This is a genomic window from Paenibacillus sp. AK002 (assembly GCF_053903045.1).
In genome coordinates this window covers 6,442,843-6,500,513 of the sequence record NZ_CP096377.1, presented here as the reverse complement: position 1 = coordinate 6,500,513, position 57,671 = coordinate 6,442,843, and the positions used below count along the sequence as shown (strand labels likewise).

The 57,671-nt window shown below is 51.5% G+C and carries 52 protein-coding genes and 1 riboswitch (2 of these 53 only partly in view); of the genes, 48 read left to right on the top strand and 4 right to left on the bottom strand.

Translation table 11 applies throughout. The features are described from left to right. The 3 genes from M1D70_RS29390 to M1D70_RS29380 all read right to left on the bottom strand — a co-directional run. Positions 1–22: the 5' end (the start) of a DMT family transporter gene (locus M1D70_RS29390; protein WP_009594524.1), read on the bottom strand. 293 nt of this gene lie to the left of the window's left edge; 22 of the gene's 315 nt are visible here — the first part of the coding sequence; the start codon lies at positions 20–22; the stop codon falls past the left edge of the window. Beyond that, positions 22–363, bottom strand: a complete 342-nt coding sequence (locus tag M1D70_RS29385; protein ID WP_009594491.1) for a DMT family transporter — start codon at positions 361–363, stop codon at positions 22–24. The genes M1D70_RS29390 and M1D70_RS29385 overlap by 1 nt, the downstream gene beginning before the upstream one ends. Positions 364–460: 97 nt before the next feature. Then, positions 461–1,057: a TetR/AcrR family transcriptional regulator gene (locus M1D70_RS29380; protein ID WP_009594503.1), complete on the bottom strand. Its 597-nt coding sequence runs from the start codon at positions 1,055–1,057 to the stop codon at positions 461–463. Positions 1,058–1,256: 199 nt separating this feature from the next. Between M1D70_RS29380 and cls the strand changes: the two genes are divergently transcribed. Beyond that, positions 1,257–2,759, top strand: coding sequence for a cardiolipin synthase (gene cls, locus M1D70_RS29375; protein ID WP_009594550.1), 1,503 nt, complete (start codon positions 1,257–1,259; stop codon positions 2,757–2,759). A gap of 69 nt (positions 2,760–2,828) precedes the next feature. Here the strand turns inward: cls and M1D70_RS29370 are convergent, their stop codons facing one another. Further along, on the bottom strand, positions 2,829–4,268 hold the full coding sequence (locus M1D70_RS29370) for a phospholipase D family protein (RefSeq protein WP_456288612.1): 1,440 nt from the start codon (positions 4,266–4,268) through the stop codon (positions 2,829–2,831). 414 nt (positions 4,269–4,682) lie between these two features. Here M1D70_RS29370 and fni point away from each other — a divergent pair, with 414 nt between their 5' ends. From fni to M1D70_RS29135, 47 genes are all read left to right on the top strand, one after another. Beyond that, positions 4,683–5,795, top strand: coding sequence for a type 2 isopentenyl-diphosphate Delta-isomerase (gene fni, locus M1D70_RS29365; protein ID WP_456290514.1), 1,113 nt, complete (start codon positions 4,683–4,685; stop codon positions 5,793–5,795). A gap of 180 nt (positions 5,796–5,975) precedes the next feature. After that, positions 5,976–7,076 carry a redox-regulated ATPase YchF gene (gene ychF / locus M1D70_RS29360; protein WP_456288611.1) on the top strand — a complete coding sequence of 367 codons (1,101 nt, stop codon included), beginning with the start codon at positions 5,976–5,978 and terminating at the stop codon, positions 7,074–7,076. Between the two features lie 224 nt (positions 7,077–7,300). Then, complete coding sequence (prfA, locus tag M1D70_RS29355; RefSeq protein ID WP_009594489.1) at positions 7,301–8,368, top strand: peptide chain release factor 1; 1,068 nt, start codon at positions 7,301–7,303, stop codon at positions 8,366–8,368. A 4-nt stretch (positions 8,369–8,372) separates the two neighbouring features. Beyond that, positions 8,373–9,263 carry a peptide chain release factor N(5)-glutamine methyltransferase gene (gene prmC, locus M1D70_RS29350; protein WP_456288610.1) on the top strand — a complete coding sequence of 297 codons (891 nt, stop codon included), beginning with the start codon at positions 8,373–8,375 and terminating at the stop codon, positions 9,261–9,263. A 139-nt stretch (positions 9,264–9,402) separates the two neighbouring features. Next, the gene (locus M1D70_RS29345) at positions 9,403–10,590 is read left to right on the top strand and encodes an FtsW/RodA/SpoVE family cell cycle protein (RefSeq protein ID WP_456288609.1); all 1,188 of its coding nucleotides are present in this window, start codon (positions 9,403–9,405) and stop codon (positions 10,588–10,590) included. 305 nt (positions 10,591–10,895) lie between these two features. Further along, positions 10,896–12,077: an FtsW/RodA/SpoVE family cell cycle protein gene (locus tag M1D70_RS29340; RefSeq protein ID WP_009594539.1), complete on the top strand. Its 1,182-nt coding sequence runs from the start codon at positions 10,896–10,898 to the stop codon at positions 12,075–12,077. Positions 12,078–12,320: 243 nt separating this feature from the next. After that, positions 12,321–13,016, top strand: a complete 696-nt coding sequence (spoIIR, locus tag M1D70_RS29335; RefSeq protein WP_009594552.1) for a stage II sporulation protein R — start codon at positions 12,321–12,323, stop codon at positions 13,014–13,016. Positions 13,017–13,590: 574 nt separating this feature from the next. After that, complete coding sequence (locus tag M1D70_RS29330) at positions 13,591–14,769, top strand: L-threonylcarbamoyladenylate synthase (RefSeq protein ID WP_456288608.1); 1,179 nt, start codon at positions 13,591–13,593, stop codon at positions 14,767–14,769. 69 nt (positions 14,770–14,838) lie between these two features. After that, positions 14,839–15,402, top strand: coding sequence for a manganese efflux pump MntP (locus tag M1D70_RS29325; RefSeq protein ID WP_015737752.1), 564 nt, complete (start codon positions 14,839–14,841; stop codon positions 15,400–15,402). A gap of 55 nt (positions 15,403–15,457) precedes the next feature. Next, the gene (locus M1D70_RS29320; protein ID WP_009590545.1) at positions 15,458–16,045 is read left to right on the top strand and encodes a low molecular weight protein arginine phosphatase; all 588 of its coding nucleotides are present in this window, start codon (positions 15,458–15,460) and stop codon (positions 16,043–16,045) included. A gap of 107 nt (positions 16,046–16,152) precedes the next feature. After that, a riboswitch (ZMP/ZTP riboswitch) is annotated at positions 16,153–16,234 on the top strand. Between the two features lie 114 nt (positions 16,235–16,348). Then, entirely contained in the window at positions 16,349–16,813 is a 465-nt protein-coding gene (gene rpiB, locus M1D70_RS29315) for a ribose 5-phosphate isomerase B (RefSeq protein ID WP_009590548.1), read from the top strand. An 80-nt stretch (positions 16,814–16,893) separates the two neighbouring features. Further along, positions 16,894–17,478, top strand: coding sequence for a TIGR01440 family protein (locus M1D70_RS29310; protein ID WP_456288607.1), 585 nt, complete (start codon positions 16,894–16,896; stop codon positions 17,476–17,478). A 90-nt stretch (positions 17,479–17,568) separates the two neighbouring features. Beyond that, entirely contained in the window at positions 17,569–18,819 is a 1,251-nt protein-coding gene (locus tag M1D70_RS29305) for a serine hydroxymethyltransferase (protein ID WP_456288606.1), read from the top strand. Between the two features lie 336 nt (positions 18,820–19,155). Beyond that, on the top strand, positions 19,156–19,785 hold the full coding sequence (gene upp / locus M1D70_RS29300) for a uracil phosphoribosyltransferase (protein WP_009590550.1): 630 nt from the start codon (positions 19,156–19,158) through the stop codon (positions 19,783–19,785). 68 nt (positions 19,786–19,853) lie between these two features. Next, on the top strand, positions 19,854–21,011 hold the full coding sequence (wecB, locus tag M1D70_RS29295; RefSeq protein ID WP_009590538.1) for a non-hydrolyzing UDP-N-acetylglucosamine 2-epimerase: 1,158 nt from the start codon (positions 19,854–19,856) through the stop codon (positions 21,009–21,011). A gap of 175 nt (positions 21,012–21,186) precedes the next feature. Continuing rightward, positions 21,187–21,417: an AtpZ/AtpI family protein gene (locus M1D70_RS29290; RefSeq protein WP_009590543.1), complete on the top strand. Its 231-nt coding sequence runs from the start codon at positions 21,187–21,189 to the stop codon at positions 21,415–21,417. Next, positions 21,414–21,791: an ATP synthase subunit I gene (locus M1D70_RS29285; RefSeq protein ID WP_015737749.1), complete on the top strand. Its 378-nt coding sequence runs from the start codon at positions 21,414–21,416 to the stop codon at positions 21,789–21,791. Before M1D70_RS29290 ends, M1D70_RS29285 begins: the two co-directional genes overlap by 4 nt. A 35-nt stretch (positions 21,792–21,826) precedes the next feature. Beyond that, a complete protein-coding gene (atpB, locus tag M1D70_RS29280) occupies positions 21,827–22,588 on the top strand; it encodes a F0F1 ATP synthase subunit A (RefSeq protein ID WP_009590537.1) in 762 nt (253 codons plus the stop codon). Positions 22,589–22,694: 106 nt separating this feature from the next. After that, positions 22,695–22,907: a F0F1 ATP synthase subunit C gene (atpE, locus tag M1D70_RS29275; protein WP_007128780.1), complete on the top strand. Its 213-nt coding sequence runs from the start codon at positions 22,695–22,697 to the stop codon at positions 22,905–22,907. A gap of 95 nt (positions 22,908–23,002) precedes the next feature. After that, entirely contained in the window at positions 23,003–23,491 is a 489-nt protein-coding gene (atpF, locus tag M1D70_RS29270) for a F0F1 ATP synthase subunit B (protein ID WP_009590554.1), read from the top strand. Further along, positions 23,488–24,033, top strand: a complete 546-nt coding sequence (locus M1D70_RS29265) for a F0F1 ATP synthase subunit delta (protein ID WP_009590556.1) — start codon at positions 23,488–23,490, stop codon at positions 24,031–24,033. The genes atpF and M1D70_RS29265 overlap by 4 nt, the downstream gene beginning before the upstream one ends. An 18-nt stretch (positions 24,034–24,051) precedes the next feature. Beyond that, positions 24,052–25,566, top strand: coding sequence for a F0F1 ATP synthase subunit alpha (gene atpA / locus M1D70_RS29260; protein ID WP_015737746.1), 1,515 nt, complete (start codon positions 24,052–24,054; stop codon positions 25,564–25,566). Positions 25,567–25,830: 264 nt separating this feature from the next. After that, the gene (gene atpG / locus M1D70_RS29255; protein WP_009590544.1) at positions 25,831–26,691 is read left to right on the top strand and encodes an ATP synthase F1 subunit gamma; all 861 of its coding nucleotides are present in this window, start codon (positions 25,831–25,833) and stop codon (positions 26,689–26,691) included. A gap of 116 nt (positions 26,692–26,807) precedes the next feature. Beyond that, positions 26,808–28,208 (top strand): F0F1 ATP synthase subunit beta, encoded by a 1,401-nt coding sequence (gene atpD, locus M1D70_RS29250; protein WP_009590553.1) that lies wholly within the window; start codon positions 26,808–26,810, stop codon positions 28,206–28,208. Positions 28,209–28,307: 99 nt separating this feature from the next. Next, positions 28,308–28,712: a F0F1 ATP synthase subunit epsilon gene (locus M1D70_RS29245; RefSeq protein WP_009590549.1), complete on the top strand. Its 405-nt coding sequence runs from the start codon at positions 28,308–28,310 to the stop codon at positions 28,710–28,712. A 669-nt stretch (positions 28,713–29,381) separates the two neighbouring features. Then, positions 29,382–29,636: a DUF1146 family protein gene (locus M1D70_RS29240; protein WP_009590551.1), complete on the top strand. Its 255-nt coding sequence runs from the start codon at positions 29,382–29,384 to the stop codon at positions 29,634–29,636. 500 nt (positions 29,637–30,136) lie between these two features. Next, on the top strand, positions 30,137–31,483 hold the full coding sequence (gene murA / locus M1D70_RS29235) for a UDP-N-acetylglucosamine 1-carboxyvinyltransferase (RefSeq protein WP_175320742.1): 1,347 nt from the start codon (positions 30,137–30,139) through the stop codon (positions 31,481–31,483). A gap of 324 nt (positions 31,484–31,807) precedes the next feature. Then, positions 31,808–33,418: a stage II sporulation protein D gene (gene spoIID / locus M1D70_RS29230; RefSeq protein WP_456288605.1), complete on the top strand. Its 1,611-nt coding sequence runs from the start codon at positions 31,808–31,810 to the stop codon at positions 33,416–33,418. A 204-nt stretch (positions 33,419–33,622) separates the two neighbouring features. Next, on the top strand, positions 33,623–34,363 hold the full coding sequence (locus tag M1D70_RS29225) for a M23 family metallopeptidase (RefSeq protein ID WP_015737742.1): 741 nt from the start codon (positions 33,623–33,625) through the stop codon (positions 34,361–34,363). A 261-nt stretch (positions 34,364–34,624) separates the two neighbouring features. Then, entirely contained in the window at positions 34,625–34,909 is a 285-nt protein-coding gene (spoIIID, locus tag M1D70_RS29220; RefSeq protein WP_009594246.1) for a sporulation transcriptional regulator SpoIIID, read from the top strand. Positions 34,910–35,105: 196 nt separating this feature from the next. Next, a complete protein-coding gene (mreB, locus tag M1D70_RS29215; RefSeq protein ID WP_036660372.1) occupies positions 35,106–36,104 on the top strand; it encodes a rod shape-determining protein in 999 nt (332 codons plus the stop codon). Positions 36,105–36,154: 50 nt separating this feature from the next. Continuing rightward, entirely contained in the window at positions 36,155–37,036 is an 882-nt protein-coding gene (locus M1D70_RS29210; protein WP_456288604.1) for a flagellar hook-basal body protein, read from the top strand. 69 nt (positions 37,037–37,105) lie between these two features. After that, positions 37,106–37,933 carry a flagellar hook-basal body protein gene (locus M1D70_RS29205; protein WP_015737739.1) on the top strand — a complete coding sequence of 276 codons (828 nt, stop codon included), beginning with the start codon at positions 37,106–37,108 and terminating at the stop codon, positions 37,931–37,933. A gap of 9 nt (positions 37,934–37,942) precedes the next feature. After that, entirely contained in the window at positions 37,943–38,143 is a 201-nt protein-coding gene (locus M1D70_RS29200; RefSeq protein WP_009594210.1) for a DNA-directed RNA polymerase subunit beta, read from the top strand. Between the two features lie 500 nt (positions 38,144–38,643). Then, on the top strand, positions 38,644–39,075 hold the full coding sequence (fabZ, locus tag M1D70_RS29195) for a 3-hydroxyacyl-ACP dehydratase FabZ (protein ID WP_007133270.1): 432 nt from the start codon (positions 38,644–38,646) through the stop codon (positions 39,073–39,075). 45 nt (positions 39,076–39,120) lie between these two features. Then, complete coding sequence (locus M1D70_RS29190) at positions 39,121–40,839, top strand: phospho-sugar mutase (RefSeq protein ID WP_456288603.1); 1,719 nt, start codon at positions 39,121–39,123, stop codon at positions 40,837–40,839. Positions 40,840–40,960: 121 nt separating this feature from the next. Beyond that, positions 40,961–42,979: a DUF5693 family protein gene (locus M1D70_RS29185; RefSeq protein ID WP_456288602.1), complete on the top strand. Its 2,019-nt coding sequence runs from the start codon at positions 40,961–40,963 to the stop codon at positions 42,977–42,979. Next, positions 42,955–44,193, top strand: coding sequence for a polysaccharide pyruvyl transferase CsaB (gene csaB, locus M1D70_RS29180; RefSeq protein ID WP_456290513.1), 1,239 nt, complete (start codon positions 42,955–42,957; stop codon positions 44,191–44,193). The genes M1D70_RS29185 and csaB overlap by 25 nt, the downstream gene beginning before the upstream one ends. Before the next feature lie 5 nt (positions 44,194–44,198). Then, positions 44,199–44,957, top strand: coding sequence for a WecB/TagA/CpsF family glycosyltransferase (locus M1D70_RS29175; RefSeq protein WP_456288601.1), 759 nt, complete (start codon positions 44,199–44,201; stop codon positions 44,955–44,957). 114 nt (positions 44,958–45,071) lie between these two features. Further along, on the top strand, positions 45,072–46,196 hold the full coding sequence (locus M1D70_RS29170) for a glycosyltransferase family 4 protein (RefSeq protein ID WP_009594254.1): 1,125 nt from the start codon (positions 45,072–45,074) through the stop codon (positions 46,194–46,196). Between the two features lie 216 nt (positions 46,197–46,412). Further along, a complete protein-coding gene (locus M1D70_RS29165) occupies positions 46,413–50,051 on the top strand; it encodes an S-layer homology domain-containing protein (protein ID WP_456288600.1) in 3,639 nt (1,212 codons plus the stop codon). A gap of 252 nt (positions 50,052–50,303) precedes the next feature. Next, entirely contained in the window at positions 50,304–50,648 is a 345-nt protein-coding gene (locus M1D70_RS29160) for a hypothetical protein (protein WP_009594240.1), read from the top strand. 368 nt (positions 50,649–51,016) lie between these two features. Continuing rightward, positions 51,017–54,052, top strand: a complete 3,036-nt coding sequence (locus tag M1D70_RS29155; protein WP_456288599.1) for an Ig-like domain-containing protein — start codon at positions 51,017–51,019, stop codon at positions 54,050–54,052. 81 nt (positions 54,053–54,133) lie between these two features. Continuing rightward, positions 54,134–54,631 (top strand): hypothetical protein, encoded by a 498-nt coding sequence (locus M1D70_RS29150; protein ID WP_456288598.1) that lies wholly within the window; start codon positions 54,134–54,136, stop codon positions 54,629–54,631. A gap of 179 nt (positions 54,632–54,810) precedes the next feature. Continuing rightward, positions 54,811–55,098, top strand: a complete 288-nt coding sequence (locus M1D70_RS29145; protein ID WP_015737730.1) for an alpha/beta-type small acid-soluble spore protein — start codon at positions 54,811–54,813, stop codon at positions 55,096–55,098. Between the two features lie 225 nt (positions 55,099–55,323). Beyond that, positions 55,324–56,529 carry a methionine adenosyltransferase gene (gene metK / locus M1D70_RS29140; RefSeq protein ID WP_036660328.1) on the top strand — a complete coding sequence of 402 codons (1,206 nt, stop codon included), beginning with the start codon at positions 55,324–55,326 and terminating at the stop codon, positions 56,527–56,529. A gap of 449 nt (positions 56,530–56,978) precedes the next feature. Next, positions 56,979–57,671: the beginning of a phosphodiester glycosidase family protein gene (locus tag M1D70_RS29135; protein ID WP_456290512.1), read on the top strand. Its footprint extends 2,010 nt past the window's final position; the window shows 693 of its 2,703 coding nt (coding positions 1–693); its start codon is at positions 56,979–56,981; its stop codon lies beyond the right edge, outside the window.

Here is a 57,671-nt window from a genome sequence, read left to right as displayed (position 1 = left end):
ATATAAGCGCAATCCAAGCCATTATTTATTCACCTCCGGTTCGGCGTGATCAGCCGTAACAAGCTTAAGGCCGATGACGCCGGCAAGCAGCACGCAGATCAGAAGCACCTTGACCAGTTTGAACGGCTCTCCGAAGAACAGCATCTCGGACGCGACCGTCCCGGCGGTGCCGATTCCCGTAAAGACGGCATATACGGTTCCGACCGGAAGCCGTTTGGCCGCCTCGATAATAAGATAGAAGCTCGCTGCGATGGCGGCCAAGGTTCCAAGCCATTCCCAGATGTTGGCGGAATGCTTCAACCCCATCACCCATATGATTTCAACCAATCCAGCCAGCAGCACATAACCCCAGTTGCGATTCATTATGTTTGTCACTCCTTTTACGAAAAGAACGGTAACCTTACATTACAAATTCTTTCCACTTTAACTTCCTGCTTATGATGCGTCATTCCATCAGGATTTAACTCTTGTGGTTATATCTTTGCTTCGTTACCCCTAACCAATACACAGGCCAAGCAGCTGCAAGGCGTCTCAAGGCCCGCTCTTCCCCGCCGTATACGGTTTCCAGATGGATTCCGTCCACCAAGGTCATAAAGGCTATCGCCGCATTGCGCGGATGACGGATGATGCGACCCTGCTCCGGGCAGCCCGCGGCAAGCAGCTTCGACAGGTTCTGCTCCTGTTGATCCAGCAGCGGATACACCATCGCCATCACTTCGTCATACAGCGTGCTAGGCGGGAAGAAGGCCATCCGCATGAAGAACTGGACCTCGTCATCCATTTGGTAAGCTTGGAGACGATTCTCAAGAAATCCGTGCAGCTGTTGCTCCAGGGGCCAATCGGAATGGTCAAGGAAATAGGCTACCATCATTTCCTCCTGACGATGGAATACGTCCTGGAGCACTTGCAGAAACAAATCCTTCTTACTCGAAAAATGGGCGTATATCGACGGTTTCTTGATACCGCAATCGTCGGCGATATGTTTTAGCGATGCCCCTTCGTAACCGTTTTTGGCAAAGTGGGCAAGAGCAGACTGTTTAATGTCGGCGGCACTCATAAAATTCCCCCTAACTAACGATCGTTAGTTATATTTCTAACAAATGGCGTCAGCATTGTCAATCTTTTTTTGGTGCATTGAGCCCTTGCCGGCCCAAGGAGAACAGTCTTTAGTTCCTGGGGGAGATCATGTAGAATATGGTGTGACCAGCATCGTGCATACAAAGACAGAAACGATGAAGAACAAGGGGTAAACCGATATGAGAAAGGGAATAGAGGCTGTACTGATCACCGCGCTATTGTTCGCGTTTTATTATTTTGGCATGCATTATTTCGGGAAGATGACAGGCACGGTTATCGGGATATTCTCTACGCTGACCGTCGTATCCATCGGATTCATGATTTTTATGGAGAATCGCCATCCTTCCAGCACAATGGCCTGGATTCTGCTGCTGGCGCTTGTCCCCATCGTCGGGCTCGTTTTTTATTTTTTGTTCGGACAGAACTATTTCAAACGGAGAAAATACGATAAAAAGGCGAGGAAGGACGGCCTGGTATACACCAGCGAGGTCCTGCGCAAGAACACCCCCGACGTCTCCTGCTTCAAGCCGGAAGTGCAGCAGCTGCTACAGCTGTCCACCCGGCTTGCGCGCACGCCGATATCGTTCTCAAGCGACACGAAGGTGCTGACCGATGGGGAAGAGACCTTTGCGGCATTGATTGCGGAGCTGGAGCAAGCGGCGCACCATATTCATATGGAATATTACATTTACCGCCCGGATGCGATCGGAACGCAGATCCAGGAAATTTTGATACGGAAGGCGAGGCAAGGGATTGCCGTGCGATTTATGGTAGACGCCGTCGGCAGCCTGCAGCTTCCGCCTTCCTTCCTGCAGGAGATGCGGGATGCGGGCGTGCAGGTGGCCGTGTTCGGCAGTCCCAAGACGATCTTCTTCACGAGCCGCGTGAATTACCGCAATCATCGCAAAATCGTCGTGATCGACGGCAGCGTCGGGTTCGTTGGCGGCTTGAATGTGGGAGACGAGTATTTAAGCCGCAGCAAAGCATTCGGTTTCTGGCGCGACACCCATATGCTTGTCCGGGGGGAAGCTGTCCGTACGCTTCAGGTTGTATTTTTGCAGGATTGGCAGTATATGACGGGGGAGCAGCCGAACGAGCCGATCTATTACTCCCCGGATTTGCTGGAGAACCGCAGCGGCGCCGTACAGATTATCGCAAGCGGTCCGGATAATGAACGAAGAGCCCTCAAGAACATTTTTTTCTCCATGATTGTGTCGGCTCGTAAGTCGGTGTGGCTGGCTACGCCTTATTTTATACCGGATGAGGACATTCTTACCGCGCTTAGGGTTGCCGCCTTATCGGGTCTTGACGTGCGTATTCTGTTTCCGTCAAAGCCGGACAAGTGGCTGCCCTTCCTCGCGTCCCATTCCTATTTCCCGGCCCTGCTGGATGTTGGGGTAAGGGTCTATGAGTACGAAAAAGGGTTCATGCACTCCAAGCTGCTGATCGTCGATGGCGAGGTGGCCACCATCGGCACGGCCAATATGGACATGCGGAGCTTCCATCTTAATTTTGAAGTCAATGCATTGCTCGTACACACGGACAGCGTAAGCAAGCTGGTATCCGATTTCGAGCATGACCTGGAATCCGCCATCGTGTACGACCGCCATCATACCCGCAAAAAGAGAATCATGACACGGCTGCTTGAATCCGCTGCCCGGCTGATGTCCCCCCTGTTGTAAACGCAGCGGAAGAAGCCGGGACCGGCCATATCCCTAAGCCCGTTCGTTCCATCTAGCTTTGTAAGAATTTTAAAAGGTAGTGAAACCCAAGCTTTTTTGCAATTTAAACAGGATGTCCTTCATCCATGTGGTTTTTCCCAAGTAAGCTTCGACGTCCAGACTGAACTGGGCATCTTCGTTGAACCATATCCGATGAAAGTAACGGTCCAAATCCCGGGTGAGCGGATGATTCTGAGGGGCAGCGATCCACAGATTGTTCTCCAAATTCAGATCGTCCAGATTCCGCTGGGTGAAATTGGTCGACCCGCCGGTAATAATCGATTTGCCTGTCGGTTTGGCAATGTACATGAGCTTGGTATGGTACTGTTCGGTGCCGGTGTTGTACCAGCGAATGGATATTTTTCCTTGGGATTTCTGGATGAGCTCGGCTGCAGCCGGACGGTTGGGGATGCCGATTTTGTCCCGGCCGAAGGCGTTCTGGTTCGGATCCAGAATGAGACGGATATCAACGCCTCGGTCCGAGGCTTGCAGAAGCCGTTCCATGACTTTACTGTCGGCCAGGTAGAACATCCCCATCCAAAGCGTGTCCCCGGGCTGCGACTGCTCAATGCCCTTCAGCACATATTTATAGATTTTTCCTTCCGTCAAATAACGAACATCGACGCCGTTGGGTTGACCCGAAGGCTGCACCGCCGGCTTGGAGCCGGGCTCGTATTCCGGCAGCTTGATCGGGCTTGTAAGGTTAACGGCGGCTTGCTCCGCCGCAAGCATATCGCCGATGATGTCCCCGCTCGTTTCGAAGGCGATGTTCGAGTGGAAGGCGCTGGCGTCGTGCATGTTGGCCGAAGTCACCAGCGCGGTATTCTCGCTGATCACGACTTTGCGGTGATTGGCTTTCACATTCAGCAGCTTCAAATAGGAGCGAACGGTAATATCGGGTGCTTCGGTTGCCATCAGATTGGGGAGCGTGCCTTTGCCGGACTGGCCGAACCACTGAATGAACGTGCGCCATACGGCGGAATAAGCGGGCGTGGAGTCCCGCAGCCGGTCGACATCGGTTACAATCACATGAATGCCTGCTGCCTTCATGGACTCGAGCTCCGGCGGCGTATAGGAGCCGTATCCGGTATTCACTTCGTCGGTGATAAAGAATATATCCATATCGGGATGGTTCTTCTTATGGGTAACCAGGCGACGGGCAAGCTCTTCGCTGACTTTCGGGAATGTTTGGTCCTTATGGGCATATCCGTTGAACAGAAACATATCGATCACCAGGAATTTTCGCGATTCGTCGATAATTTGGCCGATGCGCGGTCCGATTTCTTGATCGTGGACAGGCTGGCCGTCCGGTCCGGGATAGGTCAGGTCGATCCACATCCTCACGTCGCTTTGGTAGACTGGACTTTCATAGGAGATTCCATTCGGAAGAGGTTTATGAGTCTGATAGATCATTACGCCGATAAGCCATAGCATGAGAAGGACAAGACCCATGAATATTGTTTTTCGCATTCGTGAGCTTTTGGCATGAGGGTTTTCTGGCAGGGGCTGCGTGCCTGGACCCGGTGCAAGTGGTTTAGTTGAATTGCGGTTAAGGAACAAATGGCGGAAGTCCAAGATCACCCATCCTCCTATCTTTTCTATTCGTAGGTCGTATAACGTTAATTAACATGAAAGTGCTGCCCTGACGCACTCCAGTTATTGCAATTCGGCAAGCACCGCGTTTGGGGATGATCCCGGGAAGCCGGGGCAGAATGCTATTTGGGAAGGTTGCTGGGTTTCGAACATACGTGAGATCGTGAGAACATCGGTATTAAAATTGTCAAAGGATGTACATATCATGCAGCTGGGACAACCTGCGACGTCAATGATATGCTTTAGATACGGCTTTATTAAGGATGAGTGAATCGGATAAGGAGGCACGGAATGAACTCAGAACATGAACAGACTGCGGGCAAACCTGCAACCGTTTCAGGCGGAGGATCAGGAAGATTTGGGGGCAGACTGATGCCGGAAGTGCCCACCGGCGAGCGGAAGATCGAGCATGTTCGATTATGCCTGGACGAAGAAGTGGGCTCCGTGGGGGTAACCACCGGCTTTGAACGTTACCGTTTTCGTCACGCCGCACTGCCGGAGATCGACTTTGGAGAGATTAAGCTGGACACGACGTTTCTTGATTTTTCCGTACGCACGCCATTTTTGATCAGCTCCATGACCGGTGGAAGCAAGGCCACCGGAGAGATCAATATGCGTCTTGCGGAAGCGGCGGAACGGCGCGGCTGGGCGCTTGGTGTCGGCTCCGTGCGGGCTGCGGTGGAGAAGGAGGAGCTTGCATCGACATTCCGCGTGCGCGAGAGCGCGCCGAGCGTGCCGGTGATCGCCAACCTAGGAGCGGTGCAGCTGAACTATGGCTTTGGCCTTGACGATTGTCAGCGGGCGGTGGATATCGCGGGTGCGGATATGCTGGTTCTCCATCTAAACGGGCTGCAAGAGGTGTTTCAGCCAGAAGGGAACACCCGGTTCGGCCGTCTGCTGGGGCGTATCGAGGATTTGTGCCGCACGCTTTCGATACCGGTCGGGATTAAAGAAGTGGGCTGGGGAATCGACGGCGAAACGGCGCGGTCTCTGCTGGACATCGGGGCGGCGTTCATCGATGTGGCCGGTGCGGGCGGCACCTCGTGGAGCCAGGTCGAGAAATTCCGCAGCCCGGATCCGGTTCGCCGCGCCGCGGCCGAGGCTTTTGCCGGGTGGGGCAATCCTACCGCGGACTGCATCGCGGAGGTGCGCGAAGCCGCGCCGGACTGTGCGCTGATCGGAAGCGGCGGGCTGCAAAGTGGCGTCGATGCGGCCAAAGCGCTTGCTCTGGGCGCCGATCTGGCAGGCTTTGGCCGCGGACTCCTGGGCTCGGCGGTCGATTCGGTTGAAGCGCTCGATCAGCGGCTTGCTCAGGTGGAGTTGGAGCTGCGGACGGCCATGTTCGGCATCGGCGCGGGGAATATCGAAGCCCTGAAGTCCACCAGGCGGCTGATTCGTGCCTAAACAGGGGAGAATACCGCCAGAACCGGGGCTCGACGATGGCAGTATATTCGTGTTGAAGTCTATGGGGTATCTGCTATAATTAATAAGATTGTTTAGCTGGTGATAGGGGCTTCGGCGAATGGAGCCCAAGCCTTGTATACTTATAAATAAGAGTAAACCTGATAAGGAGTTGTCACATAAATGGCTTTAAAAGCTGGAATCGTCGGTTTGCCGAACGTCGGCAAATCTACATTGTTTAATGCGATTACGCAAGCGGGCGCCGAGTCGGCCAACTACCCGTTCTGTACGATTGATCCTAACGTCGGCGTCGTGGAAGTGCCGGATGAGCGCCTTGACAAATTGACGGAACTGGTTCAGCCGAACAAGACGGTGCCGACCGCTTTCGAATTCGTCGACATCGCCGGCCTGGTTCGCGGCGCGAGCAAAGGGGAAGGTCTTGGGAACAAGTTTCTGGCCCATATTCGGGAAGTGGATGCAATCGTTCATGTAGTCCGCTGCTTTGAAGACGAGAACATTACCCACGTTGACGGTAAAGTGAACCCGGTCAGCGACATCCAGACGATCAATCTGGAGCTGATACTTGCGGATCTCGACAGCGTCGAGAAGCGGATCGACCGTGCGAAGAAGAACATGAAGGGCGGCAACAAGCAGTATGCTCAGGAAGTGGAGCTGCTGGAGCGCCTGAAAGAAGCCCTATACAACGATCAGCCCGCACGCAGCGTGGAGCTGAGCGACGATGAGAAACTGATCGTGCGCGATTTGCACCTGCTGACGCTGAAGCCGGTATTATACGCGGCGAACCTGAGCGAAGACGGCGTTGCGGAAGCCGACAGCAATCCATACGTGCAGCAGGTTCGCGATTTCGCGGCCGTGGAGAACGCGATCGTGGTGCCGATCAGCGCGAAGGTTGAGGCTGAGATCGCCGAGCTAGAAGGCGAGGACAAAGCGATGTTCCTTGAGGAGCTGGGACTGGAAGAGTCCGGTTTGAACCGTCTGATCAAGGCGGCATACAGTCTTTTGGGATTGTATACCTACTTTACGGCCGGCGTGCAGGAAGTGCGTGCCTGGACGATCCGCAAGGGAACCAAAGCGCCGCAAGCGGCCGGCGTTATCCATACCGACTTCGAACGCGGCTTCATTCGTGCGGAAGTCGTCGCATACGATGACCTGGTTGCCGCTGGCTCGATGAACGGCGCGAAAGAGCGCGGACAGCTTCGTCTGGAGGGCAAAGAGTACGTCGTGAACGACGGCGACGTTATGCACTTCCGTTTTAACGTGTAATCGATGAAGGTTTCAAAGGCCATGGCTCCATGTCGCTTTGTGCATGGGACCGTGGTTTTTTTGAAGCGATCGGAAAGGCGAGAACCCTTTCTTCGGTCAAATGCCTGCTAGTCAAACGTGTCGTTTCATGGTAAAATAAAAAGTCGTTTACACTTCATGAGTCATACGAAACGGAGTGCGAAATGGCATATCTTCAGGAATATATCTTAGAGAGGTGAATTCCTTTGTTGGACCGATTACAATCCCTTGCGGACCGTTATGAGAAGTTGAGCGAGCTGTTGTGCGATCCCGATGTCGCTAATGACTCCAAGAAGCTCAGGGATTATTCCAAAGAACAATCCGATTTACAGCCTGCTTATGAGGCTTATGTTGAATATAAAAACGTCATTGAAGAACTCGAAGCTGCCAAAACCATGCAGGGCGAAAAGATGGACGACGAGATGCGCGAAATGGTGAAAATGGAGATCGAGGAGCTCACCCAGCGCGAGCAAGAGCTGGCCGAAAGAATTCGGATTCTGCTGCTGCCGAAGGACCCGAACGACGATAAAAACGTCATTATCGAGATTCGCGGCGCAGCCGGGGGCGACGAGGCGGCACTGTTCGCTTCCGACCTGTACCGGATGTATACCCGTTATGCCGATACCCAGGGCTGGAAAGTTGAACTGATGGACGTCAACACCAACGATCTGGGCGGGTTCAAGGAAGTGATCTTCATGATCAACGGCCGCGGCGCTTACAGCAAAATGAAATTCGAGAGCGGGGCGCACCGCGTACAGCGTATTCCGACCACGGAATCCGGCGGCCGCATCCATACCTCCACCTCCACCGTGGCGGTTATGCCGGAGGCGGAAGAAGTGGACATCGAAATCCATGACAAGGATATTCGCGTGGACACCTTCTGCTCCAGTGGCGCAGGCGGTCAGTCCGTTAACACCACCAAGTCGGCGGTGCGCGTAACGCATATTCCGACCGGCATCGTGGCTACATGCCAGGACGGCAAATCGCAGAACTCCAACAAGGAGAAGGCGCTGCAGGTGCTTCGCGCCCGTATCTTCGATATGATGCGTCAAGAGGAAGAAGCGAAGTACGCCGGGGAGCGCAAGAGCAAAGTCGGCACCGGTGACCGCAGCGAGCGGATCCGGACGTACAACTTCCCGCAAAGCCGCGTGACCGATCATCGGATCGGACTTACCGTTCACAAGCTGGATCAAGTGATGAACGGGGAGATTGAAGAGATCGTTTCGGCGCTGACCCTGGCGGAGCAGGCTGAAATGATGGAAAAAGGAGTATAACGCTTTGAAGCGGACGATATTTGAATTGACGCCGAAGCGCAGCATCAGGGAAGCCTTTGTGGAGGCTTCTTCTTTTTTAGACCGCATGCGGGTGATGGAGCCGCAGCGGAATGCGCAGCTGCTGCTGGAGCATGTGCTCGGACTGTCGGGAACCTCATATTACATGGCGCTCACGGATCCGTTTCCTGAGGGCCGCCGCCTCGCTTTGGAAGAAGCAATCACTCGCAAAGCGGAGGGCGTTCCGGCGCAGTACATTATCGGCGAACAGGAGTTTTACGGCCGGCCGTTCGACGTCACGCCGGCGGTTCTTATTCCGCGCCCCGAAACGGAGCTGCTCGTGGAAGCGGTGCTGAAGTACGGACAGGAGCTTACCCCGCGACCGGATGGAGGGCTGAAGGTCGTCGACATCGGCACCGGCAGCGGGGCCATCGCCATCACGTTGGCTTTGCAGTCAAAGGGATGGGATGTGTTTGCGAGCGATATTTCGCCCGATGCGCTGGAGGTTGCCGCGCGGAACGCGAAGAAGCTGGGCGCCCGGGTTGAGTTCCGGCAGGGAAACCTGCTGGAGCCGTTCGCCGGCATGGGGCCGGACATCCTCGTCTCCAATCCGCCGTACATTCCGGCGGAGGATATCGAGGAGCTGCAGCCGGAAGTCCGGGACTATGAACCGCGGACGGCTCTGGATGGCGGGCCGGACGGATTGAATCCGTACCGGATCATGATGGCGCAGCTGCCCTTGCTGTCGGCGCCGCCGCGCTTGATCGCTTTTGAGCTGGGCATGGGCCAGGCCGGGGATGTAGCAGAGCTGCTGCGTAAGGCAGGACACTGGGAGGAAATCGTCACGGTACCCGATTTGGCGGGGATTGACCGGCATGTTCTGGGAATTTTCCGTTAATTGTATTCGGGGCCGATTTCTTTTAAAATATAGAGAACGGGCTGCAGAATGAACATGGGTTTGTTTGTCCAATGATGGTTATTCTGCCTGAATGGGCACATCGGGGTTTACGGGCTCCGGGCACAGGGGGACCGAAAGCATGCTTCAGAAGTTGAAGAAGATTGATTTTGTCATTGTGTTTGTACTGCTGATGCTGATGGTCGTCAGCATCACGTCGATATATAGCGCCACGTTAGACACCGCCGGGTTCGAGGGTCACCATATTAAAATGGCGGTATTTTATATCCTCGGCTTCGCGGCTTTTTTCGGACTTAGTTTGATTGATTATCGAATATGGAATAAATATGCGCTGCACATCTATATCGGAGGGTTAATCACGCTTTTGCTGCCTTCCTTCATCGGTCAAACCAAAAATAATGCCACGGGCTGGATCAATCTCGGCATCGTGGATATTCAGCCTGCCGAATTATTTAAGCTGGTATTGATCATATTTATTACCTATGTCCTTATTCGCAAGGACAAATCGAGGCTCTCTTTCTGGCGGGATATCGTACCGATTGGTTTTCTGACGTTCATTCCGTTTGCCATCGTCATGGTTCAGAATGACTTGGGGAACGGACTCAGTTACATTGTCATACTGCTCGGGTTGTTATGGATCGGCAACGTGAAATTTTCGCACGCGCTGATCGGGCTGCTGCTGGTAGCAGGCATTGCCTTTGGCGGAGCACAGGCCTATATCCACTTTCATGATGAAATTAAAGAATCGAAACTCATGGAGAGCCGCGGTCATTGGATGGAACGGATCGATCCATGGCTGGTGCCCGAGAAAGCTACCGCGAAGGCAAGTTATCATACGAACAATGCGAAGCTGGCTATTGCTTCAGGCGGCATGAGCGGAGAGGGGTACTTGGAAGGCAGCTCCGTGCAATCTTCGCGCGTACCGTATACGTATTCGGATTCGATTTTTGTGCAAATTGCGGAGGAATACGGCTTTATCGGCTCTTCCGTGCTGCTGCTGTTATATTTCATACTCATTCACAGGATGATCCTGATTTCGCTGGAAAGCCGGGAAAAAGCGGGTCCGTTTCTGATCATTGGCATCGTGGCCATGCTGCTGTACCAAATCTTTGAGAACATCGGCATGTTTATCGGCTTGATGCCTTTGACGGGAATCACCTTGCCCTTCATCAGTTACGGCGGAACGTCGCTCATCATTAATATGGCGTGCCTCGGGGTTGCCATGAGCGTGAAGCTGCACGGGCAGGAAGTGGAGGAGGATATGCCGAATCCGCAAACATACCGTCCCGCGCCAACCAAACAGGCTTAATGCGGGTGATTAGAGTTTAGAATCAAAAGAGATGCTATCGAAAGCAGCATCTCTTTTGTTTTTTTCTCCGGTATTCAGGAAAGAGGATCGCGAATTGTGTTAGCGGTGAAAATCTTTTAGAATAATTCATTAGGGGCTTGCATCGCTGGATCCCTGAAAATCTTGACCGTAATGCCACCTTCAGATTTGGGTTTATGGAATGATGAATATCAAAAGGCCAAGGCAAACTTTCTTTTCGAATAATCGTTATATGCCTGTATAGGCAAACCGGGGGTTCGTGTCTCCGGGCACAGGGGGATCAAAGCATGCTTCAGAAATTCAAGAAGATGGATTACGTTATTGTTTTCGTACTGGTTTTGATGATGGGTATCAGCATTACGTCCATATACAGCACGACCGTCGACACCAAGTTCGAAGGCTCTCATATTCGCATGATTGCTTTTTACATTGTCGGCTTCATGGCTTTTTTCGGAATTAGCCTGCTGGATTACCGGTTATTGATTAAATATGCCAAATATATATACTTAGGCGGTTTAGCCGTGCTGGTCCTCGTGATGTTTATCGGTAAGGATATTAACGGCGCCCAAGGCTGGATTTACATTGGCAGTTTAAGTATACAGCCTGCTGAATTGTTCAAGCTGATCCTGATCATATTTCTTTCTTTTGTATTGGTGCGAAAAAACAAACCGCTGCTGTCCTTCTGGAAGGACGTCGTTCCGATCGGACTGTTGGCGTTCGTGCCTTTCGTGCTCGTCATGGCTCAGAATGACCTGGGGAACGCGCTTAGCTATGTCATCATTTTGCTGGGGCTGCTCTGGATCGGGAACGTCAAGTTCTCCCACGCGCTGATCGGGCTTGTGCTGGTGGCAGGAGTGGCCTTCGGCGGCGCCCAGGCTTACATTCATTATCATGATGAACTGCTGGAATCGAAAATACTGAAGCCGCACTGGGTGGAACGGATTGATCCGTGGCTGTATCCGGAGAAAGCGACCGCCAAGGCCAGCTATCATACAACGAATGCGAAGCTCGCCATCGCCTCCGGCGGGATGAGCGGCGAGGGTTACATGCAGGGGTCGTCGATCCAGTCGGGCCGGGTGCCTTATGCGTACTCCGACTCCATCTTCGTACAGATTGCCGAGGAGTTCGGTTTTATCGGTTCCTCCGTCCTGCTTCTGTTATATTTCATCCTGATCCATCGGCTGATCCTGATCTCCCTGGAATCCAGGGAGCGTGCGGGGCCGTTTCTAATCATAGGAATCGTGGCCATGTTTTTATATCAGATCTTCGAGAATATCGGGATGTTTATCGGCTTGATGCCGCTGACGGGGATTACGCTGCCCTTTATCAGTTACGGGGGGACGTCCCTTGTGATTAGTATGGCGAGTCTCGGGGTCGCCATGAGCGTCAAGCTGCATGGTCAGGAAGTGGAGGAAGATATGCCGGATCCGCATGCTTATCGCCCGGCGGCCGCTAAGCAGCAGGCTTAGATGATGGTCGGGTGGAACTTCGCCGCGGTCTGGGTGCAGTTATTATGAATATAACCAAAACCGAATCGTCATTTATATGAGAAGATGCCGTTCCCATGGGGACGGCATCTTTTTTTTGTCAAAGTTGTGATGCGCCAATCTATGAATTTTTTTCGATTTGCTAGATTCCACGTTTATATCTTTTTCAGGCGGACATACTGATAGCATCATAGAGTTTCGTTCATAGAGAGGCGGTTGTCCGAGATGAAAAATTATAGTGAAACCCTCCGTATTATCGTAAAAAAAATGGTTGTGCTCTTATCCTGCATGTTTATGGTCATCATGGCTTGGGAGGGACAGCAGATCGATGCTTCCGTTGTCGGCGGTCCGATCCCTCAAGAATCGATACGGCTTCGCATTCTCGCGAATTCAGATAACCCGTCCGATCAGCTCGTCAAAAGAGAGATTCGTGACGCGGTCGTTGAGCAAATGCAGCTTTGGGTCCTGCAGCTGGAGAACCCGCAAAGCCTGGAAGACGCCAAGGCATTAACCCGGCAGCATCTTCCGGAAATCCGTCAGCTGGTGGGTGAAGAGCTGAGAAAAAGAGGAATCACTTACAATTACCATGTAGAACTTGGCGTCGTGCCGTTCCCGACCAAATTGTACGGGGGCACGGTGTATCCGGCGGGCGATTATGATGCGCTGCGGATTACGTTAGGCGAAGGCCAAGGACAAAACTGGTGGTGCGTCCTGTTCCCGCCGCTTTGCTTCATCGACGGCGGCAGCGGGGATGCGGCAGCCCAGCCTGTAGAGACGGGTATCCAAACGGTGTCCGCCGATGCGGGTGACGCTTCTCCGGAGGAAGCGCCGAAGAAGGCAAGCGAAAGCGAGCCGGAGGTCCGTTTCTTCCTGTGGGATATGTTTCTGGGCCTCTGGAATTGGGTGGCAAGCTTGTTCTAGGATGATCCCGCGTATGGATTTCCAATACGGACAGGGTATGATAAACTTGGATGAAGAAGTACGTGTTCAAAAAAGGTTATTTTCAGCACCGAAGCTAATGCTTCCGATGTGCGTTTTTTCAAAACGCTTCAGTTGGATGAAGCTAGGGACGTCAGGAGTGGAGCGTACGTTTTGGGTACGTGAGCACCTAAGATGTTTCCGGAGGAAACATAACTTCGAAAGCATCTGCTTAGGCCCGGCTGAATTCAAGATTCGATGCCGAGCTGGTTCCTGATTCGCTTCGTGTTAGATATAGGATTTATAAGTTATCAACGGAGTTGATGAAATTCTATATCGCAAGAAAACCTACCTATGCATCGCGGTCGCTCATCCTTGAAGTGGCTTCGATGAGGGGTTTTCTTATCAAAAGCGGAATTTTTGAACAACCTCTAGAAGAGTGCTTTCTCTTTGGCGCGACCGGTTTCCATGGGAACCGGCACGGGACTGAAGAACGAGAAGCGCTTTTTCTTTTGGAGTATAGGCAAAACGCGTTTGGATGTTTATATATTTCATATACAGAAAGCTTGGGATAGGTATGGAACAGAACGGGAATGACAAGGAACGCAATTTGCAGCGGGAACAAGGCTCCCGGAATGCTGCATCGAAACCAACCAAACTGTGGCATGTCTCGAGCTCCCTCTCCAAGGAGGGCCTCGGGTCGGAGAAGGAAGCGAAGCAGGCGCTGCACGAAGCAGGCCAGGTGCTTGCACAGGGCGGTACGGTGGCTTTTCCGACGGAAACGGTGTACGGACTTGGTGCTGACGCCGGCAATACGGAGGCGGTCGAGCGCATCTTCGCCGCCAAAGGTCGGCCGTCGGACAATCCATTGATCGTGCACATCTCGGAGCTGGCTCAGCTTGACGGCTTGGTCCAGCAGGTGAACGAGACGGAACGGGCGCTGATGGCGTCGTTCTGGCCCGGACCGCTGTCGCTGGTGCTGCCCGTGAAACCGGGCGCCGTATCGCCTCGCGTGACGGCCGGACTCGATACGGTTGCCGTGCGGATGCCGGATCACCGCGTGGCGCTGGCTCTGATCAGCGCCGCCGGTTGTCCGCTTGCCGCACCGAGCGCGAATCGCTCCGGCCGGCCAAGCCCGACGCTGGCCAGCCATGTGCTGGAGGATCTGGCGGGGGCGATCGACGGCGTGCTCGACGGCGGCCCGGCCGGGGTGGGCGTCGAGTCGACGGTGGTGCAGGTCGGCGATGACGGTGCCGTCACGGTGCTCCGCCCGGGCGGCGTCACGGCCGAGCAGCTTGCCGCGGTGGCGGCAAGCGTGCGTCAGGACCCGGCGCTGCAGCGCGCCGCCGGGGAGGCGGAGAGCCCGGCGCCGCGCTCGCCGGGCATGAAGTACACGCACTACGCACCGAAGGGTGCGATGTGCGTGGTGCAGGGCCCGCGTGCCGATACGGTGTCGGCACGCATCGCGGCCGAGCTCGAGGCGGCGGCCCGGCGCGGTGAGGTGACCGGCGTGCTGTCGTTCGACGAGCACATCGGTCACTACGCTGCGGACGTTGCCGTCTCGCTCGGCAGCCTGGCCGTGCCGGAGGAAGCGGCCCGCCGGCTGTACGCCGGCCTGCGCCGCTTCGATGAAGAAGGCGCGACCTTCATCCTGGCCGAAGCGTGCCCGGACCAGGGGCTTGGCGCAGCCGTCATGAACCGGCTGCTGAAGGCCGCGGGACATCACATCATCCACGTCCATGAAGATGCCGATTGAACGGTTTTAGCATGATTTCCCCCTTGTCCGCATATGGTGTACAAGACCATGGGACTTGGGGGAATGGGGATGTTGGAGGCGTCTGTCCAATCGGGACAGCTTGCGGCGATTCTGCTGATGGCGGTTGCACTCGGGCTAGACGCATTTTCGCTTGGTATCGGAGTCGGAATGAGAGGCGGCATGCGTTTAGGCCATATGCTGGGCATCAGCTTCATGATCGCGTTGTTTCACATGCTTATGCCGCTGGCCGGCTTGTTTGCCGGCCGCTATGTAGGCATGCTGCTGGGGCACGTCACAGGGTTTGCGGCAGGCGGGCTGCTCCTCCTGCTGGGCGGGCATATGCTGTATAATGCTTGGCGGGGCGGGGAAGGTCAGCGCATTCATCCTACCGCGTTCTTGGGCATGCTGTTGTTTTCGCTAAGCGTCAGCATCGACTCCTTCTCGGTAGGCGTTTCGCTCGGGATGTTCGTGGATGATGTGCTGCTGATCGTGATCTCCTTCGGCGTCGTGGGCGGTTTGCTGTCCATTCTCGGCCTGCTGCTCGGCCGTCAGGTGAGCAACAAGCTGGGAGAGTACGGCGAAATGCTGGGCGGACTGATTTTGATCATCTTTGGCGTGATGTTTATCTTTTGACGCAATATTTGTTACAATAATCCCAAAACAACCTACAACGGGGAGGTACGGGACCGTGAAAAATATATTGTTTGTCTGCACGGGGAATACCTGCCGCAGTCCGATGGCGGAAGGAATGCTGCGCAAGCTCGCCAAACAGCGGGGCATTCCGCTGGAAACGCAATCCGCCGGCGTCTCGGCCGTAGACGGCATGCCGGTATCCCGTCATGCGGAATCGATACTGCGGGACCAGGATATTCAAGATCGCTTGGTATCTAAGCCGCTGACCGCGAATCTGGTGGAATGGGCAGACCTGATTCTGACGCTGACCCAGTCGCATAAGCAGTATGCGATTCGGCAGTTCCCGCATGCCGCCGACAAGATGCACACGCTGAAGGAATTTGTGGAGGATGACCGGCGGGTGCTGGATGATCTGCGGGAGCAGGACAGCCTGTACGCAACGCTCGAGCTGGCCAGATCGCTGGGCCGCGATGTCAGCGACCGCGACCGGGAGCGTCTGATCGAGCTGCGCCAGCGAATTCCGAGCTTCGATATCTCCGATCCCTTCGGCGGCTCGCGGGAGGAATACGAGGCGACGGCGGCGGAGATTCGGACGGCGCTCTTCCGTCTGTTGGACAAGCTGGAAGCGGATCAGCATAAATAGGATCGGCTTCGACGGAAGCGAAGAGTAAATCTGGATCCAGGCTCAATCTGGCTAAAAAAGCCGCTTGCCTTTCGCAGGGTATTGCTTTAAGATGAAGGTGAAAAACATGAATCCGATGTAACTGGCGACGAAGTGGATGAAACCACGATGGAGCATCGGAATATACGGCCGGTCGCCTGGGCAAAGAGCATTTGGAGCACAATACGTGCGCCGACTGCTCTTTTTTCGTCTTTTGCGTGGAGTTTGGGTTATAATGAAACAAGCTAAAACGCAAAAGCGAACATTCGAGGGGGTTTTTCATAGATGAAAATTGCATTGGGTACCGATCATGCCGGCATTCGTCTGAAAGAGGAGATCGTGGAGGTCATTCGGGGTCTTGGACACGAGGTGGAGGATCTTGGCTGCGGCTGTTCCGATTCCGTGGATTATCCCGATTACGCGCTTCCGGTGTGCGAGAAGGTGGTCTCGGGTGAAGCGGATCGGGGCATTCTGATCTGCGGAACGGGAATCGGCATGAGCATTGCCGCCAACAAGGTGCCGGGCATCCGCTGCGCGCTGACGCATGATGTGTTTTCGGCCAAAGCCACGCGTGAGCATAATGACAGCAACGTGATTGCGCTGGGCGAGCGCGTCGTCGGTCCCGGGCTTGCTGCCGAGATCGTCAGCGCATGGCTGACAACGGATTTCAGCCAGGGCGAACGCCATGTCGGCCGCGTGAACAAGATCAAGGCCATCGAGGAGCGTTACCTGAAGAGCGAATCGCGATAGGTCAACGCGTAAAGCTGCTGCGGTTATTGCGTATGGAATGAAGCATCTTCTGTGAAAAAAATCATCGGGAGGACTGTGACATGACGGATATCTCCAAGGTTTCCTTGAGCGAACAGACGGCGCGGATCGTCCGCGAACTGGCCGAAGCTTCAGCCTTAGGACCGGGCAAGGTGCTGGTCATCGGAGCCAGCACCAGTGAAGTGGTCGGACGCCGGATCGGCACAGGCGGCGCTCTTGAAACGGCGCAGCAGCTTCTTCAGGGCATTGCCGAGGTTCAAGCGGAATTCGGCTTCGCTGTAGCCTATCAATGCTGTGAGCATTTGAACCGGGCGCTTGTCATGGAGCGGGGACTGCTCGAAGAGCTGCGCCTGACGGAAGTGGCGGCTGTACCGATTCCAGGGGCGGGAGGCTCCATGGCCTCGGCGGCGTATCGGAGTATGAAGGAGCCCTGCCTTGCGGAATCCATTGAGGCCCATGCGGGTGTCGATATCGGCGAGACGCTGATCGGCATGCATTTGCGGAGAGTGGCGGTTCCGTTCAGGCCGAGCGAGCGTTATATCGGCGATGCGCGCGTAACGGCGGCTTACACCCGGCCGAAGCTGATCGGCGGAGAACGCGCCGTGTACAGACTCGAGCAGCGGGATGATTTCACGCTGTGCGATTGATTCGAATGAGAGCCCGCTTTAGTCATTAGGTAAACTTGTAGTCTTGACTTGGCAAGAGAAAATAACGATTGATTATGGGAGGATATGAACATGATGGAACATTTGCGGAAGAATGACCCGGCTGTATTGGAAGCGATGGATTTGGAACTGAAGCGTCAACGCAGCAACATTGAGCTGATTGCCTCCGAGAACATCGTCAGCGAAGCGGTTATGGAAGCCATGGGGACGGTGCTGACGAATAAATATGCGGAAGGCTACCCTGGCAAGCGTTATTACGGCGGCTGTGAGCGTGTGGATATCGTGGAGGATATCGCCCGTGACCGCGCGAAGGAATTGTTCGGTGCCGAGCATGCCAACGTTCAGCCGCACTCCGGCGCCCAAGCGAACATGGCGGTGTATTTGGCTGCGCTCAAGCCTGGAGATACCGTGCTCGGCATGAACCTGGCCCACGGCGGCCATTTGACTCACGGAAGCCCGGTTAACGCGTCAGGCCTTCTGTACAATTTCGTTGCGTACGGCGTGCAGGAAGATACGTTCCTTATCGATTACGACGAAGTCCGCAAAGCGGCTTTCAAACACCGTCCTCGTCTGATCGTGGCGGGTGCAAGTGCATATCCTCGCATCATTGATTTCGAGAAGCTTGCTGCCATCGCGAACGACGTAGGCGCATTGTTCATGGTCGATATGGCTCATATTGCCGGTCTCGTTGCCGCGGGTCTTCACCCGAATCCGGTTCCGCATGCCCATTTCGTAACCACCACGACGCACAAGACCCTTCGCGGCCCTCGCGGCGGCATGATTCTGTGCAAGAATGCATGGGCGCAGGCGATCGACAAAGCGGTATTCCCAGGCTCCCAGGGCGGACCGCTCATGCATGTCATTGCTTCCAAAGCCGTGGCACTTGGCGAAGCATTGGATCCATCCTTCAAGACGTATGCAGAGAACGTCGTGAAGAACGCGAAAGTGCTGGCTGACACCCTGATCGAGGAAGGACTGAACATCGTTTCCGGCGGAACCGATAACCATCTGATGCTGGTCGATACCCGCAATCTGGACATCACCGGCAAAGACGCAGAGAAGGTGCTGGATTCCATTGGAATTACCGTCAACAAGAACGCCATCCCGTTTGATCCGACGAGCCCGTTCGTCACGAGCGGTATCCGTATCGGTACGCCGGCGGTAACCTCCCGCGGCATGGATGAGCAGGCGATGGTGAAAATCGCGAAGATTATTGCCATGACCCTGAAGCAGCCTAAAGACGAGGCGACGCTGGAAAAAGCGGGCCGTTTGGTGGCTGAGCTTACGGATCAGTATCCTCTTTATGCCGAAATGAAATATTAATCACAGTTTCGTCAGCATAAGAGGCCTATGATAAGAGGACCCCACCTGAAGGTGGGGTCCTCTTTTAGGAGCTGTCACATTCTGGCCAGATTGCTAATGCTCGCATGCTCCCGGTCGGGTCGCTTCGCGGTGAGGATCAATATAGGCGAAAATGGAAAACCTAGGTGCAGGGCTGACGAAGATCCGGTTATAAGGTCAAAACTCACGGAAATAAACATGACTCGTGCAGGTGTCAATTGACTAGAGGGAATGATATAATAGACAGGATTTATGGAGCTCACAAGTATTTACGCCCATATTGAAATAACATTTGCATTCAAACCGGAGGGACCAGACATGGGAAAATTGGTGATTTGTGATCACCCGTTGATTCAACACAAACTTACATTTATACGCGATATGCGGACTAACACAAAAGACTTTCGCGAATTGGTAGACGAAGTCGCGACTTTGATGGCTTATGAAATTACGCGGGAGGTTCCTCTTGAATCGATATCTGTTCAAACGCCGGTAGCCGAAACCCAAGGGAAAGTCATTTCCGGCCGGATGCTCGGCCTCGTGCCGATCCTGCGTGCGGGTCTTGGCATGCTGGACGGCGTGGTCAAGCTGCTTCCCGCTGCCAAGGTAGGGCATGTCGGATTGTTCCGCGACCCCGAAACGCTTCAGCCCGTGGAGTATTATACGAAGCTTCCAACCGACGTGACGGAGCGGGAATTGATCGTCATCGATCCGATGCTGGCAACGGGCGGATCGGCCATCGCTGCGATCGACGTGCTGAAGAAGCGCGGCTGCACCCAGATCAAGATGATGAATCTCGTGGCTGCGCCGGAAGGCGTAAAGGCCGTGCATGACGTCCATCCGGACGTGGATATTTACGTTGCTGCTCTGGATGAAGGGCTCAACGACCACGGCTACATCGTACCGGGCCTGGGTGATGCAGGAGATCGGCTGTACGGCACGAAATAAGAGCCGAGCCAGTCATTCGTACGACTTGAATTGAAAAAACAAGCATGCAAAGAGGGGTAATTTCAAACATGTCAAAAGTGAAAGTGATGACGATATTTGGGGTCCGCCCCGAAGCGATCAAGATGGCGCCGCTTATTCTGGAACTTCAGCGCCATCCGGAGCATATCGAATCGGTGGTTTGTGTAACTGCGCAGCATCGGCAAATGCTGGATCAGGTGCTTGACGTGTTCAAGATTGTTCCGGACTATGACTTGGACGTGATGAAAGACCGTCAAACGCTGAACGAGATCACCGTACGCGTTCTGGAGGGGCTTGAGCCTGTCCTGCGCGAGGCCAAGCCGGATATCGTGCTGGTGCACGGCGACACGCTGACAACGTTCCTGGCCAGCTATGCGGCCTTCCTACAGCAAATTCAGGTCGGCCATGTAGAGGCGGGTCTTCGCACATGGAACAAGCTGAATCCTTATCCTGAAGAAATGAACCGTCAGTTGACCGGCGTGCTGGCCGATCTGCACTTTGCGCCGACGGACTGGTCTGCCCAGAATCTCCGCAAGGAGAACAAGCCGGAATCCCGTATTTACGTGACGGGCAACACCGCCACGGACGTGTTCCAGTATACGGTGCGGGAAGGATATACCCATCCGGTTCTGGATTGGGCACAGGGCAAGCGCCTGATCCTGATGACGGCGCACCGCCGCGAATCCCAAGGGGAGCCGCACCGTCAGATTTTTGAAGCGGTGAAGCGCATTGCCGACGAGTTCGAGGATATCGCCATCGTCTACCCTGTGCATCCGAGCCCTGCCGTCAAAGAGCCGGCTCACCGCATTTTGGGGAACCACCCGCGCATCAAGCTGATTGAACCGCTGGATGTCGTGGATATGAACAATATTTACACCCGTACGCATTTCATCATTACGGATTCGGGCGGCATGCAAGAGGAGGCTCCTTCCTTCGGCGTGCCGACGCTGGTGCTTCGGGACACGACGGAACGTCCGGAGGGCATTGAGGCCGGAACCCTGGAGCTGGTAGGCACCCAGGAAGAGAATGTGTACGAACGCATTAAGGCTCTGCTGACCGATCAGGAGCTTTATGACAAGATGAGCAAAGCCGCTAATCCTTACGGAGATGGACAGGCTTCCCAGCGAATTGTCAATGCGATTTTGCACCATTTTGGCATCCGGAAAGAGCGTCCTGAGGAATTTCACAGAATGTTCACAAAGGCATAGTTTACCGTATTCTGATTGGCAAGGGGACAGCATACAGTTGAACTGTACGGTTACCGCGGCGTTTTGCGCAATTTAGACTGCTCAAAACGCCGATTTTACACGGGAAATCCATCAAATCGATTCATTGACAAACTCTTGCTATATTCAGTAAAATGAGTTGGGATTAGAGGTTCATATGAAAAATCCGAAAAGTCAAGATAACCCTTGGTTGATAGCGCTATACATTAGCGGGGCGGGCGGTTTGCTTGCCGCTTACATTCTCATCGGTTTTTTTACCGGGCGATGGCTCATGAATCAATTGGACGGGCCCAGAGTGTGGCTTGCCATTGGTACGCTTTCGGGGCTCTTTGTAGGGATTTTGAATATCGCTCTTCTCATTAAAAAGTTTTTGGGGGCGCAGGCGTGAATGATTTGACTTCCATTGTGAACGCTGTATTTAGAGTATCGCTACTCTTATTGTCTGCCTTGTTTCTCGGATGGGCTCTCTATCCGGAATTCCGCCCGATTATTATGGGGTTGATCATGGGCATGGCGGCGGGCTTGTTTAATGTACGCTTCCTCTCCATGAAAGTGCAGCAGCTGGCGCAATTGGCTGTCGATCCGGAACCGAAAAAGTACAACTTCGGCTTCATTACGAGATTGTGCATCGGGCTTCTGATTGTGATCTTCGCCGTAAAACTCGAACAGGTATCCCTCGGCGGTGCAATCGCCGGTCTGTTCATACCCCAATTGTTGACCATTCCTGTCAGCATTGTGTTCAGTTTGAGAAACAATCATTGATCAGCGCTAACTTGGAAAGGGGTGAAAACAATTATATGCATGATTCACCGATTATCAAACTTGGCGGATTGAATATTGACCTATCGGCGGTCATAATGCTTCTTGTCACCTGTGTGGTGGTGTTCGTATTATGCCGGCTGGCGGTACGTAATCTATCTGTCGAAAACCCTTCCAAACTGCAAAACTTCATGGAATGGGTAGTGGAATTTGTGCAAGGCGTCGTAGCGAGTGCGATGGATCTGAAGAAAGGGAAAGCTTACATATCGTTGGGGCTTACTCTGATCCTGTTCATCTTTGTAGCCAACTTGCTAGGCTTGCCGTTCTCAATTATCACCGACTTGCCGGAGAACTTCACAGTCTTTGGTCAGCCAATCCTGGCTACACTCGGACTTGAACATGGCCACTATGCTCACGTATTGTGGTGGAAGTCGCCAACAGCGGACATTTCCGTTACGGCCGGTCTTGCGATCGTTGTATTCGTGCTCATGAACTACCTGGGCCTGAAGCTGAATCGCAAGCATTACCTGAAGCATTACATCGAACCGTTCCCGATCTTCCTGCCGCTCAATATCATTGAGAACCTGGCAAAACCTATCGCTCTGGCAATCCGGCTTTACGCCAACATTTTTGCCGGCGAGGTACTGATCACGGTGATTCTGAAAACCGGCTTCTGGGGCATTCCGTTCATGGCCGCATGGCAAGGTTTCAGTATCTTCATTGGTGCATTGCAGGCGTTTATCTTTACGATTTTGACAATGGTATACATCTCGCAAACGACGATTCACGAAGAGCATTGATCAACTCGGACGAATCCGCCGTAACAGCGGTGTTTTTCGAAAGAGATATTTTCTATAGTTTCACCAAATTTCAATTTTGAAACAATTTTAAGGAGGATATTTAACAATGGAATTTTTGGCAGCAGCTATTGCAGTAGGTCTGGGCGCCCTTGGCGCAGGTTTGGGTAACGGTATGATCGTAAGCAGAACAGTTGAGTCTATCGCTCGTCAACCAGAAGCACGTGGTCAATTGCAAACAACGATGTTTATCGGTGTTGGTATCGTAGAGGTTATTCCTTTGGCAGCTACTGTAATCGCGTTCTTGATCATGTTCTCTTAATAACAATACAACGGTTTGGCGGGGAGGGCCGATGCCATCCGCGCCTTCGTTTTGTTAGGCACCGCACTTCGTGTTGATGGAAAGGAGTGACCTCAATGACAATTCTTTGGGAAAATATGGTAATCACTATTATCGCGTTTGTTATTCTTTACCTCTTGCTTCAAAAGTTTGCGTTCAGCAAATTGTTCGGCATCATGGAGCAGCGTCGTGAGCTGGTCATGAGCCAGATGAACGAAGCGGCACAGACCCGCCAGCAGGCGACTGCATATGTAGAAGAGCAGAAGAAGGCACTGGAGCAAGCGCGTCAAGATGCTCACGAAATCATCGAGCGTTCCAGACAAACTAGCAACAAACAAGCAGAGCAAATTATGGAACAAGCTAAGGAAGAGGCAATTCGCCTGAAATCCGAAGCTGTTCGTGATATCGAGAATGAGAAGAAGAAAGCGGTCGAAGAGCTTCGCAGCGAAATCGGCAGCGTTTCCGTGAAGATCGCGACCAAGCTGATCGAACGTGAAGTCAAGAATGACCAAGCTCAAGAAGAACTGGTGGATCAATACCTTAAAGAGGTAGGAGGCAGACCATGAGCCAAAATACGGTAGCAGCCAAGCGGTATGCGCGGGCGCTGTTCGAAGTGGCGGCTCAGCAGCAGAAGGGTCTGGAAGTGGAAGAGGAATTGCGGGCTGTCGTGCATGCCATTGAAGGCGATGCCGACATCCAGAAATTCATCGCCACGCCGAATGTTCCCCAGTCCGTGAAAATGAACGTAATCAGCAAGGCGTTGGCAGGGAAGGTATCGCAGCCTGTATTGAACACGATCGAATTGCTTCTCGACAGAGGGCGTGCAGAGATGTTCGCAGAACTGCTGAACAGCTATGTGAAGATACAAGGTGCGAGCTTGGGATTGGCAGACGCCACTGTGTACTCCACCTACCCGCTTAGCGATCAGGAAAAAGAACAGGTTGCTTCGGAATTCGGACAGTTAGCACATCAGAAGATCCGCGTGACCAATGTTGTGGACGAAAGTTTGCTCGGCGGCCTGAAAGTTGTCATTGGCGACAAGCTGTATGACGGAAGCATTGCCGGGAAGCTGGAACGTCTCGAAAAGTCTTTTAATAGACGAGCATAGTAGATAGGGGTGAAAACGTTGAGTATCAGACCTGAAGAAATCAGTACTTTAATCAAAAGTCAAATTGAAGAATATAAATCCGATATCACTGTCTCTGAAGTAGGTACGGTAATTCAAGTAAGTGACGGTATTGCTCGCGTGTACGGCCTGGAGAACGCGATGTCCGGGGAACTTTTGGAGTTCCAAAACGGCGTGTTCGGTCTGGCGCTGAACCTTGAGGAGAGCAATGTCGGTGTCGTTATCCTGGGACCTTACTCCGAAATCAAGGAAGGCGATCAGGTAAAGCGTACAGGACGTATCATGGAGGTTCCTGTAGGGGAAGCTCTGCTTGGACGCGTCGTGAATCCGCTGGGTCAGCCGCTTGACGGCAAAGGCCCGATCGAAGCGACTGCATTCCGTCCGGTTGAGAGCAGTGCACCAGGCGTTATCGACCGTAAATCCGTTCATGAGCCGATGCAAACCGGTATTAAAGCAATCGACGCGATGGTACCTATCGGCCGCGGTCAGCGCGAGCTGATCATCGGTGACCGCCAAACAGGTAAAACCACCGTTGCCATCGATACAATCCTGAACCAAAAGGGCAGCGGCGTTAAATGTATTTATGTAGCCATCGGGCAAAAGCAGTCCACTGTAGCACAGGTTGTTGAAACTCTTCGCCGTCATGGCGCGCTGGAGTACACGATCGTTGTTACGGCTTCGGCTTCCGAGCCGGCTCCGCTGCAGTACATCGCTCCATACGCAGGCTGCGCAATGGGCGAGTACTTCATGTACAAAGGCGAGCATGCACTCATCATCTATGATGACTTGTCGAAGCAAGCTGCAGCATACCGTGAATTGTCCTTGCTCCTCCGTCGTCCTCCGGGTCGGGAAGCTTATCCGGGTGACGTTTTCTACCTGCATTCCCGTTTGCTGGAGCGTGCAGCGAAGCTCAACGATGAGCTTGGTGGTGGTTCATTAACCGCACTGCCATTTATTGAAACACAGGCTTCTGACGTATCTGCTTACATTCCAACCAACGTAATTTCCATTACGGATGGACAGATCTTCCTGGAGTCCGAGCTGTTCTACTCCGGACAACGCCCAGCGATTAACGTCGGTATTTCGGTATCCCGTGTCGGCGGTTCCGCGCAGATCAAGGCGATGAAAAAGGTTGCGGGCGGCATGAAGCTGGATCTTGCGCAATACCGCGAGCTCCAGGCGTTCTCCCAGTTCGGATCCGATCTGGACAAATCAACCTTGGCTCGTTTGAACCGTGGTGCAAGATTGATGGAAATCCTGAAACAGGGCGTAAACCAGCCGTTGTCCGTTGAACAACAAGTGGTTAGCTTGTACGCAGCCGTTAAAGGATATATCGATGATATCGAGGTTGCTGACGTGCGTCGTTTCGAGAGCGAGTTCCTCGCGTTTATTGGAAGCAATAAACCGGAAATTCTTCAATCCATTACGGATACGAAGGATTTGACGTCCGACAACGAAAACGCGTTGAAAGCGGCAATCGATCAATTTAAGAAGGGCTTTGCCGCTTCGGTTTAAGCTCCTCAGGCAAGTAATAGGAGGGGAGCCGGGGTAAGCCCGGCATCCTCTTTCATCATATGGAATGTAGCTTTGGCTGTGACCAAAGTGGTTTTACAACAGATGTGGCTTTGGTCCTAGCCAAAGCTTAGTCTACCCGTACGAAGTAATTTTGGCCCCAGCCAAAGCGCGAATTGCTTACGAAGTAACTTTGGCTCCGCCAAAGTTAGGCTTATGCTTACGAAGTTAGCTTTGGCTTCGCCAAAGCTTTAAGGTGGTGAAAACATGGCAAGAGGATTACGTGATATTAAGCGGCAGATCAAGAGTGTTCAGAACACAAGGCAGATCACCAAGGCGATGGAAATGGTTGCTGCTGCCAAGCTGAGAAGAGCTCAAGAGAAGGCGACCTCCGCGCTTCCATACTCCGAGAAGCTGAAAGAAGTGGTTGGCAGCATCGCTGCTGGAACCAAGGGAATCAGCCATCCGATGCTGGAGAAGCGCGAAGTGAAGAAAACCGGTTATCTGGTGATCACTTCAGACCGTGGTCTTGCTGGTGCTTCGAACTCCAATATTTTGCGTAAAGTATCGAATTTTATCGCAGAACGCCATCAGTCCAAGGACGAGTATTGCCTGTTTGTGATCGGACGTAAAGGACGGGATTATTTCCGCCGTCGTGGACTTCCGGTTGTGGAGGAGCTCACCGATTTATCCGACAGTCCGACCTATGCGGATATTAAGACCATCGCTAACGCGGCGGTTCACCAATACGAGCTGGGTCAGATCGATGAGTTATACCTGTGCTATAACCAATTCGTGAATGCCTTGACTCAGCTTCAGGAAATCTCCAAGCTTCTGCCGATGGAGAACATTGGCGGCGGGGAGAACCTGACTGGTTATGAGTATGAGCCGTCTCCGGAAGGCGTGCTGGAGGTTCTGCTTCCGAAATACGCGGAAACGCTGATTTTCAGCGCAATGCTCAATGCGAAGGCAAGTGAGCTTGGAGCGAAGATGACCGCGATGGGAGCAGCAACGAAGAATGCGAGCAAGTTGATCAACGAGTTGAACCTGACTTACAACCGTGCTCGTCAGGCTGCCATCACGCAGGAAATTTCCGAGATTGTGGGCGGAGCCAACGCTCAGCAATAATGCACGTTTGAATTCTTAACTTTGTATTTAAAGGATATGCGGCGATCTGATGAACAGCCGCTTTTACGATCATCGTTCACCGCCAGAGGTGAACGGGTAGGAGGGAAAACGAATCAATGAAAAAAGGACGCGTTGTCAGCATTACAGGTGCTGTAGTTGACATTGAATTTGAGCGCGGTCATCTTCCCGAGATTTTTAATGCTGTCAAGATTGAAGCTACGTTGGAAGGCGGCCGCTCGGTTGATTTGACTTTGGAAGTATCCAATCATTTGGGTGATAACCTGGTTCGTTGTATCGCGATGTCATCCACAGACGGTCTCGTTCGCGGTATCGAAGCTGTGGATTTGGGCAGACCAATCACGGTTCCTGTAGGTTCCGCTACACTCGGACGCGTATTTAACGTATTGGGTGAGCCGATCGATAATGCAGGTGCCGTAGTGTCCGAAGTTAATAACCCGATCCACCGTGAAGCTCCTGCATACGATGAACTCTCCACGCAAGCAGAAATGCTTGAAACGGGGATTAAAGTTATCGACCTGCTTGCTCCATACCAAAAAGGCGGTAAAATCGGTCTCTTTGGCGGTGCCGGCGTAGGTAAGACCGTTGCGATCCAGGAATTGATCAACAACATCGCTCAAGAACACGGCGGTATTTCCGTATTCGCCGGCGTAGGTGAGCGTACTCGTGAAGGTAATGACCTTTACCACGAGATGAGCGATTCCGGCGTTATCAACAAAACCGCGATGGTATTCGGTCAGATGAACGAGCCTCCGGGTGCCCGTCTTCGCGTAGCGTTGACCGGCTTGACGATGGCGGAATATTTCCGTGATCAAGAAGGTAAAGACGTGCTTCTCTTTATCGATAACATCTTCCGCTTTACTCAAGCGGGTTCCGAAGTATCCGCCCTCCTGGGACGTATGCCTTCCGCGGTAGGTTACCAGCCAACGCTGGCATCCGAAATGGGACGCTTGCAAGAGCGGATTACCTCCACGAAAAAAGGTTCTGTAACATCCATCCAGGCTATCTATGTACCGGCGGATGACTATACGGATCCGGCTCCTGCTACGACGTTTGCTCACTTGGATGCAACGACGAACCTGGAGCGTAAAATTTCCGAGATGGGTATCTATCCTGCGGTAGATCCGCTGGCATCCAGCTCCCGTATCTTGGCTCCAGAAATCGTTGGTGAAGAGCATTACAATGTAGCTCAAGGCGTTAAGAAAATTTTGGCTCGTTACAACGAGCTTCAAGATATCATTGCAATCCTCGGTATGGATGAGCTGAGCGAGGAAGATAAAGCGATCGTTGGACGTGCTCGTCGTGTTCAGCGTTTCCTTTCCCAGGCTTTCCACGTTGCCGAGCAGTTCAACGGCATTCCTGGTAAATATGTGCCGGTTAAAGAAACCGTACGCAGCTTTAAAGAGATCCTGGAAGGCAAGCACGACCACCTTCCGGAAGCCGCTTTCCTGTTCGTAGGTACGATTGAAGAGGCAGTTGAAAAAGCAAAAACATTGTAAGCTGACGCTCCGTGATCGGCAGACCGAAACAGTGCTCACAGTGGGACTGTGAGGTCTGCTGCGCGAGTTTTCTGCGGAAAACGGTGAGGAGGGATGGAAGTGAGCACCATTTTGTTGGAAATCGTAACGCCGGACCGCTTGGTTTACTCCGAGCAGGTGAACAGTGTTACGGTGCGTGGGGTCGAGGGAGAGCTGGGCATTTTGCCTGGTCATATTTCCTTCGTTACGCCGCTTCAAATAGCGCCAGTCTTTGTGAAGATCGGCAACGAGAGAACCCCGTTTGCGGTACAGGGCGGTTTCGTCGAAGTCCGCAAAGATAAGATTGTCGTCCTGGCGGAAAGCGCAGAGAGAGCGGGAGAAATCGATCTGGAGCGTGCGGAAGCCGCGAAGGAAAGAGCAGAGACTCGCCTGCATGCGAAGGGAAGACAAGATGAAGTTGACCATCGTCGCGCGGAATTGGCTCTGCAAAGAGCGATGAACCGGATTAAAGTGACGCGGAACTAATCGTTGAACCAAAACAGCTTGGCTGCAATCTTGCAGCCAAGCTGTTTTTTGTTTACGGCATGGATAGGATTTCAGAGAAGCTGAATCATGTTGCTGTGAATCGCAAGAAAATTTCGATAAGCGGGGAAAACGAGGGCTGTTTTCTGAGAATCGCGTCGATATAGTTGATTTTTTAATCGTTTAAAGGGTGAGAATAGTAGGATGAATTCGCTTAAGCAGCTCTCTAACGGTGTCGTATGAGCTCATGGAGCCTACGTTTCTATGAAATGTTGGATATCCCAAGTATCTAACCCTTGCTTTTATAGAGTCGCAGCACAGCATATAGCATCTAAGAGAGAAAAGTCATTCCAACAATTGACTATGCTGAAAGCTTTACCGGTCTCTAAGTTAGGGTCCGGTAATTTTTTGTAATATAATTAGTATAAATAGGAGCATGGGGAATGAAACTATATCCATTCCTGGTGTTTCATTGGTTCATGATTGCGATAAGAACAGCATTTTGGACTTCTGCTAATGGCGTGTTCCTGATCGTTTTTGGGCAATGTCGATAAATTTTATTATTTCCGAGGAAATGTCGTATAGAAAGTGCTGGATTCTTAGCCTCCAGCCAAGTATTATAGAAGAGTCGGTCCTGAATAGGGCTGACAAATTCACGAAGGAGGAGGGAGCATGAATCAGGATTTATCTAATTCAATCGGTGCCGTCGGTGTTAGCGGATTGATATCGATTGTTGTTTCACTGGTCTGTATCGCACTGGCTTGGTGGGCATTACAACAAGTAAAGCTGGATTTGGTTGTCCGTCATCCGAAAGGGCCGCAGGGAAAGCTGCTGCATTTGCTGCTGGCCGTGGTGCTTGGACGATTCGTTGCTGAATTCCTAATTGACTATATTACATGGAGTCAAATGATCCGATATATGTTTTAAACGCGAAAGACGGGCGTGGTACATAACGTGTTGGAGCAGCTTGTTTTACAGACATGAGTTGTAGGATGGTTATGTGTTCGGCAATCTTTTACGTGTCTGTTTTATTTGCGGTATGAATGGTTATATCTCTGTTAGGTTGCTTCAGAAGAGAATGTCGAATAAACGCATTTTATTATGTTAACACTTAAATCAAGAAATGGATCGGGCGGACGCTATGACTTCCGGACTATAATGTTCACCCGGTAATTGTTGCGCATTGACAAGTGCTGGTCGGTCGTGGTACCTTTCGTAGGTCCATACTGCGGATAACAGATGCTTCATTAGGTGGCATCATGGATTGTTCGATTCCTGATGTAGACACCGTATCAGATGTCATAAATAGTTCAAAAATCGCTTGTTTAGCAGAAAACACTAATGTTAAGATGAAAGTTAGGGAATTAGCAACACCTAATTACTAACACACGCAATCAGGAAAATTATGGACGCGGAGGGAAACCATGATGAGCAAATTTATCGTCCGCGGTGGCAAAAGACTGACCGGAAGCGTCAAAGTCAGCGGAGCAAAAAATTCAGTTCTTCCGATCATCGCTGCCTCTCTACTAGGGGAAGTTGGGGAAAGTGTTATTATTGACGCGCCTCCTCTTGACGATGTAATTACAATCAGCAAAGTATTGGAGTCGCTTGGTGCGGGCATTACATATCAGGATGAAGTGATACGTGTGAATGCAGAGCACATAACGACATGTGAAGCGCCTTATGAATGGGTGCGGAAGATGCGGGCGTCTTTTCTGGTCATGGGACCTTTATTGGCACGTTGTGGACGAACCCGGATTTCGCTTCCCGGGGGATGTGCTATCGGCACAAGACCCATCGATCAGCATCTAAAAGGATTTGAAGCTCTCGGGGCGGAAATCAGCCTCGGACAAGGATATATTGAAGCTAAGAGCAATGGCAGATTGCGCGGGGCAAAGGTCTATTTGGACGTTGCCAGCGTAGGTGCTACTGAAAATATTATGATGGCTGCCACATTGGCTGAAGGGACAACGGTTATCGAAAATGCGGCGAAAGAGCCGGAAATTGTCGATTTAGCGAACTACCTGAATGCGATGGGAGCCAAAGTTCGCGGTGCGGGCACGGGCGTGATCCGCATCGAAGGCGTTGAGAAGATGCATGGCGTGAAGCATAACGTGATTCCTGACCGGATCGAAGCAGGCACCTTCATGGCTGCTGCTGCGATTACCGGCGGGGACGTATACGTGGAAGGAGCCATTGCCGATCATCTCGGCCCTGTCATCTCCAAGATGGAGGAGATGGGGATCACCGTCGAGCCGGACGAGAACGGGATTCGCGTCATCGCTGACAAGCCGTTAAAGTCGGTGGATGTGAAAACCTTGCCTTACCCTGGATTCCCTACCGACATGCAATCCCAGATGATGGCGCTCTTGCTGGTGTCGGAAGGTACAAGTGTCGTGACCGAAACCGTATTTGAGAACCGCTTTATGCACGTGGACGAATTCCAGTTGATGAATGCGGAGATCAAGGTGGAGGGACGTTCTGCCATCGTGACCGGCGGCGCAAAGCTAAAAGGAGCCAAAGTAACGGCAACGGATCTGCGTGCAGGGGCCGCCTTGATTTTAGCCGGTCTTGTCTCTGAGGGGACTACCGAAGTTGGCGGCGTTCAGCATATTGATCGCGGTTATGTTCATTTGGCGGAGAAGCTGTCCGGACTAGGCGCGGATATCTGGCGTATTTCGACGGAGGAACCGAGCACGGAGAAGGTTTCGAAGAAGGCGGCAACTGAAGCAGAGGAAGCCAAATCTTTTAAAGTGCAGCCAACCTGGGTATAGCCGGGAGGCTGGATCTGTTCATTCAGGTTAGACCGCATTAAGACATAGAAGGGGCGTTGCCGATGGAGGCAACGCCTCTTCTTTTTTTGGTACACCATCATCATGCAGCTATCCCTCCTTCTCTTATGTTGGAATTCCGGATGAATAGGAGACTCTTTGCTAGCTTGCTTGCAGTCAGCCTCAGCGTTTCTTCATCCATATGACTTTTTCCCGTTCTCTTAGAATAGTTCTATCAAATGCCCGTATCTCATAAGTATAAAGTAGAGCATGATGGAGCATGAACGAGAGCCTATACAAGGGGAAAAGGCACAGGAGGGAAACGCAATGAAAGATTCGAAGGTTCGGGTGAATGTGAGCACCCCAAGGAACAAACGAGCGGTCGATTCAAAAGACGTTTTGAAAGAAGGAAGTGCTGAGCCTTATCAGGTGCCGTCCGAAGGATCGGCGGCTCCCGTGTTAAAATGGAAATTTCCTGAGGGGCTTGAGAAGATAGGCGGGCTGACAGAAGAACAAAGCCGTCGTTCGATACCGGATACAGAGGACATGCAGGAAGGGCCGCGCGGGCACCGCGGCCCGGGGAGCAGGCCGGACGCCTTCGGCGAGTCCGGCCATGGCCCGCGGGCGGCACAGACGCCGCCGCCCGAACGCCCTGCCGGCGCGCCTGCGCATGGCGCCGCGCCAGCCCCCGGCGGGCCGGCGGCGATGCCGCAGGGCCCGCACTCCGCGGCCGAGCCGCAGCGCTTCGCGCAAGCGGCACCGGGCCGCGTGCCGCGCGGCGGCCGCACGTTCCGTGTGCGGCCTGCGCGTTGGGGGCGCCGCGGCTTTGCCGCGCGGCGCCCGGCCGCCGGGAAGCGGCGGGTGCGGGTGCACCCCGCCGTCTGGGCGGTGGCCGGGCTGCTGGCCTTGGCGCTGGCGCTGCCTCTGCTGGTGGTTGCCCCCGGCAACAATGCACCAGAGCCGCTGCCGCCCGGGCCGGCCCCGCTGCCTTCCGCCGAGCCGCAGGCGGCGGAAGAGCCCACGGTATCCGTCTACGTAACCAAGACGGATACCGTGGAGGAGCTGCCGCTGGAACAATACCTCGTCGGCGTCCTGGCCGCCGAGATGCCGGCGGAGTTCCAGCTGGAGGCGCTCAAGGCCCAGGCCATCGCGGCACGAACCTATATCGTGCAGCGGCTGGCGTCCGGCGACCGCAGCGGCGTGCCGGACGGCAAGGCCCTGGTGACCGACACGGTCAGTCACCAGGCTTATATCGCCCAAGGCGAGCTGACGAAGGAATGGCGTCGGCTGGGGAAGGAAGCCGAGCTGGCGAAGCTGCGGCAGGCCGTTAAGGAAACGGCGGGTGTGGTGATGACGTATGAAGGTAAGCCGATTACGGCTTCTTTTTTCTCCACCAGCAACGGGTATACCGAAAATTCAGAGGATTATTGGAAGAACGAGATTCCCTACCTGCGCAGCGTGGAGAGTCCATGGGATAAAGAGATTTCGCCCAAATACAAGACAACGGTCACGATGCCAAGGTCGGAGTTTATCGGGAAGCTTGGCCTGGCTGATGGAGCCGTACCGGTATCGGCAGGCGGGGATGGGGGTTCTTCTTTTTTGAAGGTGCTCTCGTATACGCAAGGCCATCGCATTGAAAGCGTGCGGGTCGGCGGCAAGAAGTTCACCGGTCGCGAGGTGAGAGAGAAGCTGGGGCTCCGGTCCAGCCAATTCACCCTTCATATGAAAGACGGAGAGATTGAGATTACGACCTACGGCAACGGCCACGGAGTCGGCATGAGCCAATACGGAGCAGAGGGCATGGCCCGCGAGGGATATGAAGCGAAAGCGATCCTGGAGCACTATTATACGAATATTTCTTTTGACAAAACTTCAAATCTTCTCTCTTTAAATACAAGTTCAAAAAATCGGTTTTTCAACACCGAGAAGGTTGAATAAAGCTAGGGACTGAGAAGCGGAGCGTACGTTATGGGTACGTGAGCATTGGAAGGACCGGCTGAATTCAAGATTCGATGCCGAGTTGCCCCTTGATTCACTCCGTGATCAAAAGACGACTTTTGGAACAACCTCTCAAAAAAATAATAGTGAGATAACGTATAAAAGAGTTAGCCCCGGTAACAATGGTTACTGAGGTGATTGCAAATGAATGAACAGAACAAAAATAGTAAACCCCACGAAGAAACTCCTAAAACTGTGCAAGGAGATTCGGCGGTAACGTCATCTTCGTGGAAGAAAGCATTATCCAAACGGTGGGTGTTCCCGGCAGCATACTTAGCAGCAGCGGCAATTATACTAACCCTCGTGTGGGTCTACCAGGACGCCAGCCAAAAGACGCTGAACCCACAAGAGGAAGCAACAACCGTATCGGAATCGGTTCAAGGCTCGGAGAAGCCTGCTGCAACCGAAGGCAATGACGGAGAGGCTGTAGAAGTGACGGCTAATGCGCAAGCGATGATCTGGCCGGTAGCGGACGACGTGGCGGTGAGCATCGTCAAACCTTACTTTGACGAGACGAACCCGGAGACCCATCAAGAGGCGATGGTGCAATATAACGACACCTTCACGCCGAATCTAGGAATCGACTTGGCTGCCGCCGACGACACGATGTTCGAAGTCAGAGCCGCGCTTACGGGTAAAGTGACCCGGGTCGAGAATCATCCGGTCAACGGCAACGTCGTGGAGATTACCTCCGGCGATACGAAAACCGTGTACCAAAGCTTGAACGAAGTGAAAGTGAAGGAAGGCGCTGAAGTGAAGCAGGGCGATTCCATCGCGACGGCCGGACGCAGCGAGCTTGAGAAGGATCTCGGCAACCACGTGCACTTTGAAGTGTATGAGGGCGGGAAACTGGTCAACCCTGTGAGCGTGCTTCCGCAAAAATAATTTCATTTCTTCGTCATATGCGCCCACCGCGCACTTGAAGAGGCAGGATCTTGGGATCCTGTCTTTTTTTTGCTACGGGCTCGGATGGCAAGTCCAACCCTTGCTGCGCCTTGTTTTATGGAGTTTTTCTGCTTGTCCGCGATTGGCATGTCCAGAAAATAAATGGGTCCAAGTAAGCTTGTCAGCACTTGAAACCGCGAATATCCCGTCAGGCCCCTCATATAATGTACCAAACTATCCACACAGTAGGGAGGCGGGAGCGTGCACGATTACATCAAAGAGCGGACCATTAAGATCGGACGCTGTATCGTGGAAACGAGGCATACGGTTCGAACTATAGCCAAAGAATTTGGCGTGTCGAAGAGCACGGTGCATAAGGACTTAACCGAACGTCTGCCGGAGATCAACCCGGACCTGGCGGATCAGGTAAAGCACATTCTCGAATACCACAAATCCATCCGCCATCTGAGAGGCGGAGAAGCTACCAAGATCAAGTACAAAAAAACCGGCAGCAACCGTGAACCGGTGGCCACGGCAAAATCCTGATTTTTTAGGGCTTTGGTCGCTAGATTGGCGTTGAATCCCTCCCCTAAAGTATGATATGTTAAAAGCTGGTATAGGATCGAAATATGGGACCTGTTTTGCCGAAGATCATCATCGATTGCTAGATTATGTCGAAGGGTGGTACGGTACAGCGAACAGACTCTTTTACCATAAAATAACACTTTGGGGGCTTTTCATGATGTTGAGCAAGGATATTGGAATCGATCTCGGAACGGCGAACGTGCTCATTCACGTAAAGGGGAAGGGGGTAGTGTTAGACGAACCTTCCGTTGTCACTATTGAGACCGACACCAAACGAGTCCTTGCCGTCGGTGAGGAAGCACGGCGCATGGTCGGGCGTACTCCCGGCAACATTACGGCGATCCGCCCGCTGAGGGACGGGGTCATCGCCGACTTCGAAATTACGGAAGCGATGCTGAAGTACTTTATTGATCGCGTGGGCGCGCGCAGTTGGCACAGCCGGCCCCGAATCCTGATCTGTGCACCGACGAACATTACTTCGGTGGAGCAGAAAGCGATCCGGGAAGCGGCTGAGCGCAGCGGCGCAAGGGATGTCTTCCTGGAAGAAGAACCGAAGGCGGCGGCAATCGGCGCAGGAATGGATATTTTCCAACCGAGCGGTAACATGGTCGTGGACATCGGGGGCGGCACCACGGATGTGGCCGTCCTGTCCATGGGCGATGTGGTCACCGCTTCTTCGATTAAAATGGCAGGGGACAAGTTCGACGAGGCGATCACGAAGTACGTGAAGCATAAATATAAATTGCTGATCGGGGAACGGACGGCAGAAGATTTGAAGATGGCGATCGGAACGGTTCGTCCGGGCGGCAGACAAGCTGAGATGGACATTCGCGGACGCGATATGGTATCGGGGTTGCCGTTTACCGTAACGGTGTCGTCAGAGGAAGTGCAGGAAGCCCTGTGGGATCCCGTGTCATCGATCGTGCTCGCAGCCAAATCCGTATTGGAGCGCACTCCGCCTGAGCTGTCGGCGGACATCATCGATCGCGGCGTCATTCTAACGGGCGGCGGCGCGCTGCTTCACGGATTGGACGAGCTGTTGACGGACGAGCTTCGGGTACCGGTGCTTGTCGCTGAAGATCCGATGCACTGTGTGGTTAAAGGAACGGGAATTATGCTGGATAATTTGGACAAGGTCGTTAAGAAAAAGTTCTAACCTTCCGATATAGATGATAGGACAAGGTTAATGGAAGGGAAGTGCCTTCATTGTTAAGAGGTCTTTATACAGCGGCTTCAGGGATGATGACCCAGGAGCAGCGACATAATACGGTGACGCAGAACATCGCCAACGTTAACACGACAGGCTATAAGGCAACGAACAGCGTACAGCGATCGTTCCCTGAAGTGCTGGTCTCGATGATCGGCGGCAACGAGTCGTCGAATGCGGGACGGAAGCTCGGCAAGTTCAACACCGGCGTATACGCGGAGGAGAGCATTTCGCTCTATACGGAAGGCGCGCTCCGGGAAACGAACAAGACAACGGACTTTGCGCTGGTATCCTCGTTCACGGTACAGAATCCGGCAACGGGCCAGGCTTATCCGTTTGATGCTTCGGGCAGATACGTGGATGAGAACGGCGAGGTGATTTACCGGCCGGAAGGATTTTTCACGGTTCAGAACGAGAACGGAGATGTCCGGTACACCCGCAACGGAAGCTTCCGGGTCAGCCCCGAAGGCAACCTGTTGAGCGAGAGCGGCTATCAGGTTCTGGATAACAATAACAGACCGATTGTATTGACAGGTCCGGCGAGTGACTTTACAGTGAATGAGCAAGGAGAAATCTTGGACGCCGCTGGCAGAGGGACGGGCATCATCCTCGGCGTCAGCATCGTGAGCCAGCCTCATGGACTGATTCGAGAAGGGCATGGCGTGTTCCGCATGGCCGATCCGGACGGTGAAGTGCGTTTTATGACGCCGGCCGATAACGGAGTGGTCCGTCAGGGATTCATCGAAGGATCCAACGTGGATCCAACGCAATCGATGGTGGAATTGACCGCTGCGCTGCGCGCGTATGAAACGAATCAGAAAATCGTTCAATATTACGACAGAACGCTGGAGAAGGCGGTCAATGAGATTGGCCGCGTCTAAGCTAAAGGTCTGTAAGCAGGTAGGCAGCACAGTGCTGCCTGAATAATGGGAGCCCACGGGAGGTAAGTAATGAACAACTCGATGATAAGCGCCATGGTGTCGATGAATGCCCTCCAGCAGCGATTGGATGTCATTGCGGACAATATGGCAAACGTCAACACGGCTGGTTATAAGAAAAAGGAGGCATCCTTTGAGGATGTGCTGACTCAGGTTCAGGGCCATCATAAGGATTTCGACCGGACGGGCCGTGCGACGCCGCTTGGCTATACACTCGGGTACGGCATGAGATTATCTTCCGTTGTGCCAAACATGGAGCAGGGCGCCATGAAGGAAACCGGCAACCCGCTCGATCTGATGATTGACGGGCAAGCCATGTTTGCGGTTCAGGGTGACGGCGCGATCGGATATACCCGCGAAGGCGGATTCCATGTATCCCCGGACGCCCGTAATCCGAACAACCTGCTGCTGGTCAATTCACAAGGCTATCCTGTGCTTGACGTGAACGATAACCCGATCTCTCTTCCGGCCAAAGGGAAAGTTGCCATCAATGAGAGAGGTCAGATTATCGTGGAGACCCCAACGGGTGGCCGTACGGCTCCTTATGCTACCTTGAAGCTGGTTGAGCTTGAGCGTCCGGAGGGACTGGTCGCTGTAGGGGATAACCTGTTTGTCTTAGGGAACGGCTTAGCGGAAGGCGACGTATTCGATACGACGCCGCCTGCTCCGGGCGAGCCTCCTAAATCCAAGGTGCTTTCCGGATTTGTGGAGCAATCCAACGTGAACCTGACCGATGAATTGACCAAGATGATGGAAGTTCAGCGGGCCTACCAGCTGACGGCACGCGCGCTTAGTTCCAGCGATACCATGATGAACCTTGCCAACACAATGCGAGGGTAGGTGGGCATCATGAGTGAATCAAACGCCAAAAAACGCTCCAAGACATCCGGATGGAAAATCGCCGTCCGTATCATGATTCCTGTATTGCTCGTACTGGCATTATTCGGGGGCATGGTCTTCGGATATGTTGTCCTGGGGGATCAGGAGCTTAGTGAAGTGTTTGAATGGGGCACATGGAAGCATGTTTTTGATTTGATTTTCGCACCGTGACGAAGGTCGGGGTGACATACAACGTTGTTGATAAGATGCCAAACTCCCTGCAAGGGAGTTTTCTTTTTTTAGGGTTAAACGGTATAATGGGATGGGACTTGCGTATTAACTTTGTCATTTCATGACAATGGACGGATGTATATAAAATAACCCCACAAAGTGGAGCCTATGCTGCGATGCTTATTCCAAATACTTTGCGGGGACCCCAAAAAACTTATAAAAGGGCCCTCTCCTCGTACACGGAATGTCCGAAGGAGAAAGCCCCTTATCTGAAACCTTCACTTCTGCAGCGGTGAAGGATATCCATCATTTTTTCCGCAGATCCCTCTTTTTATGCAAATGATCTGAAATTCGTTAAAGAACCTCGAAGATGAAGCATGATACAACCATCAGCAATACCTTCCGCTGCTTGAGAAAGCGGCATAGCGGCGCAACTGGAACGAACTCCCCTTTTCAATCGCTATGCTTGGCGGGTACGTACATAAGGAGGATTTAATACTATGTTGAACATCAAACAGATCCAAGAGATTATTCCGCATCGTCCCCCGTTCTTGCTCGTCGATAAGATCGTGGAGATCGAGGATGGCAAACGGGCGGTCGGTATCAAGAACGTGACGATCAACGAACCGTTTTTTGTCGGGCATTTCCCTGAATATGCCGTTATGCCGGGAGTCCTGATTGTAGAAGCTTTGGCGCAAGTCGGCGCTGTGGCGATTCTCAACGTAGAGAGCAATCGGGGCAAGCTCGGCTTTTTGGCGGGCATTGACGGTTTCCGTTTCCGTGGACAAGTGGTGCCGGGAGATACGCTGCGCCTGGAAGTTGAGATCATTCGCCTGAAGGGCATGATCGGCAAAGGGAAAGCGACGGCAACGGTGGATGGACGCGTAGTGGCCGAGGGAGAAATTATGTTTGCTCTCGCGGATAAGGAGTAATTTTCAGACTATTCTTGTTTGGATGAGGAAGGGAGACTTTTTTTCATGTCAGAGATGAGTCAGAGAACAATCGATACGGTACAGCGTTGGTTGAATGATCCTTATGTAGATGAGGAGACGAAACAGGAGCTGCGTTCACTCGAGCACGATGCCAAAGAGCTGGAGGAGCGTTTTTATCGTGATCTGGAATTTGGAACGGGCGGTCTGCGCGGCGTCATCGGTGCAGGCAGCAACCGGATTAATAAATATACGGTAGGTCGCGCAACGCAAGGCTTTGCGCAATATATTCTGGAGGCTCACGGCGATGCGGAAGGCAAGCCTTCCGTTGTCATTGCCCATGATTCCCGGCATTTCTCGCCGGAGTTTGCTTTGGAGGCTGCTTTGGTTCTGGCCGGCAATGGGATTGTAGCCAAGCTTTATACTTCCTTGCGTTCTACGCCGCAACTGTCATTCAGCGTGCGCCACTTGGGCGCTACCGGCGGGATTGTCATCACGGCAAGCCATAATCCGCCGGAATATAACGGCTATAAGGTGTACAACCGTGAAGGCGGCCAGCTGGTGCCGGACGAAGCGGAGAACGTGATTGCCCGGATTCAGGAGGTGGAATCTTTCTCCGCCGTGAAAAGGCTGTCGCAGGCGGATGCCGAGGCTCAGGGTCTGCTGGTTTGGCTGGGTGAAGCGGAGGACCAGGCTTTTGTGGATACGGTGACCGATGTCAGCGTGAATCGGGAGCTTATCGCGTCCAAGCTTGGCGAGGATTTTAGAATCGTATTCACGCCGCTGCACGGAACAGGGCAAGCCCCGGTCGAACGGGTGCTTCGGAGCATCGGCTTTAAGCATATCCATGTCGTTCCTGAGCAAGCACAGCCGGACGGCAACTTCTCCACCGTGAAATCTCCGAATCCGGAGGAACGGGAAGCGTTCACGCTTGCGATGAAGCTTGGCGAGGAAGTGGGAGCCGACATTTTGATTGGAACGGATCCGGACGCAGACCGCATGGGGGCCGTCGTGAAGAACGCTCAGGGCGAATATGTCGTGTTGACAGGCAATCAATCCGGCGCGATTATGATCCACTATTTGCTGGGTCAATTGAAAGCAGCGGGCAAGCTGCCTCATAACGGTGCCGTCATCAAGACCATCGTCACGAGCGAGATGGGAGCGGCGATTGCCGAGCATTATGGTGCCGCCGTGTTGAATACATTGACGGGCTTCAAGTACATTGGCGAGAAAATGACCCAGTTCGAGGAGTCCGGCAGCCATACGTATCTGTTCGGCTATGAGGAGAGTTACGGCTATTTGGCAGGCAACTATGCGCGCGATAAGGATGCCGTGCTGGCCTCGATGCTGATTTGCGAAGCAGCCGCCTACTATAAAGGACAAGGCAAGACGCTGTACGATGTGCTGCAGGAGCTTTACGAGCAGTTCGGTTATTTCCTCGAGACGCTGGAATCCCGGACGCTCAAAGGCAAGGATGGCGTTGCCCAGATTCAAGCCAAGATGTCCGATTGGCGCGACAATCCGCCCCAGAAGGTCGGAGGTGTATCGGTTAAGCAGGTCCTTGACTACGCAGAAGGCTTGGACGGATTACCGAAGGAAAACGTGTTAAAATATTTGCTGGAAGACGGTTCATGGTTCTGCCTGAGACCTTCGGGCACCGAGCCGAAGATCAAAGTATATTTTGCCGTGCGCGGTGAATCTCTCGCCGATGCGAAGGCCAAAATTCAATCGCTCTCGGATCAAGTCATGGCCCGGGTAGACGCTTAACCATAGATATATTTTAATGAGAGAAGAGAACGAAGGGGATTTACGATGGTTGCTGCAAGGCATCAATGTAGCTGTTGCCCTCCATCGTAAATTCCCGCAGGTTCGATGAGGAGGTACTTTCGTGGTTCAGAAATGGAAACGCTGGAACACGGCAGCCCGCAAGTGGCTGTGGATTCTGGTTGTTCTTGGCGTTGCAGCGGCCCTGCCTGTAGGTTATGACCGACTGCAAACAGAATCAACATCAAAGAACGTTGAGTTGGTGTTTGATTATCGGGATTTGTTGGATGTCGCGGTGTATCAATCCAAGCCGCAGGATTTTATATCCGAGCAGCTGGATCGCCTGAAAGAGGCCGGCGTGATCAGTATGGCGCTTTATGAAAGCACGCTGGACGAGCTGGCGAAATCGCGGCGGATATCGGTATATGACGGGCAGCAGGTCGCCGATCTGACAGGTACGACGGTCTCCCCGAACGAGAATTTTACGTATGTTGCATTCCTGAACGAGGAAAGCGCAGCTTTAATTAAACCCATCATTCAAGACACGTTCATGAGACTGGGGATTCCGGTAAGATCATGGCAGTTCGATCGCGCAGTGGACGGATTGGTGCTGGAAACCCCGCGTTCCAATGCCGTCATTAAACCGTTGTCTCCAGACCCGATTACGATCAGCATGCTGCGGGAGAAGGGCTTTAACATTGTGCCGCGTCTGTCGGACAGTCTTCCGTATGACCAGGCTTACATGGAGAAGCTGATGGCGTACTTCGCGGATAACGGCGTGAAACGCATTCTGTTTGAAGGGGATTCCGCCAGAGGTTTTAATGATCAAGCCGACATGAAAAGCCTGGATTCCTTTGGCCAGCTGTTGAACCAACATGGTATCGGCCTAGTTGCGATTGAGAATATCAAGCGTCCGCAAAAAGGCTTTACGAAACTTGCCTATTTAACGGATTACAACGTAACCCGTATTTATTCCTTAAGCGAGCGGGATGCTAATCTGGAGCCCGAGGTTATCGGGGACCGCTTTGCCCTGGCCTCCAAAGACCGTAACATTCGTATGTTCTATTTGAATGCAGAGCCGAGCCGGGATATGACCAAGGCTACCGTTACTCATCCGCTCGACAATCTGATTGACAGTTTGACCGGATCGGGCCAAGCCATCAAGCAGATCGAGGACAATGGATTTACCATGGGTCCTGCAGAGCCGTTTAAGGTAACCGACTCGTCCTTGCAGCGTTACTTCAAGCTTGGGGCAGTCGTCGGAGCCATCGCGTTGATTTCGCTCATGATTTCCTATTACATTCCGTTCTTGACGATTGCAGCCTTCCTGATCGGCCTCGTGGGTAGCGCGGGATTGTATGTTTTGAAGCCGACATTGCTTGAGCAGGCCTTGGCTTTATTTGCTGCGATCAGTGCCCCAACGGTTGCCGTCATATTGGCCATTCGCAAAGTTAATGAAACGCAGAAGAGCATTCCGGACATGAGCTCTGGCAGAAGAGTGACTCATTCGATCGTATTGCTGGTCAAGACCTCAATCCTGTCGCTTGCGGCCGTACCGATCGTTGTTGCGTTATTGAACAATGTGACCTATATGCTCGTGCTGGATCAGTTCCGTGGCGTGAGCTTGCTGGCCGCAGCTCCGATTGGGCTTATTGCGATTTACGTGGTTCTGTATCGCGGTGGGTCGACTTACAGCGCAATTCTGAAGTTGCTTAAAGCACCGATCTCACTGACATGGGTCATAGCAGCCGGTATTGTGGCCATCGTTGGCTGGTACTATCTCACCCGTACTGGTAATGCAGGCTCCGTATCTTCGATCGAAATGGCATTCCGTACATTCCTGGAAAATACGTTTGGCGTACGTCCGCGTAACAAGGAATTCTTGCTTGCTCATCCGATGATGGTACTCGGCGTGTTCCTGTCATTTAAATACCGTCATGCCGTATACCTTCTCATTATCGGCGTGATGGGACAGCTGTCGATGGTCGGAACATTCACGCATATTCACACGCCTCTCTATATTTCGGCGATTCGGGTGGTATTGGGCCTTGGACTCGGCCTGATCATCGGATTGATCGCGATATTGGTATGGCAAGTGGCAGAAAGGATCTGGAAACGATGGTCTCCACTTCTAAGACAATAGTCATTTCCGGATATTACGGATTTAAAAATAGCGGTGACGAAGCGGTGCTGAAATCGATTCTGACCGCATTAGAGCAGGAAGGACAGGCGGCGGGGGTCGATATCAACCCCGTTGTGCTTTCCATTGACCCGGAATGGACTTCGGCTGCCTACGGGGTTAAATCCGTTCATCGGATGAAGCTGGGCGAGGTTCGACAGGCGATCAAGGACAGCGACGGTTTGATCAGCGGCGGGGGAAGCCTGCTGCAGGATACTACCAGTCCGAAGACCATCCCTTATTATCTGGGCGTTCTCAAGATCGCGCAGTGGCTCGGTAAACCGACGTTTATTTATGCCCAGGGCGTTGGCCCGGTGAACCGTAAACTGTTTTATCCGATGATTCGCTCGATCTTCCGTAAATGCACGTATATCTCGGTGCGGGACATCCAGTCGGGCGAACTGCTTCAGTCCATGGGAATATCGGGGGAAGCCGTGCACGTCGTGCCGGACCCGGTGATGGGGTTGCCGCTGCCGGCCGGAGAGGGTATCCACAGGGATTCCCACCCGGGATCAGCATTGAAAGAGAATGAAGCTGCACCAGTTTCTTCTATAGAAGAGCAGCGCGAATCATTCGAAGAACCTGTAAAGCCATCCTCGTTATTAAGCGGAGACACGAAAGGCTCTCTGCCAGTCATCGGCATTTCGGTTCGGTATTGGCATCCGGAACGAAAAGAACTGAAGGCTGTAGCGGAAGGTTTAAAGGCATTGGCCGAACAACGACCGGTGCATCTTCGCTTTCTTCCTTTTCATCAGCCGGATGATATTGAGGCTTCGCAGTTTATAGCGGATGCCATGGGTGATGTTTCCAAGAATGGCTCTGTCTTGAGTTTTTACCGCGATGAGAAACAGCCGCAGGACATGCTGCGCGAGGTTAGCCGTTGTGATATGATATTGGGCATGCGTCTGCATAGCCTGATCTATGCAGCGAATCAGAGCGTGCCGCTGCTCGGAATTTCTTATGATCCGAAAATCAACCACTTCTTGAAGCGGCTTGGCAGCGAGCCTGTCGGAAGCACTGAATCCCTTGATCCGAGCGTACTAAAGGATCAGATGCTGAAGCTGTTGGACGATGCAGCGGCATGGAAGGCGGAGCATGGCGAGCAGATTGCCGTGCTGAAACGCGAGGCTGCCATGCCTGCACGCCACATTGCCCAATATTTACGCCATAGAGGATGATAAACATGAAACAGACCTATCCATTTCCTACCGTATCGGTATTCGACATTCCGTTTTCCAAGCTAGGCATGAAAGATACGGTGAAATACCTGACCGAGGCTGTGCAGTCGGGGCAGCCCCACCATGTCATCACGGCGAATCCGATCATGGTGATGACGGCCGTCAACAATCCGGAGTATAAACGGATGATGCAAGGCGCCGAAATCATCGTTCCGGACGGCACCGGAATCGTCTGGGCCGCCGGTGTGGGCGGCGATCCGTTGGAGGGACGCGTAACCGGCTTCGAGCTTTTACATGAATTGTTGAAGGTCGGGGAAACCTATAGATGGAAGTTCTTTCTGCTGGGAACTACCGCCGAAGTGATTCAGGAAGCTGCCGAAAGGTTACAAATGCAATATCCGGCTGCAATTATATGCGGCTGCCGGGACGGTTTTTTTGGGCCTGATGAGGATGCTGCCGTCATCGAACAGATACGGGCGGCTTCACCGGATATTTTGTTTGTGGCGCGCGGTGCGGATAACCAGGAGCCTTGGATTGCCCAGCATAAACAGGCGCTCCAGGTTCCGGTGGTGATGGGCGTCGGGGGATCGTTCGATATTATCTCCGGCAAACTGAAGCGGGCACCGAAGGTGTTCCAAAAGCTGCGTCTCGAATGGTTTTATCGCCTTCTGAAGGAGCCTACCCGTTACAAAAGAATGCTTGCGCTGCCGAAATTCGTAGTGAAAGTGCTGCGCGAGAAAGAAAACGTAACGAAATCGAGCTAAATGGCTCATTTCTGTGGGTAAAATCCGGGAAATCACCGGAAATTGGCATTGGTTTTCGGACCCGAAGGGAGTATAATTCAACCGGTAGACTTTTATTGGGGGTCGAATGATTACATGTTAATGATATACATCATCGGGTTTATCGTATCGCTGGCGCTCGCTCTGCTCTTAACCCCGCTTGTAAAGAAGTTTGCGGTTAAGATTGGTGCCGTTGACGTTCCTAATGCCCGCAAGGTTCATACCCGGATCATGCCCCGACTCGGGGGACTCGGCATTTATCTGGCTTTTATTCTTGGACTGATTGCGGTTCTTCCTTTTTTGCCGGATAGCCTGTCGCCTCGTGATGCCAACTTCATGAAGGCATTTCTGATCGGCGGTTCCATGATCGTATTGATCGGAGCCTTGGATGATCGATTTGAACTTTCGGCCAAAGTGAAGTTTTTGGCTCAGATTGCAGCTGCCTGCGTGGTTGTATTCGGATTTAATATTACCGTGGACTTTGTAAATATACCGTTCCAGGACCGTTACTCCATGCTGGAGAGCTGGGTATCGATTCCGCTTACGATCTTCTGGATTGTCGGCGTAACGAACGCGATTAATTTGATTGACGGGCTTGACGGACTTGCAGCCGGCGTATCCGGCATTGCGATCGGCACGATCCTGGTCATGGCCGTCCTGATGGGCAACACGACCGTAGCCCTGCTCTGCCTGCTGCTCCTCGGCAGCATTATCGGTTTCCTGTTTTTCAACTTTCACCCGGCGAAGATTTTCATGGGGGATACGGGGTCGTTATTCCTTGGATTCAGTTTGGCCATGCTGTCCCTGCTTGGATTTAAGCAGATTGCGATTGTATCCTTTATTACGCCGCTGATCATTATCGGCGTTCCGCTGTCGGATACGTTCTTCGCGATCATTCGCCGCAAAATCCAGAAGAAACCGATCTTTGCTCCGGACAAGGGGCATCTGCATCACTGCCTGCGCGAGCTTGGATTCAGCCATCGCCAGACCGTGTTGATCATTTACGTCATTGCCGCGTTTTTCGGCGTATTGGCCGTCATTCAATCGTCGGCTGCCATGTATGAAGCGAACTGGGTGACGTTTGTGGTCATCTGCGTCATGATGTGTTTCATGCAGATCGGTGCCGAAGTCATCGGGCTGGTCGGCAAGACCAAACGGCCGATTCTCGGGCTGATTAACCGGATGCGGATGAAGGCAAATCCCGAAAGCCGCACCAAATAGAACTTATTCTTTTTCATTATGAGTCCGTATGGACATGCCAGCCTCGCCCAAAAAGGGTGAGGCTTTTTTGTGTTTTTTTCTAAATAATTGAATGTCTGGGACCGATATATGAACTATGCGCAAGTACCAATCTGTCAGTGAAAGCGAGGGGACCCAGTGAACGACGCAACATCCAAAACGGACGCCAACGTCCGAATGATCAAGGAGGCACAACCGTTGAAGAAAAATTTCCGTACAATAGCAAGCCTGTTATTGGCCATTGCTATGTTCTTTTCCCTTATTCCGGCATTACCGGCTTCAGCTGCAAACGGAGCCTTGTTTTTTCACTTTTCCAATCTAAGTACGGATCCGAATTCTCCAACGCCGGAGAACCGGAGCTCGATTTCGGTTACGGGTACCTACAACGGCATTAACCCGAATACCATCTCGTATGAAATCAAACGGTTCGATGACACGACCACGGGCGGCACCGGCGTCAAGCCGATCCTGGACGAAGCAGCGAATACGTTCGAGTTCCTGAATGTGCAGTTGAATCAGGGAGTGAACAAAATCATCGTGTCCGGTATGAGCACGCAAGGCCAGCAGATGAGTGCTACGGCCTATGTGAAGTTCTCCGATGTACCGGCTGTTTACGAAGTAGCGCTCAGTGATGGACGCGTTCTGGAAGAGAATGCTTCCAAGCCGGTTGTCGTTACTACGCAGACCATCAGCATTTCCGTCAAAGCGACGAATGGATCCAAGGGTGTTACCGTCAATGGGCAGAGTATGTATGCCGGCGGCGGCGATACGTATTACTCCGCAGGGATCCTGCTGCAGAAGGGTGTCAACGATCTGGTGATCGTCGTGAACTCCGAATCGAAATCCCAGACCATCAATAGACAGGTCGTTTATCATCCGACAGGTTCCATAACTGTCAATCAACTGAAGATTGGCGGCACAAATATCGATGGACAGGCGGTTGTAACCGGTACGGTTAACGGCGTCATCTCCGGTTATGTGATCGTGGATGCTCCTCCGGCTGGTACCCCAGCGGTTCCCCCGATTCTTGAAGTTTCCGTATTTCAGGTAGGAGCCACAAATCCGATCACGACCTCGCCGGCAACCGTAGGTGCGGCAAGCTTGCTGGGCAATACCTTGATGTATCCTTTTACAACGACCGGCACTACCAGCATCACTCAGAGTGGGGATTATTTTGTACTCACTAAGGATTCTACCACGGGCTTTGATGTGAAGAATTCTTTTACTTACCGCGATGTCAATGCGCCTACCATCAAGCAGGTGTATCAATTGTACGGCGTAACGGAGAGCGGAGGAACAGTATCGGCTACCTCCCAATCTATTTTCCCAAGCAGTAACAACACCGTCCTGAATGAACTGCCGATCTATTTGATGGTCGATCAAGTGAACGCAGGCAATGTGGAGATTGAGTCCAGCAAGGGCGGCGGCACGATCGCCCAGAAGTTTACCTACAACGGCAACACGGTTTTCAAAATCACGAACCTGCCGACAGGTCAGCAAAATCTGATCATCAAGGTCAGCAATGGGTCGGGCGTTTCCGATACCAAAGTCATCCCGGTGACGTTCTTGTCTTCTTCTTATATTGATATTTTCAATTTGTACAACAACCAGGTATTTAAGAACAGCTCAGATTTCAACCAAGTGACAGGACGCATTGTCAACTACACAGGGACTACAGGACTTACGATTTCCCTGAACGGTAACACTCGCGATCTGAACGTGAACGGCAACGGAGAATTCAGCTTTACGGATACGACGTTCCTGCAGCTGATTCCAGGTCCGAATACGTTGGTGGTCGCCGACAAGAGCGGGAAAATCTCGACGAAGCTGACCCTGCTTTATTTTAGCGATACCCGTTCGGTTATCAAAAACATGATCCCATTCCCGGTTGGCTCTGCAACGGAATCCGATCCGGACGGATTGTTCAGAGAAACGGCTGAGAATGCTTATAACACATATGAAAAAGCTTTGGGTCTTCGCTTTGAAGTGGAATACACGGATGAGATTACGGTGAACCTCAGTCATCCGACGCCAACCATCTTTGCAGTCTTTACCAAAAACAACCAAAGTACCTGGACTCTCTCGGGCGGTGCCCTGAAGACCCAATTGGATCCCATTAATCCGGCGGATTACGACCGGTACTTTACCATTGTCAATGGCGCAAACTCCAGCTCGGCCCGCGTGGTGTTCAAAGAGCTCGCACTTCCAGAGGTTGGTTTGCAGGCAATCAGCATCGGATCGCGTTATCAGTCGGTTACAACAACCGATACCATCGAAATTACGCGCGAACGTGCACCTTACCAAGTGCTGTCTCCTAAGCTGCCGAACGAAGGCGTGCTGAAACAGAACTTTGTAGAGGTAAGCATCAAGGCTGAAGGTGCCGACGCCATTCTGATTGGCAAAACGCCAATGGTGAAATCCGAAATCAGCGATATTTTCCGTCTTGAGGTCAAAAACCTGAAAAACGGTAAAAACACCATCAAGTTCACGATCGAACAAGGCACCAAAAAGACAAACGGCCAATTCGTCGTAACGTACACCGACGATGGAACGGAAGGCTCCCAGTTTAAAACGAATATTTCGAAGTCCGGCAAAGTGTCCGTATTTAAAGGCGGCGTATCGCTGTCCTTGCCGAAAGGCACCGTGCTTCAGCAGGCGAAATCAAGCCCTACGGCTGAAGTGCCAACGATCAACCTGCTCGGCGAGCATGACATCCTGTTCGGCATTGCCAACCAGATCGATGGTCGTACGATTAAAGCCTATAACCGGATCGGCGAAATCGAGAACGGCGTGGAAATGGACGGACGCCTGTCCCTGATTCCAGGGGATAACAACAATGCGTTCCGTTTCACGCCGGCTGCGCATTTCGGATATTCTTCGCCTCTTTACTGGCTGGACGCAGGTTCGCTTAATGCCTACAGCAGCAACGTGGAAGACTTCAATGTAAAAGCGGCAACGCATCCGTACGCAAAAGGGCACGAATTCCATCAACGTTTGATTCCGCAGAACTGGATGGAGCTCTCCCAAAAAGGTACGATTACCTTGAAATACGATTCCGCGCTGGTGAATTCGGCTTCCAGCAACCTGGGCATCTGGTGGTACAACCCGTCCCAAGGAACCTGGATCAACATCGGCGGAAAAGTCGATGCCAAGAAGAAAACCGTTACCGCTCCATTCAAGGGCTTCGGTTACTACGCCGTTAAATCCTTGCGTTACAGCTATTCCGATGCGATCTCGCATAAGACGGCCCGCAACGATATCGAATTGATGCTGGCCAGAGGATACATGAAAGCGTCCAAGCAGGATGCGTTCGGCGTGTACGATCCGATGACTCGCGGCGAATTTGCTACGATTATCGTGAAGCTGCTGGATATTCCGTTGGATTACGACACCGACAAGAACAAGCTGACCTTTGATGACATTTATCAGGAAAGTGTCGTCAACAGCATGCAGTGGGATTACCGTTACATCGAGACGGCAGCCAGAAAAGGGATCATCCGCGGCATTGCGCCTCGAAGCTTTGCTCCGAATATGGAGCTGACCCGCGAGGAAGCAGCCAACATGATCGCACGCGCACTGAACCTGAAGATGGGTGAAATCGAAAAAGATAAAGCAGCGCTTCAGAAGCAATTCGAAGATGTGGGCAATATCAAGTCGAACTACTCCTACCCAGCCATTCTTGCCGTAAGCAAGGCCGGTATTCTGACCGGCGTTGCGAACAGCTTGAAGGAAGGCGAGAGAAAGCCGACTTACAATTTCAACCCGGATGCGGTGCTGAATCGTGCCGATACGGCAACCGTCGTTAAACGCATGATGAGCAAGCTGAAAATGCTGTAAGCCATTATTCATAAGTTAGGATTTGCATGACAAAAGGAACGAGAGCCGATGCCCAATTTCTATTGGCATTGCTCTCGTTTTTTCCTGTGCAGCTTTTAATGAACAGGTTATATATGTCATAATTAACAAGATCTTATGGGCGTTATTTGCCTCGCGGAAACCGTTTACCAATATCTATTGTTTTGTAATTTCATGTGGAATACGCTACAATAGCGGAAGCACATACTATTTTTAGAGGGTGAAGATGAATTTATGAAGCCGATATTATCAAAAGCGCAGCTCGACTACATGAAGGCGAAGACCAAGTTCGAGGAAAAAGCCAAAGTGATGGAGAAGAAGATTGAGCTGGCTCGTGCCACTCATGATGAGATAACTCAGGAAGTCATGGAGGGACTCGTTGTTGAGACAGGCTTTCATGATTCATTTAACGAAATGACAGCGGCTGAGAATGCGTTGATCCAATGGTCACACACTACAATTAAACATGATAAGACATATCGTACGAATAAAGCGGAGATCGATCAGATGTACAGCACGCTGCACAGCAATCCGGAGATGCGCGCGCGGATTATCCAGCTCGCTATGAAGATTCGCTAGCATTCTACAAAGGACGCCGATGAGGCGTCTTTTTTTGTTGTCGCAATATGTAAATGGAGGGCTGTTATACGAAGCGGGGAAACTTCGAAAAAATTTTTTAAAAAAACTTTGCAACTGCCGCAACTTTTTGGAAAATCAAACGTTTATAATGTAGAGCCAACGAAGTAACCAAGATTATCCGATGCAAGAAGATTGTCTATTAATTAGAAAAATGTTCTTTACGGTGTTGGGGACTCGTTGTATAATACCTAGGTAGGATTAGGAATCTATTCTAGTATGTAGTGTTCTCTCGTTAACAAGATTCTGTGATATCGTCACAGACATCATTTATGATTTATGCTCAACTCGGGAAAGGAGGTGCAGGACAAATGAGTGATAAGAGCTACCAAATTAAAGAAAATAATCAAGTGATGATTCAAGGAGGAGAAAAAAAGGTTATGAAGAAAATTTTATCCGTAGCACTGTCTACAGCAATGGCATTCTCCATGTTTGCTTCTGTTGCATTCGGTGACGACGCACTCAACACTCAACAGAAATTTGATGTACTGAAAGAAAAAGGGATCTTCACTGGTTATCCAGACGGAACTGCTGGCCTGGACAAAGAAATGACTCGCGCTGAGTTCGCTAAAGTCCTGGTTGGTATCATGGGTCTTGAGCCAATCGAAGGCAAAGCATCTTTCAAAGACAAAAACTACAAAGCTGACAAATGGCCAGCTCCTTACGTAGAAGCAGTTTACGCTGCAGGTCTGATGGAAGGTAAAAACACAACGAAAATGATCTTCGACTTCAACGGTAAAATCACCGTTCAAGAAATGGCGAAGGTTCTCGTTACTGCACAAAAACTCGAAATCCCAACTGAAACGAACAACAACGCTTCTGACTGGGCTAAAGGTTATGTGCAAGCAGCAATCAACGCTGGTCTGGTAGACGCTAAAGCGAACCCTAAAGCGAACGCTTCCCGTTCCCAACTGGTTGACGTTGCTTACTCCATCTACCTGGCTCAACAAAAACCAGCTGTAGTTTCTTACAAGGTATCCGACAACGGACGTACTGTTGAGTTTACACTCGCTAACAGCGAAGTTGTAAAAGTGAACCTTGAGAAAGCATTGGTTCCTAACACAGATACGACTGTGGAATTCAAACACAACAACTACGATTACAAAGAAACTGTAAAATGGGTTGTAACTGATGCTTCTAAAGTTCAAAGTGTAGCGGCAAACAACCTGAAAGAAGTTGTAGTTACTTTTGATGGTGAAGTTGATAAAACAACTGCTGAAATCAAAGATAACTACAAGCTGAGCGGCGGTGTTGATGTAGAATCTGCAGTTTTGAACGATGCTAAAAATGCAGTTACATTGACTGTTAAAACTAAGCTGAACAACCAACAAAAATACAGCTTGAACGTTTCTGGTATCAAAGCTGGAACTAAAGTAATCTCTGTTTCCAACTATGAATTTGCTCCAGTTGACGTAGCGCTCCCAGAAGTGGTGAGTGTAACAGGTCTTGGAACTAAAGCGGTGAAAATCGTATTTAGTGAGCCGGTACAACAAACTTACACTGCTAGCTTCTTGCTGGATGGCAAAGGCTTCTACGGAAGCAGCCAGTATAACGGTCGCGAACTGATCATTAAGTCTGACCTGCCTGTAGGTGAGCACACGCTGACTGTTGAAGGTGTTACAGATTTCAATAACTTCAAGTCTTTGAAATCCGAGCACAAGTTCACAGTAGTTGAAGACACTACTGCTCCTACAATTGCTGAAGCTGTAGGTACGCTTGAGAAATTGACTCTGACGTTCAGTGAAGATGTTGACAGCGATACTGTTGTTAAAGAAAACATTTATCACCTGCGTGGAGCATCCAAAATCAAGCCGGATAGTGTTGTAAGAATTGCAGCTAACAAATATGAAGTTTACTTCAGTGCTGCGAATGCACTTCCTACTTATGCTACAAACATTTTTGTTGAAGGTGTGAAGGATTACTCCGGTAACCAAATCACTGAAACTTCTAAGCAAATTACTGCTACTGTTGACACAGAGCGTCCTCAAGTAGTTGATGCTCGCGTTAACCAAACGGATTCCAAACAATTGTTGATTACATTCAGTAAAGGTATTGCTGATAAGCAATCCTGGACTAAATTGATCACAGTTAAGGATAAAGATGGTAAAGTGCGTCCAGTTTCCAGTGCTAACCTGAAGACTGGTACTAACAATGTTCTGGAAGTGAATTTCTTCTCCGCATTGCCACAAGGAACTAATAGTCTGGAAGTTAAAGGTATCCGCGATAACACTGTGCTCGGTAATGTGTTGCTTGATTACACAACAACATTTACTGTAGGTGACACAGGCGCGCCTGAATTTGCAGGAGCTTCCTTCAAAATCGATAATGAAGCTCGCCGTGCAGTGATCTACTTTAACGAAGCTATGGATGTAGCATCTTTGACTAACCCTGCTAACTATTCCATCACTTTCGATGGTAAGGCAATTGCGCTTCCTAGCAACGCAGTTATCTCCGTAATCGAAAATGGTAAAGGTGTAGTTATTGATCTGCCAGTACAAATCAATGGCCGTGATGTAACGTCTGCTAATTGGACTGCAATTCGTGTTCAAGGTGTGAAAGACCTCGAAGGAAACTACCTGGAGAACTTTACTACTGGTGATATCCTTGTAGGCGATTATAACAAGCTTAATGCTTCTGCAACTTATGGTGACGGACACACTGGTGCACTCGTTTCCACTAAGAAAGTAGAAGTGAAAGTTGATCAAGCGGTTGAGCGTTTCGTAGGTCAAACTGGAGACGTTAAAGCTTATGTTGGTACAGACGAAGTTGCTGTTGCTAATGTAACTGCAAACAACTCTAACATCGTAACGGTTGAATTGGTTAACCCAATTTACACATCTACAGGTCTGACAGTTGTATTTAACGAAGCAGACTTCCGTACGGTTGCACAAAGCACTATTAAGCTGGGTCAAGCAGGTGCTCCTGTAACTGTAGGTACCTCAACTTATACTCTGAATGACAAAGTTGCTCCAGAAGTGAAGTTGGATGCAAACCAAACAACATTCAAAGTAGAAACTTCTGTAACTGGTGATACTTACACAGCAACTATTAACTTTACAGAAGCTCTTGAAGGAATCGATGAAAAACTTCTTGCTCAAGACTTTGTAGTAACACGTTTGACTGGAGCTACAAGCAATATTCCAGTTAAATCTTCAACTGGTACCCAAAAAGCATACTTTGAAGTCGTTAAAGTTGATGCCGATACTCTCCAAGTTGTGATTACTGACCCAACTGTAGAGAATGGCGAAGGACTTTACACAATCGGTATTCGCGAAGAGGCTAAATATATTCAAGACGTATTTGGTAATGCTGTTAAGGCATTCGAAGCTATCCGCACAGTTAAATAAGTAATATTTTTCAAAAGGAGCAAGGGTGCTTTTTATAGCCCTTGCTCTTTTTCTTTATAAAACCAAAATTATGGAGGAACAATGAAAAAGTTCAAGTTAATAACTACAACAATTGTTCTAGGTCTTGTTTTTTATTTGGGCTCCATCCTCAACACCCCCGCCGACGGCGCCGGCACCACCCCCGGCACCACCGACGACCCGGTCGTCACCAAAAGCTACGTAGACCAACAAATCCAGCAAGCACTGAATGGCGGTGGTGGAGGGACCACCAACCCAACGAATCCTACGCAACCATCACAAGGGTCTGATGAAGTCAAGAACGTTGCGCTGAAACCTGGGAAGATTCTAATTGCCGACGCAGGAACGGAATTCATCGTGCGTTCAGGTAATGCTGTGATCTACACAGAAGTCGCTAGCGGCGTTGCGGACCTTACGGATGGTAAAGACCTGTTAAACGGCGAAACGGCGCCTAAGAACCATCTGCTTTCCTTCCCGCGTGAAGGTCGCGGTATTCAGGTGAAAGAAGGCCAGACAAGCAATCTGATTGTCATGGTGCGCGGCGGATACACCATTAAATAGTGTCAGCAACTAGGGGCGTTTTGCCCCCTCTCTTCCACCAAGGGTGGCATTCCGAATAACTTTCGTCCGGTATAATCCTGTTATAATTATTGCCAGTTGTGACAACGTTTTATACGTGTGAGCGCTTTGAAATCAACTCATACTACTTCTGTAAAAACCAATACAGGAGGTGTATTTTCATGGCACGCAGCAGTCGTAATCGTCAAGTGGTTCCGGAGAGTCGTGAAATGCTGAAGCAAATGAAATACGAAATCGCAGCAGAGTTTGGATTACCGGTGGGATATGGCAGCAGCTCGTATGGAGCGGATACGGAATTCGGTTCTGAGCTTGGAGCCATCGGAGGAGGTTCCTCCAGTCGTCGTGCTGGATGGGGGCATCTGACATCCCGCGAGAACGGATCCGTTGGCGGAGAGATCACGAAGCGTTTGGTTCAGAACGCCGAGCAAAGCCTCTTCGGCAGACTGTAGTCATTTTTCGATATAAGACGGAACTTATTCTTGATTACATCCGTTTGAAAAACCCAAGAAAATCCTTGAAAAACAGCTCACTAACTGGATTGACACCTGGTAACAAATAAGTTAATATGCATGTTGAGGATTGTACATTTCAAACCTTTTCCTGTCGGAAAAGGTTCATTTTTTGTGTAGGACCTCTTGATATATCACATACTATTCATATGGGAGGTTGATCTCATGTCTTTAACAGGGCGACGTTTATTTACATCTGAGTCCGTAACTGAAGGACATCCGGATAAAATCTGTGACCAGATTTCTGATGCCGTACTCGATGCTTTTTTGGCTAACGATCCGAACGCACGCGTAGCTTGTGAAGTTTCCGTTGCGACTGGTCTTGTTTTGGTCATTGGTGAAATTAGCACTAAATCTGAATACGTGGATATTCCATCCATCGTACGCAATACCGTGAAGGAAATCGGGTATACCCGTGCAAAATACGGTTTTGATTCCAATACATGCGCGGTGTTGACATCGCTGAATGAGCAATCGGCCGATATTGCACAGGGGGTAAACGCTGCACTGGAGAATCGTGATCCTTCCCAAGTGGACAAGGAAACCGAGAACATCGGTGCTGGTGACCAAGGTCTGATGTTTGGTTTTGCAACCAACGAGACGCCAGAATTGATGCCTCTTCCAATTGCATTGTCTCACCGTATCGCTCGTCGTTTGTCCGAGGTTCGTAAAGACGGTACGCTGGATTACCTGCGTCCGGACGGTAAAACTCAGGTAACGATCGAGTATGACGGCAATACGCCGGTCCGCGTGGATACAATCGTGGTATCGACTCAACATGCCGAAGAAGCAACACTGGAGCAAATCCAGAAGGATATTAAAGAACAAGTTATTCTTCCTGTCGTACCGGCTGAATTGCTGGACGCAGAAACCAAATACTTCATCAACCCTACCGGACGTTTTGTTATCGGCGGTCCTCAAGGCGATGCTGGTCTGACAGGCCGCAAAATCATCGTGGACACCTATGGCGGCTACGCTCGTCATGGAGGCGGTGCATTCTCCGGTAAGGATCCTACAAAAGTCGACCGTTCCGCTGCTTACGCGGCGCGCTACGTGGCTAAAAACCTGGTTGCCGCAGGACTCGCGGACAAATGCGAAATCCAATTGGCTTACGCCATCGGTGTCGCTAACCCGGTGTCGATCAGTGTCGACACATATGGTACAGGTAAAGTGAGCGAAGAGAAGCTGGTTGAGCTTGTGCGCAACAACTTTGACCTGCGTCCGGCTGGAATCATCCGCATGCTGGATCTTCGTCGTCCGATCTACAAGCAAACGGCGGCGTACGGACATTTTGGACGTACCGACCTGGATCTGCCTTGGGAACGCGTTGACAAAGCCGAAACGCTGAAAGAACAAGCAGGGGTAAACTAGGATAATTTTAGGATATGTTCCGGATATAAAGTTTAGGCATGTGCCGATTTCATTTTTCTTTTGAAAAAGGCATATGCCTTTTTGTGTTTAATTCCTATCAAGATGTAGTAATGAAACTGGGTACGAATTAGAATTTATGACAAAAATGCAATAATTATAAAGCCGATGCCTAGTATAAGTGTCGGCTTTATTTAATTAATAAATGGTAATAGAGGAATATACTTTATGACAAACTAGTTACTTTTAGATGAAAATATAGTAACATAGGATTGATTTACATAGGCTCCTAAAAAATGCCGCTACAATTTTGCTAAGACTTGGTGTACGATACGCGAAAGTGTTTTTTTTATAACAAATTCGTAACTTTTCCCCAAAAATGAAGTCTATTAAATAGAGACTTTATATGTTCGGCATCCGTGTTGAACGAGAGATGGGAGAGTTACGATTACATGGTTAGTCAGGGGAAAACACTGAAGTCTGCAAAATCAGGCGTAGGCAAGAAATGGTTGATTATCACATTGGCCGGGGTCATCTGGGTGGGCCCTGTGCTGAGCAGCGGGATACCGGTGATAGGGAATCTATCAACTTCTTCGGTAGCATACGCGGCAACCACATCAGCGAAGAAGCTGGGTGAGGAAATCATTACGTCCGGCGCGGTTTTGATGAAGTATCAGTATATCAACAGTGCCGGCGCGAAATCGCTGGCGAATGTCATCCGGGTGGATCTCAACAACAAATATGTGAAGCTGGATGTCATGACAGGGCAAGGCAATCAATTTACTACAAGACAAAGCACGGGCGGAATGGCGAAGGAAAACGGTGCGGTAGCAGCGATCAACGGGGATTTCTTTAACACCGGCAGAGAAGGAGCGCCGATGGGCGCGCAAGTCTCGAATGGTCTTTTGATGTCTTCGCCTTCTGATCTTAAGGGCATGTATGCTTTTGCCGTAACGAATGATGGAAAGCCGATCCTGGACGAGTTTGCCTTTTCGGGAAGCATTACCTCTGAGAACGGAACTACATTCCCGCTGGCAGGCATGAACAAAACAGCATATACACCGGAAGGTACCGGATCGAATTACAGCCATGTGAACGCAGCTTATATATACACAAGTGCATGGAAGGCTCTGGAGCGTCCGAAA

Bases quoted from the DNA above. Each gene is read 5' to 3' on its own strand.
- M1D70_RS29385 (WP_009594491.1), bottom strand. From the start codon at position 363: ATGAATCGCAACTGGGGTTATGTGCTGCTGGCTGGATTGGTTGAAATC.
- M1D70_RS29380 (WP_009594503.1), bottom strand. From the start codon at position 1,057: ATGAGTGCCGCCGACATTAAACAGTCTGCTCTTGCCCACTTTGCCAAA.
- cls (WP_009594550.1), top strand. From the start codon at position 1,257: ATGAGAAAGGGAATAGAGGCTGTACTGATCACCGCGCTATTGTTCGCG.
- M1D70_RS29370 (WP_456288612.1), bottom strand. From the start codon at position 4,268: ATGCGAAAAACAATATTCATGGGTCTTGTCCTTCTCATGCTATGGCTT.
- fni (WP_456290514.1), top strand. From the start codon at position 4,683: ATGAACTCAGAACATGAACAGACTGCGGGCAAACCTGCAACCGTTTCA.
- ychF (WP_456288611.1), top strand. From the start codon at position 5,976: ATGGCTTTAAAAGCTGGAATCGTCGGTTTGCCGAACGTCGGCAAATCT.
- M1D70_RS29345 (WP_456288609.1), top strand. From the start codon at position 9,403: ATGCTTCAGAAGTTGAAGAAGATTGATTTTGTCATTGTGTTTGTACTG.
- M1D70_RS29340 (WP_009594539.1), top strand. From the start codon at position 10,896: ATGCTTCAGAAATTCAAGAAGATGGATTACGTTATTGTTTTCGTACTG.
- spoIIR (WP_009594552.1), top strand. From the start codon at position 12,321: ATGAAAAATTATAGTGAAACCCTCCGTATTATCGTAAAAAAAATGGTT.
- M1D70_RS29330 (WP_456288608.1), top strand. From the start codon at position 13,591: ATGGAACAGAACGGGAATGACAAGGAACGCAATTTGCAGCGGGAACAA.
- M1D70_RS29325 (WP_015737752.1), top strand. From the start codon at position 14,839: ATGTTGGAGGCGTCTGTCCAATCGGGACAGCTTGCGGCGATTCTGCTG.
- rpiB (WP_009590548.1), top strand. From the start codon at position 16,349: ATGAAAATTGCATTGGGTACCGATCATGCCGGCATTCGTCTGAAAGAG.
- M1D70_RS29310 (WP_456288607.1), top strand. From the start codon at position 16,894: ATGACGGATATCTCCAAGGTTTCCTTGAGCGAACAGACGGCGCGGATC.
- M1D70_RS29305 (WP_456288606.1), top strand. From the start codon at position 17,569: ATGATGGAACATTTGCGGAAGAATGACCCGGCTGTATTGGAAGCGATG.
- upp (WP_009590550.1), top strand. From the start codon at position 19,156: ATGGGAAAATTGGTGATTTGTGATCACCCGTTGATTCAACACAAACTT.
- wecB (WP_009590538.1), top strand. From the start codon at position 19,854: ATGTCAAAAGTGAAAGTGATGACGATATTTGGGGTCCGCCCCGAAGCG.
- M1D70_RS29290 (WP_009590543.1), top strand. From the start codon at position 21,187: ATGAAAAATCCGAAAAGTCAAGATAACCCTTGGTTGATAGCGCTATAC.
- atpB (WP_009590537.1), top strand. From the start codon at position 21,827: ATGCATGATTCACCGATTATCAAACTTGGCGGATTGAATATTGACCTA.
- atpE (WP_007128780.1), top strand. From the start codon at position 22,695: ATGGAATTTTTGGCAGCAGCTATTGCAGTAGGTCTGGGCGCCCTTGGC.
- atpF (WP_009590554.1), top strand. From the start codon at position 23,003: ATGACAATTCTTTGGGAAAATATGGTAATCACTATTATCGCGTTTGTT.
- M1D70_RS29265 (WP_009590556.1), top strand. From the start codon at position 23,488: ATGAGCCAAAATACGGTAGCAGCCAAGCGGTATGCGCGGGCGCTGTTC.
- atpG (WP_009590544.1), top strand. From the start codon at position 25,831: ATGGCAAGAGGATTACGTGATATTAAGCGGCAGATCAAGAGTGTTCAG.
- atpD (WP_009590553.1), top strand. From the start codon at position 26,808: ATGAAAAAAGGACGCGTTGTCAGCATTACAGGTGCTGTAGTTGACATT.
- M1D70_RS29240 (WP_009590551.1), top strand. From the start codon at position 29,382: ATGAATCAGGATTTATCTAATTCAATCGGTGCCGTCGGTGTTAGCGGA.
- murA (WP_175320742.1), top strand. From the start codon at position 30,137: ATGAGCAAATTTATCGTCCGCGGTGGCAAAAGACTGACCGGAAGCGTC.
- spoIID (WP_456288605.1), top strand. From the start codon at position 31,808: ATGAAAGATTCGAAGGTTCGGGTGAATGTGAGCACCCCAAGGAACAAA.
- M1D70_RS29225 (WP_015737742.1), top strand. From the start codon at position 33,623: ATGAATGAACAGAACAAAAATAGTAAACCCCACGAAGAAACTCCTAAA.
- mreB (WP_036660372.1), top strand. From the start codon at position 35,106: ATGTTGAGCAAGGATATTGGAATCGATCTCGGAACGGCGAACGTGCTC.
- M1D70_RS29205 (WP_015737739.1), top strand. From the start codon at position 37,106: ATGAACAACTCGATGATAAGCGCCATGGTGTCGATGAATGCCCTCCAG.
- M1D70_RS29200 (WP_009594210.1), top strand. From the start codon at position 37,943: ATGAGTGAATCAAACGCCAAAAAACGCTCCAAGACATCCGGATGGAAA.
- fabZ (WP_007133270.1), top strand. From the start codon at position 38,644: ATGTTGAACATCAAACAGATCCAAGAGATTATTCCGCATCGTCCCCCG.
- M1D70_RS29190 (WP_456288603.1), top strand. From the start codon at position 39,121: ATGTCAGAGATGAGTCAGAGAACAATCGATACGGTACAGCGTTGGTTG.
- csaB (WP_456290513.1), top strand. From the start codon at position 42,955: ATGGTCTCCACTTCTAAGACAATAGTCATTTCCGGATATTACGGATTT.
- M1D70_RS29175 (WP_456288601.1), top strand. From the start codon at position 44,199: ATGAAACAGACCTATCCATTTCCTACCGTATCGGTATTCGACATTCCG.
- M1D70_RS29170 (WP_009594254.1), top strand. From the start codon at position 45,072: ATGTTAATGATATACATCATCGGGTTTATCGTATCGCTGGCGCTCGCT.
- M1D70_RS29160 (WP_009594240.1), top strand. From the start codon at position 50,304: ATGAAGCCGATATTATCAAAAGCGCAGCTCGACTACATGAAGGCGAAG.
- M1D70_RS29155 (WP_456288599.1), top strand. From the start codon at position 51,017: ATGAGTGATAAGAGCTACCAAATTAAAGAAAATAATCAAGTGATGATT.
- M1D70_RS29150 (WP_456288598.1), top strand. From the start codon at position 54,134: ATGAAAAAGTTCAAGTTAATAACTACAACAATTGTTCTAGGTCTTGTT.
- M1D70_RS29145 (WP_015737730.1), top strand. From the start codon at position 54,811: ATGGCACGCAGCAGTCGTAATCGTCAAGTGGTTCCGGAGAGTCGTGAA.
- metK (WP_036660328.1), top strand. From the start codon at position 55,324: ATGTCTTTAACAGGGCGACGTTTATTTACATCTGAGTCCGTAACTGAA.